The organism is Pseudomonas sp. 3MA1, assembly GCF_029237275.1.
GTDB lineage: Bacteria > Pseudomonadota > Gammaproteobacteria > Pseudomonadales > Pseudomonadaceae > Aquipseudomonas > Aquipseudomonas fluorescens_AP.
Genome location: NZ_JAACFX010000013.1, coordinates 1 through 54,740 on the forward strand (window position 1 = coordinate 1; position 54,740 = coordinate 54,740).

General features: G+C 63.2%; 55 protein-coding genes and 1 pseudogene (1 of these 56 running past the window's edge). 23 read left to right on the forward strand and 33 right to left on the reverse strand.

The window, feature by feature from the left end:
* Positions 1-207: 207 nt before the first annotated feature.
* From GWQ44_RS26390 to GWQ44_RS26420, 7 genes are all read right to left on the reverse strand, one after another.
* Positions 208-1,611, reverse strand: a complete 1,404-nt coding sequence (locus GWQ44_RS26390; protein WP_275928626.1) for an amino acid permease — start codon at positions 1,609-1,611, stop codon at positions 208-210.
* A gap of 208 nt (positions 1,612-1,819) precedes the next feature.
* Positions 1,820-4,075, reverse strand: coding sequence for an ATP-binding protein (locus GWQ44_RS26395; protein WP_275928627.1), 2,256 nt, complete (start codon positions 4,073-4,075; stop codon positions 1,820-1,822).
* The gene (locus GWQ44_RS26400; RefSeq protein WP_275928628.1) at positions 4,072-4,869 is read right to left on the reverse strand and encodes a transporter substrate-binding domain-containing protein; all 798 of its coding nucleotides are present in this window, start codon (positions 4,867-4,869) and stop codon (positions 4,072-4,074) included. The genes GWQ44_RS26395 and GWQ44_RS26400 overlap by 4 nt, the downstream gene beginning before the upstream one ends.
* Before the next feature lies 1 nt (position 4,870).
* Complete coding sequence (locus tag GWQ44_RS26405; protein WP_047304616.1) at positions 4,871-5,587, reverse strand: response regulator; 717 nt, start codon at positions 5,585-5,587, stop codon at positions 4,871-4,873.
* 82 nt (positions 5,588-5,669) lie between these two features.
* Complete coding sequence (gene betI / locus GWQ44_RS26410; RefSeq protein WP_275928629.1) at positions 5,670-6,308, reverse strand: transcriptional regulator BetI; 639 nt, start codon at positions 6,306-6,308, stop codon at positions 5,670-5,672.
* A 467-nt stretch (positions 6,309-6,775) separates the two neighbouring features.
* A complete protein-coding gene (locus GWQ44_RS26415; RefSeq protein ID WP_275928630.1) occupies positions 6,776-7,570 on the reverse strand; it encodes a class II aldolase/adducin family protein in 795 nt (264 codons plus the stop codon).
* 99 nt (positions 7,571-7,669) lie between these two features.
* Positions 7,670-8,743, reverse strand: coding sequence for an ABC transporter substrate-binding protein (locus tag GWQ44_RS26420; protein WP_275928631.1), 1,074 nt, complete (start codon positions 8,741-8,743; stop codon positions 7,670-7,672).
* 215 nt (positions 8,744-8,958) lie between these two features.
* Between GWQ44_RS26420 and GWQ44_RS26425 the strand changes: the two genes are divergently transcribed.
* Both GWQ44_RS26425 and GWQ44_RS26430 read left to right on the forward strand, forming a co-directional pair.
* Positions 8,959-10,911 carry an FAD-dependent oxidoreductase gene (locus GWQ44_RS26425; RefSeq protein WP_275928632.1) on the forward strand — a complete coding sequence of 651 codons (1,953 nt, stop codon included), beginning with the start codon at positions 8,959-8,961 and terminating at the stop codon, positions 10,909-10,911.
* Positions 10,912-10,984: 73 nt separating this feature from the next.
* Entirely contained in the window at positions 10,985-11,611 is a 627-nt protein-coding gene (locus GWQ44_RS26430) for a cupin domain-containing protein (RefSeq protein WP_275928633.1), read from the forward strand.
* Between the two features lie 245 nt (positions 11,612-11,856).
* Here the strand turns inward: GWQ44_RS26430 and GWQ44_RS26435 are convergent, their stop codons facing one another.
* From GWQ44_RS26435 to GWQ44_RS26445, 3 genes are all read right to left on the reverse strand, one after another.
* Entirely contained in the window at positions 11,857-13,701 is a 1,845-nt protein-coding gene (locus GWQ44_RS26435) for a DUF2357 domain-containing protein (protein WP_275928634.1), read from the reverse strand.
* Between the two features lie 12 nt (positions 13,702-13,713).
* Positions 13,714-16,251 (reverse strand): hypothetical protein, encoded by a 2,538-nt coding sequence (locus GWQ44_RS26440; protein ID WP_275928635.1) that lies wholly within the window; start codon positions 16,249-16,251, stop codon positions 13,714-13,716.
* A 367-nt stretch (positions 16,252-16,618) separates the two neighbouring features.
* Positions 16,619-16,876, reverse strand: a complete 258-nt coding sequence (locus GWQ44_RS26445; RefSeq protein ID WP_275928636.1) for a DUF3077 domain-containing protein — start codon at positions 16,874-16,876, stop codon at positions 16,619-16,621.
* Between the two features lie 290 nt (positions 16,877-17,166).
* Between GWQ44_RS26445 and GWQ44_RS26450 the strand changes: the two genes are divergently transcribed.
* Entirely contained in the window at positions 17,167-17,835 is a 669-nt protein-coding gene (locus tag GWQ44_RS26450) for a phytanoyl-CoA dioxygenase family protein (protein WP_275928711.1), read from the forward strand.
* 46 nt (positions 17,836-17,881) lie between these two features.
* Here GWQ44_RS26450 and GWQ44_RS26455 read toward each other — a convergent pair whose 3' ends face one another.
* Entirely contained in the window at positions 17,882-18,070 is a 189-nt protein-coding gene (locus tag GWQ44_RS26455) for a hypothetical protein (protein WP_275928637.1), read from the reverse strand.
* Positions 18,071-18,072: 2 nt separating this feature from the next.
* On the reverse strand, positions 18,073-18,336 hold the full coding sequence (locus GWQ44_RS26460; RefSeq protein ID WP_275928638.1) for a hypothetical protein: 264 nt from the start codon (positions 18,334-18,336) through the stop codon (positions 18,073-18,075).
* 419 nt (positions 18,337-18,755) lie between these two features.
* Between GWQ44_RS26460 and GWQ44_RS26465 the strand changes: the two genes are divergently transcribed.
* Positions 18,756-19,421, forward strand: a complete 666-nt coding sequence (locus GWQ44_RS26465; protein WP_246882624.1) for a hypothetical protein — start codon at positions 18,756-18,758, stop codon at positions 19,419-19,421.
* Positions 19,422-19,462: 41 nt separating this feature from the next.
* Here GWQ44_RS26465 and tnpB read toward each other — a convergent pair.
* Both tnpB and GWQ44_RS26475 read right to left on the reverse strand, forming a co-directional pair.
* A pseudogene (gene tnpB / locus GWQ44_RS26470) lies at positions 19,463-19,717 on the reverse strand (IS66 family insertion sequence element accessory protein TnpB); the annotation flags it as partial.
* A 49-nt stretch (positions 19,718-19,766) separates the two neighbouring features.
* Positions 19,767-20,681, reverse strand: a complete 915-nt coding sequence (locus GWQ44_RS26475) for an SGNH/GDSL hydrolase family protein (RefSeq protein ID WP_275928639.1) — start codon at positions 20,679-20,681, stop codon at positions 19,767-19,769.
* Positions 20,682-20,914: 233 nt separating this feature from the next.
* On the opposite strand from GWQ44_RS26475, the gene GWQ44_RS26480 reads away from it, so the two are divergent.
* On the forward strand, positions 20,915-21,343 hold the full coding sequence (locus GWQ44_RS26480; protein WP_275928640.1) for a hypothetical protein: 429 nt from the start codon (positions 20,915-20,917) through the stop codon (positions 21,341-21,343).
* Positions 21,344-21,550: 207 nt separating this feature from the next.
* On the opposite strand, the gene katG is transcribed toward GWQ44_RS26480, so the two are convergent.
* On the reverse strand, positions 21,551-23,731 hold the full coding sequence (gene katG / locus GWQ44_RS26485; RefSeq protein WP_275928641.1) for a catalase/peroxidase HPI: 2,181 nt from the start codon (positions 23,729-23,731) through the stop codon (positions 21,551-21,553).
* A gap of 249 nt (positions 23,732-23,980) precedes the next feature.
* Here katG and GWQ44_RS26490 point away from each other — a divergent pair, with 249 nt between their 5' ends.
* Positions 23,981-24,322 (forward strand): low molecular weight protein tyrosine phosphatase family protein, encoded by a 342-nt coding sequence (locus GWQ44_RS26490; protein ID WP_275928642.1) that lies wholly within the window; start codon positions 23,981-23,983, stop codon positions 24,320-24,322.
* A gap of 234 nt (positions 24,323-24,556) precedes the next feature.
* On the opposite strand, the gene GWQ44_RS26495 is transcribed toward GWQ44_RS26490, so the two are convergent.
* Positions 24,557-25,744, reverse strand: a complete 1,188-nt coding sequence (locus GWQ44_RS26495) for a PrpF domain-containing protein (protein WP_275928643.1) — start codon at positions 25,742-25,744, stop codon at positions 24,557-24,559.
* Between the two features lie 246 nt (positions 25,745-25,990).
* On the opposite strand from GWQ44_RS26495, the gene GWQ44_RS26500 reads away from it, so the two are divergent.
* The 5 genes from GWQ44_RS26500 to GWQ44_RS26520 all read left to right on the forward strand — a co-directional run bounded on the left by GWQ44_RS26500 (position 25,991) and on the right by GWQ44_RS26520 (position 28,920).
* Positions 25,991-26,620, forward strand: a complete 630-nt coding sequence (locus GWQ44_RS26500) for an alpha/beta fold hydrolase (RefSeq protein ID WP_275928644.1) — start codon at positions 25,991-25,993, stop codon at positions 26,618-26,620.
* 224 nt (positions 26,621-26,844) lie between these two features.
* On the forward strand, positions 26,845-27,417 hold the full coding sequence (locus GWQ44_RS26505; RefSeq protein WP_016965600.1) for an AidA/PixA family protein: 573 nt from the start codon (positions 26,845-26,847) through the stop codon (positions 27,415-27,417).
* 181 nt (positions 27,418-27,598) lie between these two features.
* Complete coding sequence (locus GWQ44_RS26510; RefSeq protein ID WP_199011790.1) at positions 27,599-28,219, forward strand: LysE family translocator; 621 nt, start codon at positions 27,599-27,601, stop codon at positions 28,217-28,219.
* 108 nt (positions 28,220-28,327) lie between these two features.
* Positions 28,328-28,606 carry a type II toxin-antitoxin system ParD family antitoxin gene (locus GWQ44_RS26515; protein ID WP_275928645.1) on the forward strand — a complete coding sequence of 93 codons (279 nt, stop codon included), beginning with the start codon at positions 28,328-28,330 and terminating at the stop codon, positions 28,604-28,606.
* A complete protein-coding gene (locus GWQ44_RS26520) occupies positions 28,606-28,920 on the forward strand; it encodes a type II toxin-antitoxin system RelE/ParE family toxin (protein WP_275928646.1) in 315 nt (104 codons plus the stop codon). The genes GWQ44_RS26515 and GWQ44_RS26520 overlap by 1 nt, the downstream gene beginning before the upstream one ends.
* An 81-nt stretch (positions 28,921-29,001) precedes the next feature.
* Here GWQ44_RS26520 and GWQ44_RS26525 read toward each other — a convergent pair whose 3' ends face one another.
* A complete protein-coding gene (locus GWQ44_RS26525; RefSeq protein WP_275928712.1) occupies positions 29,002-29,709 on the reverse strand; it encodes an RNA polymerase sigma factor in 708 nt (235 codons plus the stop codon).
* A gap of 121 nt (positions 29,710-29,830) precedes the next feature.
* Between GWQ44_RS26525 and GWQ44_RS26530 the strand changes: the two genes are divergently transcribed.
* Complete coding sequence (locus tag GWQ44_RS26530) at positions 29,831-30,232, forward strand: hypothetical protein (RefSeq protein ID WP_103741986.1); 402 nt, start codon at positions 29,831-29,833, stop codon at positions 30,230-30,232.
* A gap of 85 nt (positions 30,233-30,317) precedes the next feature.
* Positions 30,318-30,872 carry a UPF0149 family protein gene (locus tag GWQ44_RS26535; RefSeq protein WP_179596503.1) on the forward strand — a complete coding sequence of 185 codons (555 nt, stop codon included), beginning with the start codon at positions 30,318-30,320 and terminating at the stop codon, positions 30,870-30,872.
* Between the two features lie 85 nt (positions 30,873-30,957).
* Here GWQ44_RS26535 and GWQ44_RS26540 read toward each other — a convergent pair whose 3' ends face one another.
* The 4 genes from GWQ44_RS26540 to GWQ44_RS26555 all read right to left on the reverse strand — a co-directional run bounded on the left by GWQ44_RS26540 (position 30,958) and on the right by GWQ44_RS26555 (position 32,964).
* Positions 30,958-31,545, reverse strand: a complete 588-nt coding sequence (locus tag GWQ44_RS26540; RefSeq protein ID WP_275928647.1) for a hypothetical protein — start codon at positions 31,543-31,545, stop codon at positions 30,958-30,960.
* Positions 31,546-31,561: 16 nt separating this feature from the next.
* Positions 31,562-32,173 carry a hypothetical protein gene (locus GWQ44_RS26545; protein WP_275928648.1) on the reverse strand — a complete coding sequence of 204 codons (612 nt, stop codon included), beginning with the start codon at positions 32,171-32,173 and terminating at the stop codon, positions 31,562-31,564.
* 86 nt (positions 32,174-32,259) lie between these two features.
* A complete protein-coding gene (locus GWQ44_RS26550; RefSeq protein ID WP_275928649.1) occupies positions 32,260-32,631 on the reverse strand; it encodes a hypothetical protein in 372 nt (123 codons plus the stop codon).
* Between the two features lie 39 nt (positions 32,632-32,670).
* Positions 32,671-32,964, reverse strand: coding sequence for a hypothetical protein (locus tag GWQ44_RS26555; RefSeq protein WP_110653538.1), 294 nt, complete (start codon positions 32,962-32,964; stop codon positions 32,671-32,673).
* Between the two features lie 89 nt (positions 32,965-33,053).
* On the opposite strand from GWQ44_RS26555, the gene GWQ44_RS26560 reads away from it, so the two are divergent.
* Entirely contained in the window at positions 33,054-33,482 is a 429-nt protein-coding gene (locus GWQ44_RS26560) for an N-acetyltransferase (RefSeq protein WP_253129314.1), read from the forward strand.
* Positions 33,483-33,492: 10 nt separating this feature from the next.
* On the opposite strand, the gene GWQ44_RS26565 is transcribed toward GWQ44_RS26560, so the two are convergent.
* The 4 genes from GWQ44_RS26565 to GWQ44_RS26580 all read right to left on the reverse strand — a co-directional run bounded on the left by GWQ44_RS26565 (position 33,493) and on the right by GWQ44_RS26580 (position 36,215).
* Positions 33,493-33,969, reverse strand: coding sequence for a surface-adhesin E family protein (locus tag GWQ44_RS26565; protein ID WP_275928650.1), 477 nt, complete (start codon positions 33,967-33,969; stop codon positions 33,493-33,495).
* Positions 33,966-34,613, reverse strand: coding sequence for a hypothetical protein (locus tag GWQ44_RS26570; RefSeq protein WP_275928651.1), 648 nt, complete (start codon positions 34,611-34,613; stop codon positions 33,966-33,968). Before GWQ44_RS26570 ends, GWQ44_RS26565 begins: the two co-directional genes overlap by 4 nt.
* A 115-nt stretch (positions 34,614-34,728) precedes the next feature.
* Complete coding sequence (locus GWQ44_RS26575; RefSeq protein ID WP_199011804.1) at positions 34,729-35,514, reverse strand: PhzF family phenazine biosynthesis protein; 786 nt, start codon at positions 35,512-35,514, stop codon at positions 34,729-34,731.
* Between the two features lie 5 nt (positions 35,515-35,519).
* Positions 35,520-36,215: a PAS domain-containing protein gene (locus tag GWQ44_RS26580; protein ID WP_047304029.1), complete on the reverse strand. Its 696-nt coding sequence runs from the start codon at positions 36,213-36,215 to the stop codon at positions 35,520-35,522.
* 183 nt (positions 36,216-36,398) lie between these two features.
* Here GWQ44_RS26580 and GWQ44_RS26585 point away from each other — a divergent pair, with 183 nt between their 5' ends.
* The 5 genes from GWQ44_RS26585 to GWQ44_RS26605 all read left to right on the forward strand — a co-directional run bounded on the left by GWQ44_RS26585 (position 36,399) and on the right by GWQ44_RS26605 (position 42,448).
* Entirely contained in the window at positions 36,399-37,091 is a 693-nt protein-coding gene (locus GWQ44_RS26585) for a response regulator transcription factor (RefSeq protein WP_275928652.1), read from the forward strand.
* Positions 37,091-38,428, forward strand: coding sequence for a sensor histidine kinase (locus GWQ44_RS26590; protein ID WP_275928653.1), 1,338 nt, complete (start codon positions 37,091-37,093; stop codon positions 38,426-38,428). Before GWQ44_RS26585 ends, GWQ44_RS26590 begins: the two co-directional genes overlap by 1 nt.
* Before the next feature lie 103 nt (positions 38,429-38,531).
* A complete protein-coding gene (locus GWQ44_RS26595) occupies positions 38,532-40,772 on the forward strand; it encodes a TonB-dependent siderophore receptor (RefSeq protein ID WP_275928654.1) in 2,241 nt (746 codons plus the stop codon).
* 44 nt (positions 40,773-40,816) lie between these two features.
* Positions 40,817-41,719, forward strand: a complete 903-nt coding sequence (locus GWQ44_RS26600) for an alpha/beta hydrolase (protein ID WP_275928655.1) — start codon at positions 40,817-40,819, stop codon at positions 41,717-41,719.
* Between the two features lie 117 nt (positions 41,720-41,836).
* Positions 41,837-42,448: a DNA-3-methyladenine glycosylase gene (locus GWQ44_RS26605; protein ID WP_103741996.1), complete on the forward strand. Its 612-nt coding sequence runs from the start codon at positions 41,837-41,839 to the stop codon at positions 42,446-42,448.
* A gap of 115 nt (positions 42,449-42,563) precedes the next feature.
* Here the strand turns inward: GWQ44_RS26605 and dctM are convergent, their stop codons facing one another.
* The 3 genes from dctM to GWQ44_RS26620 are packed head-to-tail and all read right to left on the reverse strand — an operon-like array spanning position 42,564 to position 45,533.
* Positions 42,564-43,844: a C4-dicarboxylate TRAP transporter large permease protein DctM gene (dctM, locus tag GWQ44_RS26610; protein ID WP_047304019.1), complete on the reverse strand. Its 1,281-nt coding sequence runs from the start codon at positions 43,842-43,844 to the stop codon at positions 42,564-42,566.
* Positions 43,844-44,476 (reverse strand): TRAP transporter small permease, encoded by a 633-nt coding sequence (locus GWQ44_RS26615; protein ID WP_275928656.1) that lies wholly within the window; start codon positions 44,474-44,476, stop codon positions 43,844-43,846. The genes dctM and GWQ44_RS26615 overlap by 1 nt, the downstream gene beginning before the upstream one ends.
* Before the next feature lie 55 nt (positions 44,477-44,531).
* Complete coding sequence (locus GWQ44_RS26620) at positions 44,532-45,533, reverse strand: TRAP transporter substrate-binding protein (RefSeq protein ID WP_275928657.1); 1,002 nt, start codon at positions 45,531-45,533, stop codon at positions 44,532-44,534.
* Between the two features lie 184 nt (positions 45,534-45,717).
* On the opposite strand from GWQ44_RS26620, the gene GWQ44_RS26625 reads away from it, so the two are divergent.
* From GWQ44_RS26625 to GWQ44_RS26640, 4 genes are all read left to right on the forward strand, one after another.
* Positions 45,718-46,749 carry an AraC family transcriptional regulator gene (locus tag GWQ44_RS26625; protein ID WP_047304014.1) on the forward strand — a complete coding sequence of 344 codons (1,032 nt, stop codon included), beginning with the start codon at positions 45,718-45,720 and terminating at the stop codon, positions 46,747-46,749.
* A 106-nt stretch (positions 46,750-46,855) separates the two neighbouring features.
* A complete protein-coding gene (locus GWQ44_RS26630) occupies positions 46,856-47,977 on the forward strand; it encodes a polyamine ABC transporter substrate-binding protein (protein ID WP_016967479.1) in 1,122 nt (373 codons plus the stop codon).
* A 105-nt stretch (positions 47,978-48,082) separates the two neighbouring features.
* Entirely contained in the window at positions 48,083-49,540 is a 1,458-nt protein-coding gene (locus GWQ44_RS26635) for an amidase family protein (protein ID WP_275928658.1), read from the forward strand.
* Positions 49,541-49,593: 53 nt separating this feature from the next.
* On the forward strand, positions 49,594-49,923 hold the full coding sequence (locus GWQ44_RS26640; protein WP_016967481.1) for a hypothetical protein: 330 nt from the start codon (positions 49,594-49,596) through the stop codon (positions 49,921-49,923).
* A gap of 47 nt (positions 49,924-49,970) precedes the next feature.
* On the opposite strand, the gene GWQ44_RS26645 is transcribed toward GWQ44_RS26640, so the two are convergent.
* From GWQ44_RS26645 to GWQ44_RS26665, 5 genes are all read right to left on the reverse strand, one after another.
* On the reverse strand, positions 49,971-50,402 hold the full coding sequence (locus GWQ44_RS26645; RefSeq protein ID WP_047304009.1) for an HD domain-containing protein: 432 nt from the start codon (positions 50,400-50,402) through the stop codon (positions 49,971-49,973).
* Positions 50,403-50,457: 55 nt separating this feature from the next.
* Complete coding sequence (locus GWQ44_RS26650; protein ID WP_275928659.1) at positions 50,458-51,270, reverse strand: CoA ester lyase; 813 nt, start codon at positions 51,268-51,270, stop codon at positions 50,458-50,460.
* Positions 51,271-51,381: 111 nt separating this feature from the next.
* Positions 51,382-52,587 (reverse strand): CaiB/BaiF CoA-transferase family protein, encoded by a 1,206-nt coding sequence (locus tag GWQ44_RS26655; protein ID WP_275928660.1) that lies wholly within the window; start codon positions 52,585-52,587, stop codon positions 51,382-51,384.
* 32 nt (positions 52,588-52,619) lie between these two features.
* Positions 52,620-53,969: an MmgE/PrpD family protein gene (locus GWQ44_RS26660; protein ID WP_275928661.1), complete on the reverse strand. Its 1,350-nt coding sequence runs from the start codon at positions 53,967-53,969 to the stop codon at positions 52,620-52,622.
* A 10-nt stretch (positions 53,970-53,979) separates the two neighbouring features.
* Positions 53,980-54,740 carry the 3' portion of an acyl-CoA dehydrogenase family protein gene (locus GWQ44_RS26665; protein ID WP_199011003.1) on the reverse strand. Its footprint extends 403 nt past the window's final position, so the window shows 761 of its 1,164 coding nt (coding positions 404-1,164); the start codon falls outside the window, past its right edge — the gene reads right to left on this strand; the stop codon is at positions 53,980-53,982.

The window sequence follows — 54,740 nt, forward strand, 5'->3', positions numbered from 1 at the left end:
CGAGCCCCAGCGAGGGGCCGTATGGAGGGGCAAGCCCTTTTGGTTACTTTTACGGCGTTTGGTAAAAGTGACTCGCCGTAAGGGCGAAACCCTAAGTGGCCGTGACCGCAGCAACGGATATGTACCCCGCCCCGCTGGCCGCAAACGCCAGCAAAGGCATCCACCCAGACGCTCGCCTCACGACCCCCTTCGCCGGCAAGCCGGCTCCTACACAGCGGCTACAGGTTGCAGTTGGCGTTTGCGCTGCATCAGGTAGTAAGCGCCATAGCACAGAACGATAAAACCCGAACCCCAGTACAGCGACGGCCGTTGGGTTTCGTCGAGGGCCAGGAACACAAACAACGAGCTGCACAGCACGATGCACAGCAATGGCACCAGGGGAAACCAGGGCGCGCGGTACTTGAGCTGCTCCAGTTGCCCACCCTCGCGCAAGAACTGGCGACGGAAGCGGTACTGGGCCAGGGCGATGACGATCCAGGTCACAGTGCCGGCCATGCCACTCACAGCCATCAGCACCATGAACAGGGTGTCAGCAGCGATAAAGCTGGTCATCAGCGAGATCAGGGCAAAGCACAGGGTGATGGCCAAAGCCCGCAGGGGCACACCTTGCTTGCTCAGGGGCGACAGGGCCTTGGGCGCCATGCCGGATTTGGACATGGCCCAGAGGATGCGCGTGGAAGCATACAAACCGGAGTTGCCCACCGAAAGAATCGCCGTGAGGATCACGAAGTTCATCAGGTCGGCGGCGTAGGGAATGCCCACCATGTCGAACACCTGGACAAAGGGGCTTTCCACCAGCCCGGCTTGCTGCCAGGGAATGATCGCGGCCAGCACCATCACCGCCAGGACGTAGAAGATCAGCACGCGAAACACCACGTTGCGCACGGCCCGCGGAATGCTTTTTTCCGGCTGGTCGGTTTCGCCGGCGGCCACGCCCATGATCTCGCAGCCCTGGAAGGCATAGACCACGGTCATCATCACCGCGAACACCGCCGGCAGGCCGTTGGGGAACAGGGAGTCGCCCTTGAGGTTGTCGAACACCGGTGCCGGGGCGCCGTTGGGCAGGTCGATGACGCCGAAGATCACCAGCGCGCCGACCACGATAAAGCTCAGGATCGCCAGCACCTTGACCCCGGCGAACCAGTATTCGGCCTCGCCAAAGGCGCGGGTGGCCAGGGCGTTGATGCCGAACAGCAAGGCCACGAACAGCGCCGACCAGTACCAGATCGGCACGCCAGGGAACCAGCGCTGCATCAGCATGCCGGCCGCGGTGAATTCCAGGCCCACGGTGGTGGCCCAGCTCATCCAGTAGACCCAGCCGATCATGAAGCCGGTGGCCGGGCCAATGTACTTGGTGGCGTGGGCCTGGAACGAGCCGGACACCGGCATCTGCACCGACAGCTCGCCGAGGCAGACCATCACCAGGTACATCAGGAACCCGGCCACCAGGTAAGAGAGGATCGCCCCCCAGGGGCCGCCCTGGTTGATGGTGACCCCGGAGCCCATGAACAGCCCGGTGCCGATCACCCCGCCCAGGGACAGCATGAAAATGTGCCGGCTCTTCAAGGAGCGGGTCAGGTGGATGCCTTTACGTTCTGTGGTGGTTGTCATGGCGCACCTCAGCAGTCGGTAAGGCGCGGGGCGCGGAGCAAAGGGGTGTGGCGGAAGGCGGAAGCAGCTTGCAGGCAGTTCATTATTATTATCTCCAATAAGCTTCGAAGGCCGCGGCGGGCGCGGCTCAAGCGATTATTGGAAAGCCATGTAAGTTCGGATTGAACGCCAGGATCGAAGATGTAAAAAGTCGTAAGGTTTTTGTACGTCAGGCCGCCAACAGCTGTTGCAGCAAGGCCCGGGACTGCTGCCAGGACGCTTGCAAATTCGCCCCCAAGGCCGCCAGCGCCGGACGATCGGCCTGCTCTGCCGCACCTTCCAACTCCCGCAGCACTCGGGCCAGGGCACAGAAGCCCAGGGAATCGGCGCTGCCCGCCAGGCGATGGGCCAGGTGCAGGACTTCGGTGCAGTCCTCGGCGGCCAGGGCATCGCTCAACAGGGGCTGTTGCTGATCCAGGGCATCGGCCAGCACTTGAAGCAGGCCCTGCAACTTCTGTTCGCCCAACAGGCTGCGATGGGTGTCCAGCACGCTCTGGTCGAGCAAGCCCTCCTCAGTGTCGGCCTGCGGCACCTGCACCTGCCCGGCCAACACTTGCCGCAGGCTGGCCAGCTGCAACGGCTTGCCGAGAATGCCCTGCATCCCGGCTTGCAGATAACCACGCACCACGGACGGCTGGACGCTGGCGGTCAGGGCGACAATGCGTACCTGCCGGTTGGGCCCGGGACGCTGGCGGATCTCGCGGCACAGCTCGACTCCGCTGATGCCCGGCAAGTGCACATCCAGCAGCAACAGGTCGAAGGCTTGCCGCTGACACAGGGCCAAGGCGCTTTCACCGTCTTGCGCCAGCCACACCTGATGGCCGTCACGCTCAAGCAGTCCGCTGGCCACTTCGCGATTCAGGGCCACGTCTTCCACCACCAGGATTTTCAACCCCTGCGTCGGCAACTCAAGCGCGGCCACCGACAAGGGCTCCTGGCCGATGCCCAACGCCAGCTCGAACCAGAAACAACTGCCCTGCCCCAGCTCGCTGTCCACACCGATGCGTCCGTCCAGTTGCTGCAGCAGGTGCTTGCAGATGGCCAAGCCCAGGCCGGTGCCGCCATAGCGCCGGGTCACCTCGTCACTGGCCTGGACGAAACGCTCGAAGATCTTCTCGCGCATCGACGCAGCAATGCCGATGCCGTTGTCGCGCACGCAGCAACGCAGGCGCTGGCCCTCGGCGGTGCTGTCGAGCACCTGCACCTCGACCCGCACCCAGCCGTCTTCGGTAAAACGAATGGCGTTGGCCAGCAGGTTGCTCAGCACCTGGCGCAGGTACTGCTCGGCGCCCTGCTGACGCGGCGCCAGTTGTTCGTCGATGTGCAGTTCCAGGCGGGTGCGGTTGGCCTCGGCCCGGGGCTGCAACAGGGTGGTGACTTCTTCCAGCAACTGACGCAGGGAGAAGTCCCGCAGTTCCGGGCGGCTTTCGCCCTCTTCCAAGCGGGCAAAGGACAGCACTTCGTTGAGGATGCTCAGCAGGCCCTCCCCGGCCTGATGCAAGGCCTGCAAACGCTGGCGGTCCTGCTGCTCCAGCGGCGCCTGGCGCAGCAGTTCGGCCATGCCGAGGATGCCGTTCAACGGGGTGCGCAGTTCATGGCTCATGGTCGCCAGAAAGCGCGACTTGGCCAGGTTGGCGGCTTCGGCCTCGTCCTTGGCGTGCATCAGGCTGGCGGTGCGGCGCTGGACCATTTTCTGCAATTCGTCGCGCTTGTCCTGCAAGGCCAATCGGTCGGCTTCGCGGCGCTGCACATCGTCGAGCACCGCCCGGCGCATGTCGTCCAGGGCCCGGGCTACGGTGTCGATCTCGTCGCCGCCGGGGCGCTGGCGCTTGTCCAGGTGCAGGGGCTCGCGCAGCTCGCCGGCGGCCACGCGCCGGGCGAAGTCGGCCATCACTTGCAGGTGCCGGGTCACCAGGCGGTAGAACAGCCCGGACAGGGCCACCGCCAGCCCGCAGAGAAACACGCTCATCCACAACAGGCTGGCCAGCCCGGTGGCGTACAGGCGCCGATACACCGCCCCCAGATCGGTGCTGACCTGCAACTCGCCCAACTGGCGCAAGGGCCCGGACGGCGGCTGGTAGCTCAAGGGAAAACGCTCCACCCGCAACGGCCCGATCAGCTCGGCGCTGCCCTGCTGCAAGTCGAAGTCATTGCTGATCAAGTGCACCCGGGCCACGTCGGAAAAGTCCACCAGCCCCTGCAACTGCACGGTCAGCTGCTCCTGGTTGAGGTCCCACAGGTTGCGTTCCAGGCTGCCCAGGTAACCGGCGCGGATCAGCTCCATGCGGCTGTCGATCTCGCGCATTTCCCGGCGGTATTCGAAGTACAGCTGCACGCTGCTGGCGAGCACGGTGAAGCACAGGCTGAACAGCAGGATAAACAGCAGCAGGCGGCGCAACAGGCCGCCGGAACGCAGGGGGATCATGGCGCTGCCTCCCGTTGCGCCTTGAGCATGGCGCGGTAGTCGTCCTGGCTTTGCGCCAGCCAGCGCTGCACCGCGCCGCTGTCCACCTGCTGCTGCAACCGCGCATCGATCTCGGCCATGCGCGGCGCCAGGGGCGAGTGGCGCGACACCGCCAGGCGCAGGTAGTCGACGCTCACCGCCTGGGGCAAGGCGACTATGTCCTCGGCTCCCGGCAACTGCTCGATAAACAGCTGCCCGGTGCGGCGTTCATGGGGGATGAAATCGATGCGCTGGCGAATCAGCTTGCCGAAGTTCTGCTGGCTGCTGGAGACCCATTCGATGTTGCCGTGCTGCACCACTTCGCGGTCGAAATCCTGGCCGTAGCTCTCGCCGAACAGCAGGCCGCCGCGATAGGCCCGCAAGTCCTGCAAGTGCGCAAAGCGCGGCAGGCTGCGGCGGTTGACGAACAGCGCGACTTCTTCGCGCAGCACCGGCACCTGGGAAAACAGCAGGTCCTGCTGGCGCTGGCTGGTGCTGTAGGCCAGCACCACATCCACCCGGCCCGCGGCGGCGTCCAGCAGGCAGCGCTTCCAGTTGCCCAGCACCACCACCTGCACCTGATAACCCAGGTCCCCCAGCACCTGACGCACCAGGGTCGGCGCCAGCCCGCGCACCTGCTGGCCGTCGCTCCAGGAAATCGGCGGGTACACCGGGTAGTCGCAATAACGCAGCACGGGCCGGGGTTCAGCGAACGTCGGGCCGGCCAGGAGGATCAAGCACAGGCTCAGGCACAGCACCCGCGCGCGGCGCAGCAATTCAGGCGGCCACGCTGGCGGTGAACAGGTAACCGGCACCGTGGATGGTGATGATCAGCTCCGGCTCAGCCGGGTCGTCGTGCAGCTTGCGCCGCAGGCGGCCCACCAGCACGTCGATGGAGCGGTCGCTGGGCACCCATTCGCGGTTGCGGATCTGGTCCATCAACTGGTCGCGGCTCAGGGTGTGGCCGCTGTTGCGCAGGAACACGCTGAGCAGTTGGTATTCGCCGTGGGTCAGCAGGGTTTCAGCGCCCCCGGCATCGATCAGCCGACGGCGGTCGGTGTCCAGGGCCCAGTCGGCGAACTGCTTGACCGGGCTCGGGCTCGACGCCTGGGGTTGCGGCTGGCGCGCATGACGCACCCGGCGCACCAGGTTCTTGGCCCGGGACACCAGCTCGCGAGGATTGAGGGGTTTGATCACGTAGTCGTCGGCGCCGCATTCCAGGCCGACGATGCGGTCGATGTCGTCGTTGCGCCCGGTGATCAGGATGATCCCCACTTCCGAACGCACCCGCAGTTCCCGGGTCAGGGTCAGGCCGTCCTTGCCCGGCAGGCGGATGTCCAGCATCAGCAGGTCCACCGTGTGCTGGCCGAGAAAGCTCTCCGCCTGCTCCGCGGTGGCGGCGCAATGCACGTCGTAGCCTTCCTGAGAGAGATAAGCCTGGAGCAGTTCGCGAATCAGCGGATCGTCGTCGACGATCAAAACCCGAGGAGTCATCGCCTGTTTCCTGATTATTTTTATTGGAAAAGGAACCCTGTGCGCAGCAGCCTAGCCATTACTGAACAACCGATCAACAGCCCTATGTCGGCCTGATGAAGCCGCGCCCCTGGCTGGCCAGCAGGCCCTCGACCCAGGCTTCGCAGATCTGCACGCCCTGCTGCGGGCTGAAGGTCCCGGGGTTGAGCCCGGACTCCAGCCACAGGCCGTCGAGCAAGGCGCTGAGGCTGATGGCCGCCAGATCAGCGTCGAACTGTGCCCAGCCCTGCTCTGCGGCCAAGCGGGTCAGCAGGCTGGCCAGCTCGTTGCGGTATTCGCCGTAGGAATGCTCATGGGCCAGGTTGATCGCCTCGGCGGTCTTCACCGCGCCCCAGAACGCCAGCCAGGCGTCCAGCAGCTTGGGGTCCAGCAGTTCGGCGCAGAACGAGGCGCGAAAGAACGCCGACAGCCGTTGCCGAGGAGTGGGCGCGGCCTGCTCCATGGCTTCACGCAGCAGGCTCATGACCCGTCCGGTGATCGCGCGATAGGCCTCGGCCACCAGCTCGTCCTTGCCGGAATAGTGATGGCTGATCAGCCCCACCGAGACCCCGGCCTCGGCGGAAATCTTGCGGATCGACGCGCCCTGGAAACCGTGGAGCTTGAGGCAGGTCAGCGTCGCCTCGATCAGCTCGGCCTTGCGCAGGTCGGGTTCCAGGCGGGAAAAGCGCGCTTCCTGGCTCATGGGGCGGGTTCCTTGGACAGTGGCGGGAAGTTGAAACTGAACGACTGTACAACAGGCCTTCCGTGGCTATCCAGCGTTTGTGTGGCCGCCCGAGCCGTACCGCTTCCTGTAGCCGCTGCCGAAGGCTGCGAACGGGCTGGGCGGCATTCCGTCGCAGGGACGCAACGATCTTCAAGGCGACACAGGTTCGGCTGGAGATCGTCAAGCAAGGCCCTGCGGGCCTTTTCGCAGCTTCGCCAGGGCTCAGCAGCGGCTACACATGACAAAGCCGGGAGCACCGTGACAAAAACAACAAACGGCGCGGTCCCTGTAGCCGCTGCCGAAGGCTGCGCACGGCCCGCAGGGACGCAAAGATCTTGAAGACGACACAGGTTCGGCTGGAGATCGTCAAGCAAGGCCCTGCGGGCCTTTTCGCAGCCTCGCCATGGCTCGGCAGCGGCTACAGGTTGATACAAACCCACGTGTGGTCAGGCGCGGTAGTCGGGGGCGATGCGCTCCAGCAGGCGCAGCAACGCCGCCCAGGCCAGTTGCATGGCGTCCGGGTCGTTGAGTTCGCCTTCCTGCAGCGGCCGGCCCGGGTCGTTGAATTGGCGTTCGGTGTGGGCACAGACTGCGTCCGGCGGTAGCACGATCTCCCCTGCTGCCTGGGCCGCCAGTTGGATCTCGCAGGCTTTCTCCAGGTAGTACATGCGCAAAAACGCCTGGCTCACGGTTTCGCCCACGGTGAGCAAGCCATGGTTGCGCAGCATCAGCACGCTCTTGTCGCCCAGGTCGGCCACCAGCCGTTGCTGCTCGCCCAGGTCCAGGGCCACGCCTTCGTAATCGTGGTAGGCCACGCGGCCATAGAACTCCATGGAAATCTGGTTCACCGGCAGCAAGCCGCATTTGAGCGCCGCCACCGCGCAACCGGCCTTGGTGTGGGTGTGCAGCACGCATTGGGCGTCTTCGCGGGCGCCATGAATCGCGCTGTGGATCACGAAACCCGCCGGGTTCACCGGGTACGGTGACGGCTCCACCGCCTCGCCGTTGAGGTCGATCTTCACCAGGTTGGAGGCGGTGATTTCCTCGAACATCAGGCCGTAGGGGTTGATCAGGAAATGATGCTCGGGCCCGGGCAGGCGCACCGAGATATGGGTAAAGATCAGGTCGGTCATGCGAAAGTGCGCGATCAACCGGTAGCAGGCCGCCAGCTCTTCGCGCAGGCGCTGTTCGGTGGCGCTGCGCTCGGCGTTGGCGTAGGGGCTGGGAGCGATATTGTTCATTGTTGGAGTCCTCCAGGCGGGTGGGCGGGCAAACCAGGTCGGTAAACGGGGCCGGCAAACAATAGGACCGGACGCCCGCAGGCGTCCAGCCCGTTGCGCTTACTTGCTGGCCCAGGCGTTGAAGCGCTCTTCCAGCTCTTCGCCATGATCGACCCAGAACTCCACGTTCATCGCCAGGGCGTCCTTGAGGTTCTGTTCCGAGGTCGGCACCCACTGCGCCAGCGCCGGGTCGAGCTTGGCCGCGGCCAGGGTGTTGGTGGGGCCATAGGGAATCTGCTTGACGTAGTCGACCTGGACCTCGGGTCGGTTGGCGAAGGCGATGAAACGCTTGGCCTGATCCACGTGTTTCGAGCCCTTGATGATCGCCCAGTAATCCATGCCATACAGGCTGCCGGGCCAGACCACCGCCTGGGAGGCGCCGCCCTGGGCCGCCACGGCGATACGCCCGCTGTAGCTGGAGGTCATCACCACATCACCGGCGGCCAGCCACTGCCCCGGCTGGGCTCCGGCTTCCCACCACTGGATGTAGGGCTTGAGCTCGGTCAACTTGGCGAAGGCCCGCTCCACCCCTTGCGGCGTGGCCAGGACCTTGTACACGTCCTCGACCTTGACCCCGTCGGCCATCAAGGCGAATTCCAGGTTGTACACCGCGCGCTTGCGCAGGCCGCGCTTACCGGGGAACTGCTTGACGTCCCAGAAATCCGCCCAGGACGCCGGGGCCTTGGCCAGCTTGTTGCGGTCGTAGGCAATGGCCACGCTCCACACCAGCACCGCCGAGCCGCAGGGCTGGGCGGCGTCGGCAATCAGCTGGTCGGCACGGCCCAGAGTCTTCCAGTCCAGGGGCTCGTACATGCCCTCCTCGCAGCCGCGCATCAGGTCCGGGCCTTCGATCTGCACCAGGTCCCAATCGACGTTGCCGGTGTCGACCATGACCTTGATGCGGGCCATTTCGCCGTTGTATTCGCTCTGGATCAGCTTGCTGCCATCGGCCTTGCTGAAGGGTTGGAACAACGCCACGTCCTGGGCTTTTTGTCCGGCTCCGCCGTACGCCACGACCACCATGTCGGGGGCTGCCTGGGCCTTGTTCTGAATCAGCGGCTGGCCCAGGGTCAAACCCAAGGCCAGGCTCAGGGCCAGGAAAGAACAACCGTGCTTGCGGGTGAGCGCTTTCATCTGTGAATCCTCGTCGCGGTGCCACACCGGCAGGCGCCGGCACGGCCCTTTTTTATTGTTGTGAGGTTCGCGCCAAAAGCGGGCGCAGGTCGAAGCTACTGCAAGCCTTAGTAAAAAAACAAGTTGATTTTTTACTGTCGGTAAATTTTGATAGGCCAACAATAACAACGCCAAGGCTGTGCTCCCCTGCCCTTGGCCCGCCTGGAGTCACCGCAATGACCAGCGCCTTCCCGCACCTGTTCGCACCCTTGCAGATCCGTGGCAAACGCCTGAAGAACCGCATCATGTCCAGCGGCCACGACACCTCGATGCCCACCGACAACCTGGTCAACGAACAGCTGATTGCCTACCACCGCGCCCGGGCCGAAGGCGGCGTCGGCCTGATCGTGTTGCAGGTGGCCGGGGTCCACGACAGTGCGCGCTACACCAGCCACGTGCTGATGGCCACCGACGACGCCTGCATCGACGGCTACCGGCGCCTGGCCGAAACCTGCCACGCCCACGGCACCGTGGTGCTGTCGCAGATCTTCCACCCGGGGCGGGAAATCATGGAGTCCGCCGACGGCCTGCTCGCCGTGGCCTACGCCCCTTCGGCGGTGCCCAACGAACGCTTCCGGGTCATGCCACGGGCCCTGGACCAGGACATGATCGACGAGATCATCCAGGGCTACGCCGACGCCGCCCGGCGCCTGCATCAGGCCGGGCTGGACGGCGTGGAACTGGTGGCCAGCCACGGCTACCTGCCGGCACAGTTCATCAACCCGCGGGTCAACCGCCGCACCGACGGCTACAACGGCGAACTGGAGCAGCGCCTGCGCTTTATCCGGGAAATCCTCGACGCCATGCGCGCCAGCACCGATGCCGAGTTCATCATCGGCCTGCGCATTTCCGCCGATGAACGCGACCCCGAAGGCCTCACCGAAGACGAATCCCTGGCCGCCGTGCAATTGCTGCAAGGGCAACTGGACTACGTGCACATCGTCGCCGGCACCTCGGCCTCCCTCGGCGGCGCCGTGCACATAGTCCCGCCCATGGCGGTGGAAGCGGCTTATCTGGCCCGGGAAGCCGGCACCTTCAAGGCCAAGCTGTCGATCCCGCTGTTCCTCACCGGGCGCATCAACCAGCCCCAGGAAGCCGAAGCGATCATCGCCAAGGGCCAGGCCGATGTGTGCGGCATGACCCGCGCGCTGATCTGCGACCCGCAGATGCCCAACAAGAGCGACAGCGGCCGAGCCGAGGACGTGCGCGCCTGCATCGCCTGCAACCAGGCGTGCATCGGCCACTTCCACAAGGGCTTGCCGATCTCCTGCATCCAGCACCCGGAAACCGGCCGCGAACTGCTCTACGGCCAGCCCAAGCCCAGCGCCCGCGGCAAACGCATTATGGTGGTGGGCGGCGGCCCGGCCGGGATGAAAGCCGCTGCGGTGGCCGCCCAACGCGGCCACCGCGTGACCCTCTACGAAGCCAGCGCGCAACTGGGCGGCCAGATCCAACTGGCGCAACTGCTGCCCCGGCGCAGCGAATTCGGCGGCGCCAGCACCAACCTGCAACGGGAAATGCAACTGGCCGGTGTCGAAGTGGTGCGCAACACCCGAGTCGACCGCGCCCTGATCGAGCGGGAAAACCCCGACCACGTGATCATCGCCACCGGCGCCCAGCCCTACTGGCCGAACTTCGAACGCGGCGGCGACCTGCAAGTGGTGGACGCCTGGCAAGTACTGCGGGACGAAGTGCAACTGGGCCGCAGCGTAGTGGTGGCCGACTGGCGCTGCGACTGGATCGGCCCCGGCATCGCCGAGCGCCTGGTCCGCGCCGGGCACCAAGTGCAACTGGCAGTCAACGGCACCCACTGCGGCGAAAGCCTGCCGCTGTACGTGCGCGACCAACTGGCCGGCGAACTGCACAAACTGGCGGTCCCGATCATTCCCTACGCCCGCCTCTACGGCTGCGACGACAGCACCGTCTACCTGCAACACACCGCCAGCGGCGAACCCATGCTGCTGGAAAACGTCGACAGCCTCGTCCTGTGCCAAGGCCACCAATCCGTGGACGACCTCGGCCAACAACTCAAAGGCCTGGTGCCCTTCCAACGCATCGGCGACTGCCTGGCACCGCGCACCGTGGAAGAAGCCATCCACGAAGGCTTGAAAGTCGCCTGGGCGCTTTGAGGCTGCTTTATACTCCAGGGCTTTTGCAGGACGGGCGCCCGGACGCGCCCGTCTTCCAGGCCTGGAGCCCGCCATGAACCAAAGCAGCAAGACGCCGCCCGTGAGCACCCCGCCCGAGCCCGGCAGCGACAACCAGGCCCCTGGCGGCCCACAGTTTCTTGGCACCCGCATCCGCGGCCTGCGCAAACGCCGCGGCCTGACCCTGAGCGAACTGGCCCAGCAGAGCGAACTCACCGCCGGCTACATCAGCCAACTGGAACGCAACCTCGCCTACCCCTCCATCCCCGCCCTGTTCAACATCGCCCGCAGCCTGGGCGTGACCATCCAATGGTTCTTCGCCAGCGAAACCCAGACGGCACCTGAAGACCAAGGCTATGTGGTACGCAAGAAACAGCGGCTGCAGGTGAATTATGAGAACGGGATTATCGATCAACTGCTGACCCCGCAACCGACCCGGCAGCTGGAGTTTCTGCACTCACGGTTTCCGCCGGGGACGTACAGCAAGGAGAGTTACAGCCATGAGGGAGAAGAAGCCGGGTATGTGCTGTCGGGGAGCTTTGAGCTGTGGGTGGGTGAGCGGTATTTTCAGTTGAGTGAGGGGGATAGTTTTAGTTTCTCCAGCCAGGAACCGCATAAGTATGGGAATCCTGGGGAGGAGGATGCGGTGGTGTTGTGGGTGATAACGCCGCCGACGTTTTGAGGGGCTTATCGTATTGGGAGGAATAAAAGTCTTTGGACTAGACTACTAGCAGCGCATAAAAACAGGACCGAACACTTAACTAACAATAAGGCCCAACCCTTATTAGAACGATGAAAGCATTAAAACTAATAGCTTGACAAACAACAACGCCGCCCATATTGGCACGGCGCCAAGCGAAAACTTACCACATCACAAATATCAAACCTAAGAACACCACTACCGTAAAAAAAAACAAAGAAACCAAGTTAATTTGTTGCTAAGAGTACAGGGCCTTCCGCCGAAGGTGCTTCAGCTATCGAAATAGCATCTTCCACGTACGAGATAGACAAAGAAGCAGGCTTGAATAAGGTTGAAATTAGTTTATCTAGTGGTCGCTCCTCGTCAGGAGTAAGTTTTAGAAACCCAAAGAAAGGGGCTGTAGCTAAGCGATCGTAAACGTTGAACGGTCCGCCATGGTAGCCTTGCTCATGATTAAATGTTTTGGGTATAAGTGCATATACCAGTTTTACCGCATGCGAATCGATTTGCAGATCTTTACTTACCCCTTTTAGCTTCAAGTAATACTTATCAATAATCGCTGGCAAATGCCGTTCTTTTGTCTGACTTTCTGTCGAATACTTCGCGTCAAAAATATAGTACGCTGGATAGTTATCACCACCATCCTGTCTTATCACAAAATCCGGAGTAAAGAACGGATTAGAAACGCCTTTTGCATGATATGTATCGACAAGCTCACCAGACTTCGAAAGCTCACTATAAGCCCAAATTGTAGGCTCATAAAAAAGTTCTAGAGTCTTCTCACTAGACTCAAATTTATAATAATTCGTAATTTTATCTTGCGCATGCGGAGCCGGCCGCCCTCGCATGCCAAGTTTTCTATCTGCTTCGTTAGCTCCGACAGCTGTCAGCTGATAGCCCATATCGACAAACTTATCGACAATTTTATACAAACAAAAAAATTCATATAGCTTGTCAAGTGACTTCAATCCAAAAAGGTAATTACTTCCACTCCATGCCGGCTGCCCAAGCTTGTACCAACTATCAATAAGTCGAAATGACCTCTCATAATGAGTATAACGTTTAGCCTGAGGAGTCAGTATAGGAACAACCGTGCCACGAATAGTACATGGCAGGTGTTTTTTAAAGAAGGCAATAAGCTCATTACATTGCTGCAACAGCATCCTAGCCTCCCTAAAACGCCGTTCCATCAGTGGCGCCTCAACTTTTTTAAGAATACTATCAAAAGTATAATAATCCTTATAAGGCGTATGCGTTTGATACTTCCTCTTAAAATCAGGAACAGCGCCCAGAAAACCTTTCAAATTAAGCAAAAAGCTATGAATGACTTGATTTTCAAACAAATTAGTATCAACCCTCAATACACTCCTCTGTATTTGATCGATTGAGTAGTGACGATTATTTATAATAACCTTAGACGCATCAGGCGAAACAGGATAAATCTGATCAAGATGCTGAAACAGCCAGGATATATCTTTATCTGTTATATGCGTAGTATCTTCGTAATTACTAACCCTTAGTGTCTCTACGGACCTTTTGCAGGGCTGAGTTGCAAAGCGATGACGGTTCGCATTCAACAACTCAATTATTCTGCGAGAAAAATCGATTTTGGTGAGTGTATCCGTAGTTTCACCAGCTTTAGAATCCGATCCAATATGTGTCTTCGAAAAACACAGATGCGTTACATCTTTCATTTTCAATGAAAGATATTCCAGTATTTTTTCCGCCTGCTCTTTGTTTATTTTCGTTGCATAAACATCAATTGGCGTAACACGCATCAAATCATGGCCGTTAGAAAAGGATACGGCTATAGACGTCACTCCAAAATGATTGGATAAATACCGACCAAATTCCACAGTATGCTCTGTAAGTTCGCCATTTTGATATGGTCGATTTAGCAAAATACTATGATCTTGTATAAAAACCTTAGGTTCTCCAAGAGCATTCGGACAACTGACTCGAAAAGAAATCGAGTCAGTTTCTCGAATAGCAGGGATCTCCGTAAAGGTCTCTTGAAGGCAATACGCCTGGATCCCTTCATGACTTTGAACTAACAATGATATTTCGATCATGGCAACCACAACTCAATGCGAGAAGTAGCTAAAGGAATTCATATCAATACGTCCGGCTTCATGCATTCGGCGTAGCAGCCCGTGGCTTATTTTGAAGTCGTCTTGATCAAGAAGATCAATTAATTTTTCGATCCTTAACGCGTAACCATCTCCACTACCTTGAATTAAAGGTAGTACATGTTGACTAAGAGCATAGTCCAAAGCGCGCATATTTGAACTTGAGCGCATGAGAGGATGAGCTACTAAACAGTAGCGTTCTATAGCATTTTCTTTCCGCTTTGAGATAACGCACCGTTTACCCCAAGCAATATTGTCGTCCATGAGAATATTTTTCACTTCTTGTAAGAACGCCATCTGATGTGCAATCGCCTCTCGTTCATCCTCTAGTGGAAGCGACTGATCAATATCGAACATCTGATGTAATGTGCTATGACTAATTGGGAGATCAATCCCCTCAACATCAATATCCTGAAGTTCTTCTTCATAACGTTCATTAATTGGCTGAAGGGTGATAATAGGCGCTCGATCAATCAATCGAGGGCTAAGTGGCTCAGTGGTTAGGTCATTATTTATAGTACCAATAAAACGAAGAGAATTTGGAACTTGCATAGGTGCTTCTGAATCATTAACACGTAAAACCTTATCAGACTCAATATCGGCCATACCCATAAACGGTGCCCAATAGTGCTCAATCGCAGATAAATTTGCTTCATCCAAAAGCACCCACAGCGGTGCAGCCATCTCACACTTCTCGTGCTGACAAGACTTTATGTACTGATAGAAACCCGTAGGCGCAGGTATCATGCGACTGGATAGCGGATTAAAATAACCAATAAGATCACGTTGACTAGTCCACCCTCTACCGACAGAAATATTGAGCATTCGAGTAGATAGTTGCTTCGCTTCCGCGAGTATTTTTACAAGCGAAGTCTTACCAACCCCTGGCAACCCCGATAGAATCACTATAAAGCTTTGTTGAATTGAGATCAGAAGATTAGCAATGAAATCCTTCGCATAATAGCGTCCCTTCGATGCAAGTTGCCGCCGAAGCTCATCGATATAACGACTTCTTTCGGCCAACAGAAAATCAGAATTTATTTCACGAGCACTCGCATGAGGAAGAGTCTTAAGCAACTCTTCTACAGGATGTGTCATACCTGAAATTGCTTCCACATATGGTCTAAGAGTAAAAAGTTTCTTGCGAAGTTCTTCATCGCGCTGCTTCAGCTCATCTTCCATGAGATCTTTGCTTTGTTTTGCCATATCACTTTGTTCTTGATAGACCTTCAACCGAGCATTCGCCGATGTAATTTCACTTTTTAGTGCAGCTAGATCCTTATAGGGATCAGCCTCTTCCTTCAGCAACTTAAGTTCATTTTTTGCTTTAGTTATTTCTGCCTCAAGCTCACTGCGCTCTTTATTTCGAGCCTCATCAACAAATATTCGTTGCTGTGCTTTAAATGTCGCATTTTGCTGTTCAAGCTTTTCAGTAGCATTCTGATTTTCAGCTTCGAGACTCTTTTGCAGCTTTGTCAATTTATCCACTTTCAAAGAAAGCGCGGCAAACTCCTCTGTCAGCTTATCCTCTTTTTCCGCTCTAAATTTTCTTAAATAGATTTCCTCTCTAGACTCAACATGCTTACTCAATAACTCCTGGCCAGCCGAGGTCTGCAGATAGTCATGAAGCGCACTTTCAAGAGACTCTAATTTCTCTGATGTTGTAGTAGCTAATGCAAAAAAACGATTCAACTGCTCAATAGCATTACTTGGGATATTTTTGGTTTTACTAAGCGCAGCCCTAAACATAATTTGTTCATTTTTTGTAAACGACTTGAAGGCAACTTTTTTTACCAGTTCGCTCCCAAGCTTTACAATTTCTTCATCGGACGCAAAGTCCACATAGTCGCACGACTGCTGTTCAAACATCTCAGCTCGCAGCAAGAACGAATATCTATCGCCTCTAATATCGTAATGAGCCACTCCTGGCTCAATATCTTCATAACGATACTTACGTATACTCCCAGTTACATTCTTACCTGGAAATGGACCTTCCACAGATAATAACTTTACAACTGTACTCCCATTACTATCACTTTCCGAAGCTGTTTGAAATGGCCCATAAAGCGAGTCACCATTTTTTATAAGAATCAGGGGTGTGAAAGGCGGCGCATCTGTATAAACAATTTTATCATTTGGAGAAGGAAGTGTAGTACTTAGTATTTGCAGCGCAGCTTTTCTTGGAAGCCTAGACTCCACTTTTGTGGCCGTAGTTACATAACGACAGTCGCCTTCCTTCCACTCTTGAGTTGTAGGTATCGCCTCAATCTGAAACAACTCCCCTGCTTCAAACTTTGTATCTATATCATGATAGTTACTAGTTACAAAAACCTGACAAGTTTCACAAAAAAATTCTTTCTCATTTACTAGGTAAAGCTCGCCATTAATCTGTTCAAACACCACATCTAAAAAACCAAGATTTGATGGCGCATCCGCGTTGTAAATGGCTCGATACTTTTTCCCAAAAAGAATTCTTTTGCTAGAGCTATCCATGTTTCTCTCATTTAGTTATCAGTGACGGTCTTGGCACAACACCAGGGAAAACCTACCCTCCTAATGCAAGACTGTCCAGAAAATTGATATCAAAAGGCTATTCGGCTTTGTCCATCTTCCCCTTCAATTTGCTGACTGCGTATCTGATTCAGCTTGAAACGTACCTAATCCAGTGGCACCTAAAAATAGCCGGAGATGGGGGAAATCTCGCTTGACGACAAGCACTTGTTTTGAGCCCCATACGAAGCAGACTTAAGGGGCCGTGCCCAACTGTAACAACCTCAAAAGCCAGAAAAGCCGTCTATTGCCAGCAATAAACGGCTCATTTATCTACGTCGTGCAATGACGCCTTAGCTCAAAATCGCTCCTAACCCAACCCCACATCATCAATCACCGCCTTCCCCATCTCCGCAAAAAAATACGCAGCCCACGCATACCGCTCCCCCTGCTCATCCATAGCCGCATCCAGCGCAAGTTTCTTGGCGTAGTACAACAGCGTCGAAGCCTGCTCCAACGCCTGCTGCAAAGGCACATCCGCATTGACGCGAAACAACGTTAGTTCAGGATCGGCACATTGGCCAAAGGTGACAAAACCTTGGGTTTTGATTGAGTTTGAATGGCTCATCGTGCACCTCCCGCCAAGGTCTGGCAGCAGAGGCTTTTGAGCGGAGGAAGGCGAAAGGAACAGCAGCAAATTTCACACAGATTACCGGCAGACATGATTGAAACTCCCTGATCAAAAATGTGCCTGTATCTGATCGGGTTCTCAGGCCCGGTCGCTGATTTTGCAGCGACCGCAGCAGACTAGGCGGTCTGCTCAGGGTCCGGCAACCGCTAAACCGTAGCCGGTTATGTCGCTCGGATTAGCGAGCCGTTATGCTTTCCCCCACCCCGGATAAGGACATCTGCCCCCTCATGATCGACCGCGAACAGCTCCATCAAAACGGTTACCTGTTACTGCGTCAGGCGGTGCCCGCCGACTGGCTGGATGAGCTGCGGACCACCTTCGAGGCGGGGGTGATTGCGCCCGAGCAATGGCCGGTGCCTAGGGGCCACGATTGGCGTCATGCGCTGGTGGATCTGGATCCACGGGTGCAGGCGGTGTGTCGCTTGCCGGCGCTGTTGGCGGTGGCCGGGGAGTTGATCGGGGAAGGCTTTTTTCTGGCTCAGGTGGAGGGCCGCGAGCCGTTGGCGGGGGGCGGTCATCAGGTGTTGCACCGGGATCTGTCGGATCAGCGCCTCGGTGACCGGGTCACGGCGCTGGTCTATCTCGATGACTATGGGCCGGCCAATGGCGCGACGCGCATCGTGCCCGGCAGTCATCGCCCCGGGGAGCGGTTGGCGCCCTTTGATTTCAGTGATGAATCCCGAGTGGTGCAGTTGGCGGGGAATGCGGGGGACGTGCTGCTGTTCGATGCCGATCTGGTGCATGGGGCCAGCCTCAACCCCAGTGGTGCGTGCCGTCGCAGCTTGCTGATCAGTTATTGCGCCCTGGGGCTGTATGAGTCCCATCTGCAGACGCTGGGCCTGCGTGCTATCCGCATGGACACCAGCGAGCGCTTCGAGCCGGCGGATTTTGTCTGAGTGGGCTCGGGCGCGAGGTGTGCGTCAGCCGCAGCGTGGCGCTCATTCAGTCGGCCAGGCGGCCGGCCAAACGTTGCAGTGCCTGGGCCAGTTCCAGGGCCTGTTCTGCCGTCAGTTCCACGGGGTCGTTGTACGGGCTGATGGCCTTGAGATGAATGGCACTGCCCTGCTCTATCCATAGGCGCACGGCGCCCTCGCTGCTCTCGAAATAATCCGTTGTGCGGTCAATCGGCATGCTCATTCACCTTGTACGTGGGCGGTGGCCAGTTCCAGCAGGCGGGTGAAGTCGGCGATGGCGAAATACAGGTCATCGCGGGTGTCGCCGTCCCAGTCTTCGACGGCTTCCCTGTCTGCGTTGAGTGAGGCGATGCGGGTTTTGATCTCGGCAATTTCCGCCGCGCCGCACTGAGTGGCGATGGCCTCCCAGCGTTCCTGGGGGATGTTTTGCTGGACCGAAAGCCCGGCTTGGGCTTGGGCGATCAGTGCGGTGAGTTGGCTCATGGGGTATTCATCCTGAAAATGCAGCCTTTGAATCGGGGCGCGGTCGCGGGCTGGAATGTGCAGAGGCGCAGCGTGTGCGTCAGGCGCTTTGAGGCGGGTCACTTTATCGGTAAGCGTCTGGGCAACACACCTTTCTGACCCCGACGCCAAAGGCGATGGTGTACACCTCAATTTATGTGGACACCCTCTCTAGCCTTTTAAGCGGGTCTTTCCATGCAGCCACAACGCCGTTCCTATTCCAAATCCTTCAAATGCGCCCAGCCCGGCGCTTCGATTGCCAGCGTCGCGCAGAAGCACAGTATGCGTCTGGCCGTCCCATCCTGATGGCATTGTCAAGGCATGAACAACCTTCAGAGAGCTGTGGGGCACCTCAATTGGCTCTGTAGAATATGGTGCATTGGGTGGAGGGAATTTTTAACATGCTTTTACTTTTAAGTCTTCGTGACGTTATCGAAGCCCTTGCGACCTGTGATAGCAATAACGATGTATGCAGCCGCTATTCATGGGTCTATGTCAAGGACGGAGCACCGCTGATCGAAGCTCGCTTTTACCTCTCTTCGCCCGAGGAAGAATCGAATAGCGTACCCGGCGAGAACGGTGAGCAAATGCCGGCCTTTGCCGTAGCACACGGCCTTTCGTATTGCCTTGAAGCTGCCGACTTTGTAGATGTACTGAGCGTACAGAAGCGTCAGCAGCCGCTCTCACAACTTGAGGACTATGCCGCTGCGCTTGAACACTACGTCGAGCGAGACGCCTTTCTAGATCGGGGTGAGTTCCACAGTGGTCGGTGCGTGGATCAACAGCCGTTGCCAGGCATTTCACGCGACTTTTTTCCCGAATACGATCTTCAGCTGGATACGTGTCCGGCTGATCGCATCCGCGATGCTGCGCGCGTCATCGCTCAATTGCTGCACATAAGTGTGGCTGATGCTCTCGCGCGTTGCAGGAGGCTGCCGGTGATTCTAGGGGAACGCACCGACTCACAGGGGCGCGTGCGGATTGAGACACAATTCATTGCTCTTTCGTTGCCGCTGCAAATAACGACACACTGGCCGCTTGCCTGGCTTCCCGGAGTTGATCCGTAAGAAGTCGATGAACGCGCACCGCCACTGCCCATGCGTTGCCAGGGTAAACCCAACACCAAGGCCTGAAGTTGCTCGGAATTCAACTCGAGTTCAGGGCCTTGGCGAATGCCTGGCCAGTGGAACTTGCCTTGGTTCAATCGGCGAGCAGCCAGCCAGATGCCAAACCCATCATGCACCAGCACTTTCATGCGATTGGCGCGGCGGTTAGCAAACAGATAAGCACAGTGCGGTTGCGCCGCACCGAACACGGCAACCACCCGGGCCAGCGCAGTTTCAGTTCCGGCGCGCATGTCCATGGGCTCGATAGCCGGGCAATGCTGACCGGCTATGAGCGGATAGAGAACCTCAACGGCTCGCTTTCAGCGTTTCAAGCATCGCCTCGGCGGCCAGGCTGTGGACTTTGCGGGTCGGGTGCCATTCATCCCAGTAGTAATGGGCATCCGGATCCGCACACACGGGTTTGACGTCCGGGTAGGTGGCTTGGCACGGGGTATCCAGATCCTTCAGGCGCGCCACCTCGGGGGCCGCGCGAAGCGCGTTGCTGAAGGCCAGGTGGTCGAAGTAGCCAATGCTCACGTGATGGGCGTTAGCCAGTGTTGTCAGCACGGCGGGCAGTTTTTGTTCGAGTATCTGCTGGTATTGCGTTGCGTTCTTGACTTGATTGCCCTGCACCACAGCCGGCACATGGCTCAAATCCGTGGTCCCCACCACCATCAGGTGCTTCGCCCCTGCGGCGATCAGCGTCTCGGTGCTCTTCTGTATGTTCGCCACGCTGTTCTGGCCAAGCACGTCGATCGTTTCTGGGTGCGCGAAGTCGGCCCATTCAAAAAAGTCGTTGGCTGAGATGAAAATGAAATACAGCGCATCCGGATCCGCCTTGTGTGTTTTAGCGGCCTTCAGGTGATCGGCGATTTGCCCGAAAACCCCAGTGTCGCGAGAGGGCTGCATCCAGGCGTAGTAGTTGCCGTTGCCGCTTTTGGCGCCGCCAATGGCGTAGTCGGTCAAGGGGATTTTCAAGGCCTGCGCCAAGTGCTCGACCGCGGTGGGACCATTGCTCCAGCGTCCCTGCCAATACAGCGAACCGGGCAGCTCCTGTGCATCTTTGACCTTCTGCGCGGCCATGGTTCGGGTGAAGGTTTCACCCGCGCCATTGTCAGAGTAGCTGTCACCGAACGCATAGAGATGATCGTAGCCAGGGCCGCCAAAGGCGGTTGCGGCAGTCATGGTCAATAGAGCGGCCAAGCAAGCGCGTCGAATCATTGAAAGTCTCCCGGGTGGTGCTCTTAGACTACCGGTGGCGACGTTTTGCCTTGCCACGCTTGCGACCTGTATTTAGCCGAGGGCGCAAAGAGTGTGCTGTTCGCGACAGGTCGGTGGCGAATGAGTCCTGCGTGTGCGCCGTTTTTTTATCCCGCCTGTTGCCTTGGGTGCTTGGCAGCGCCGCACGGGTCGGCTTCAATAACCGCCCTTTTTCATGTTCAGGAGCTAGAAGGATGCAGCTTTATTACCGTTGGGCGGCCGCATGGGTCATGGCGTGGGTACTGGGAGTCGGGCTGGCCCAGGCCGAGGAACGGCCACAGGTGGCGGACAAGATCCTGGCCTACACCGGGCCGCACGGGGTGAAGGTCTGGACCTTGCGCATCGGTGAGCGCAGCGCCAATCAGGCGCTGGTGCAGGTGGAAGACGCCGACCACGACTGGAACATGCGCATTCAGAAAATGAACGTGGAGCAAACCGACCGCGACACCCGTTACTTCACTCAGGTGGACGGGCAGAAGTTCGTGGTGCTGCTGCTTCAGGAAGGCTATGGCGAGCTGCATCTGCCGGGTGAGGCCAAGCCGCTGAAGGTGGGTTATGACAGCAACCTGTCCAGCTATGGCGATGCCCAGGCGTTTCTCAATGAGTACCTCAAGGCCCAGTAAGGGGTTGGGCGGGCGCTGTGGGTACAGCGCCCGCTGATTCAAGGGCGGTCGCGGCCTGATGGCGGCGACCGCGTTGCTGGGAATGCTTCACTTGGGAGGTGGCGTTTTTGGGGCTGCTTCGCAGCCTAGCGGGAGCAAGCTCCCTCGCCACAACATCCGCTTGAGTCCCTTGTGAGGCGTTGCGATTTTATCCGCTGTGCAAACCTCTCAGTGCAGATCGAACCGGTCCAGGTTCATGACTTTGTCCCAGGCGGCGACAAAGTCCTTCACGAACTTCTCCCCCGCATCCGCCGCTGCATACACCTCGGCCAGGGCCCGCAGTTGCGAGTTGGAACCCAGCAGCAGGTCGACCCGGGTGCCGCTCCATTTGTACTGTCCCGTGGCGCGGTCGCTGCCTTCGTACAGGTCGCGGGCCTCGGACTGGGGTTTCCATTGGGTGCCCATGTCCAGCAGGTTGACGAAGAAGTCGTTGCTCAGGGTGCCCGGGCGCGCGGTGAATACGCCGTGGGGCGATTGCCCGACGTTGGCCCCCAGCACCCGCAGGCCGCCCAGCAGCACGGTCAGTTGCGGGGCGGTCAGGGTCAGCAGTTGCGCTCTGTCCACCAGCAGGGCTTCGGCGGTGACGCCGGAAACCGGCTTGAGGTAGTTACGGAAGCCGTCGGCCACCGGTTCCAGCACGGCGAAGGATTCGACGTCGGTCTGTTCCTGGCTGGCGTCCATGCGCCCCGGGGCGAAAGGCACGCTGATGCTGTAGCCGGCATTTTTCGCCGCCAGTTCCACCGCAGCGCAACCGCCGAGGACGATCAGGTCCGCCAGGGATACACGCTTGCCAGTGCTTTGCGCGCTGTTGAAGGCACTCTGCACGGCTTCCAGGCCTTGCAGCACCTGGGCCAGTTGCTGCGGTTGATTGACCTCCCAGTCTTTTTGCGGGGCCAGGCGAATCCGTGCGCCGTTGGCGCCGCCGCGCTTGTCCGAGCCGCGGAAGGTCGAAGCCGAGGCCCAGGCGGTGGACACCAGTTGCGCCACGGACAGGCCGGAATTGAGGATCTGGCCCTTGAGCTGCTGGATGTCCTGGGCGTCGATCAGCGGGTGGTTCACCGCCGGAATCGGGTCTTGCCAGATCAGCTCCTCAGCCGGCACTTCCGGGCCCAGGTAGCGGGCGCGCGGGCCCATGTCGCGGTGGGTGAGTTTGAACCAGGCGCGGGAGAAGGCTTCGGCCAGTTGCTCGGGGTGCTGGTGGAAGCGCCGGGAAATCGCCTCGTAGGCCGGGTCGAAGCGCAGCGACAGGTCGGTGGTGAGCATCGACGGCGTGCGGCGTTTATTCGGATCGTGGGGGTCGGGCACGCTGTCGGCCCCGGCGCCGGCTTTGGGCCGCCATTGGTGGGCGCCGGCCGGGCTGGTGGTCAACTCCCATTCGAAGCCGAACAGGTGGTCGAAGAAGTCGTTGCTCCAACGGGTCGGGGTGGTGGTCCAGATCACTTCCAGGCCGCTGGTGATGGCGTCGCCACCGACGCCCGTGCCGAAGCTGCTTTTCCAGCCCAGGCCCTGTTCTTCCAAACCGGCGGCTTCCGGTTCCGGGCCGACGTGGCTCGCCGGGCCGGCGCCGTGGGTCTTGCCGAAGGTGTGGCCACCGGCGATCAGGGCCACGGTTTCTTCGTCGTCCATGGCCATGCGGGCGAAGGTTTCGCGGATGTCGCGGGCCGCCGCCAGCGGGTCGGGGTTGCCGTTGGGGCCTTCCGGGTTGACGTAGATCAGGCCCATCTGCACCGCCCCCAGGGGGTTCTCCAGCTCGCGGTCGCCGCTGTAGCGCTGGTCGTCGAGCCAGGTGGTTTCGCTACCCCAGTAGACGTTGTCTTCCGGCTCCCAGACGTCCTGGCGGCCGCCGGCAAAGCCGAAGGTTTTAAAGCCCATGGATTCCAGGGCGACGTTGCCGGTGAGGATGATCAGGTCGGCCCAGGAAATCTTGCGCCCGTATTTCTGCTTGATCGGCCAGATCAGCCGCCGCGCCTTGTCCAGGCTGACGTTGTCCGGCCAGCTGTTGAGCGGGGCGAAGCGCTGCTGCCCGCCCCCGGCGCCGCCACGGCCATCGGCGATGCGGTAGGTGCCGGCGCTGTGCCAGGCCATGCGGATGAACAGCGGGCCGTAGTGGCCGAAATCCGCCGGCCACCAGGGTTGGGAGTCGGTCATCAAGGCCAGCAGGTCGCGCTTCACCGCGGCCAGGTCCAGGGTCTTGAATTCGGCGGCGTAGTCGAAGTCCTTAGGCATCGGGTCGGACAGGTGGGAATGCTGGTGGAGGATCTTCAGGTTCAGTTGGCCGGGCCACCAGTCACGGTTGCTGGTGCCTTGGCCGGCGGTGTGTTTGAACGGGCACTTGGATTCGTTGGACATGGGTCACTCCTTCGGTCATCCCTGCCCGGCCGCTCGACTGGGGCCCTGGGCGAGATGTGCGTTTGAAAAGCGTAGTGAAGGGCAAGCGAAGGTAAAAATAGCTTCGCTTGATGACCCTGGCAGGAAAAATCCATGACCGTTGCAGGTTTTTACCCAGGGAGCGCTAGCCGGACCCTGGGCGGACAATAGGCTCGACATTGCTTGAAAAGCCGCCGAGACTCTGCGGCTTTTGCCAAGGAGTTCGGCGCCATGCTCAATGTCTTGTTTGTCTGCAGCCAGAACAAGCTGCGCAGCCCCACCGCCGAGCAGGTGTTTGCCGACTGGCCGGGGATCGAAACCGCTTCGGCGGGACTCAATCACGATGCCGAAGTGCCCCTGGGCCCGGAGCTGGTGCAATGGGCCGGGCTGATTGTGGTGATGGAAACCCGCCACCGAGAGAAACTGCGCAAGCGCTTCAAGGCGCAGTTGAACAGCCAGCAGATTGTCTGCCTGAACATTGCCGATGATTACGACTTCATGGACCCAGAGTTGATCCAGTTGCTGCGACAGAAGGTGCCGCCGTTTCTTCCCGATGGCGGCGCGGCTCGCTGATATGCCTTTGGCATTCAGGGCCCCGCCTGAGCTGCGGGTGAAGCTGCGCAAGACCCCATCGGTTTGCGAGATCGCCGGCGAGCCTGCGGCTCGTTCGCAGCCTTCGGCAGCGGCTACACGAAGCGAATGCAGGCGCTAGCGGCACGGGCACTTCTGTAGCCGCTGCCGCAGGCTGCGCAAGGCACCGAAGGGGCCTCGGCGGTAGAGGGATCGCCGACGAGCCCGCGCCAGTGGCTACAAGGCGCCAAGGGCGGCGGTCAGTTCGGGGGAGGCGTTGTACAACGGCGTATGCCCCTGCAACAGGATCTGCGCGCTACGCCGGTAGGCGGCGCCGTCGATCAGCAGTTCCCCGGCCACTTGCCGGGCATTGATCAGGGTGTCCAGCACCCCGGCGGGGTTTTCAATCGCCAGCGGGTATTCACCCTTCGTTTCACCTATCACCGGTGCCCGCGCCAGCAGGGCGTGAGCCACGGTGCCTTCGGCCAGGCAGGCCGCCGCCAGGCAGCAGCCACCAGAAACTGCCAGGGACGGGTGGGCGTTCTGCGGGGTGAAGTAGCGGGTGGCGATATCCCCGCCGTGGCGCGCAGGGCTGACGATGCAGATCTTGGGAATGGTTTCGCTGCGCCGCAGGTCGTCGGCGCTCATCAGGCGGCCGTCACGCTTGCGCAGGCCCATGAGCAGGCCGCCTTGCACCATCAGCTCCAGCAGGCGGCTTTTGAAATGCGGGTCGGCGTCCAGTTCGGCCGGGCGTTCCTCGCCGGTCTTGCCCAGGTCCGCCGCGCGCAGGATGACCATGGGCACCGCCACGTCGATGCAGGTGGCGGCAATCCCATCCAGCAGGTCGGTCCGCTGCCAGGTGGGAAACAGCGCGCCGGTCTTGGCGCCCACCGGCTTGTCGAGAAACAGGTCGACCCCGGGAAATACCCCGTTGACCCCGGGAATTCGCGTGTCGCTGAGCAGCCGGCCGTCACGCAGGCTCAGGCGCGCATACATCGTGGTCTGGGTGTTGCTGTTGAAGATCTCGATCTGTCCGCCGCCCTCCCCGGGCTGCAGCCAGCCGCGTTGCAGGGCGTACAACGGCAGGGCCGCGGACATGTTGCCGCAGTTGACGCTCCAGTCGATGGCGCTCTTGCCCGCCGCCAGTTGCGCCAGGGTGCTGATCATCCGCGTCTCGCCGGGGCGGCGTTCGACGATGAACACCTTGTTGCTGGTGGGCCCGCCGCGCCCCAGGCCGGTGATCTGGCTGTTGCCCGGCCACTCGCCCTGCAAAGGCACGCCCATCAGGTGGCGCAGCAGTTCTTCCACCAGGGCCTCGTCCCGGGGCAGCGCTTCGCGGGCCAGGATCAGCCCGGTGGAGGTGCCGCCACGGGCGTGGCACACCGGGAACTCAGGGATAGCAGCAGGCTTTTGCAGATCGGGCATGGCGGGCGCCTCCACGGTGGGCGAAAGGGCTGCTCCTGGTCGGCCGGGCAACGGGCAGCAGCGCAGCATGATAAACCCTGGCGACCGGTCCCGGGGCGGCGGCCTGCTGCCCCGCTGTCGCCTGCTGCGCCCCTTGCTCGCAAGAGCCCAGCACCGTACTTTCTAGCACCGTACTTTCTAGCACCGCCGCGCGGCCCCTGCCCGCAGGTGGGCGCAATTCACCGCCCATTGAACCGGAGCGCTGCCATGCCCCAAGCCCCCCAACAACTGCTGTTTCTGCCCGGCGCCTCGGGCAACCGTCAATTCTGGCAACCCCTGGCTAGGCAGTTGCGCCATCCGGCACGACAGGTGCACCTGGGCTGGCCGGGTTTTGGCGACACCCCGGCCCGGGCTGACGTGCAGGGCATGGACGATCTGGTGGAACTGGTGCTGCAACGCATCGACCAGCCCAGCGCGCTGGTGGCCCAGTCCATGGGCGGGATCATCGCGGTGCGCGCGGCCCTGGCGCGACCGCAGCTGATCACCCACCTGGTGTTGAGCGTCACCTCCGGCGGCGTCGACATGGGCGAGCTGGGCGCCACGGACTGGCGCGGCGACTATGCCGCGGCCTACCCGCAGCTGCCGCGCTGGTTCGTCGACGACCACAGCGACCTCGGCCCGCGCCTGGGGCAACTGCGCATGCCGGTTCTGCTGCTGTGGGGCGACTGCGACCCCATCAGTCCGGTGGCGGTGGGTCAGCGTCTGGCCGCCCTGCTGCCCAACGCCTGCCTGCGCATCGTGCCCGGGGCCGGGCATGACCTGGGCCTGAGCCACGCGGCCCTAGTCGCGCCGTGGCTCGATCGGCACTTGAACGGCGAGTCGATCCCCGGCGCCTAGCCGCGTCCACAACCGCTCGTCTTGCGGCGTATTTTTTTGCCAGGGGCCATTTGACTAAGCGTATCGAGGATCTAGATTCCACTCGCGACTGCAGGCAAATGCACCGCGCCCGACGCCGGTTCGTCCAGGCCCCGAGCGTCAATGCCCAGTAGCCGCGCCATGGAAATCCAACGCAGGCCTGCCTGGGCATTGCGGGCCTCTAACGCGACAGCAGGGAGCTGGACATGAACGACAACATAGTGGACATCCTCATCACCATCGATGTGGACACCATCCTTGAAAGTGCCGAACAGGGACTCTTCAAACTCAGCCAGGACGCTTCCACCCCTTCCCAGCTTTACAACATCTACGACGGCAACAACCGACTCTCGGACCTGGTGGTCTACATGGTGGTGCGGCGCAGCAATGCCGATGGCGCCGACGGCGGATCCGAGCTGGCGGTCAACCTGCGTCAGGGCGACCAGTTGCGCTGGCGCGCCACCAGCCTGTCCAAGGGCCTGTACTACTCGGTGATCCTCTACCAGTACACCCAGACCCACCCGCCACTAAGCGAGGACCCCAACCCCTACCTGACCAACGTGGTGCCGACGGTGCTGCCGAGCACGCCGCTGCCCATCATCAACCGGGACAATCCCGCCGGTCAGCCGATCCCGCAGAACGTCAAGACCTTCTACTGGCAGGCCGACGCCACCCGCGTCTGCACCCGGGTCACCTACACCTGGTCCTTCATGATTGTCGACCGTGACAACAAGGTGCTGGGCTACTGCTCCTGGGACCCGTACTTCTCGATCCGCTAAGTTCAGGCCTCGGCTCCGGCCAAGGCGCCCTCTCCCTGCCCGGGCAGGGAGAGGATGCGCGGCCCCTCTTGCCCTGCCCCCGGCACTGCCACTATTTTGTCCCTCCCGTCCCGCAGCGTTCCGGTCAATCCCGCGACTGCCGATGCAGCGGGCACCACCCCCATGCCCGATCGGAGAGCTTATGGAACTTGCCACCCTGAGCCTGTTCATCCCCGCCTGCTTTGCCCTGAACATGGCCCCCGGCCCGAACAACCTGCTGTCGGTGAGCAACGCCACCCGCTACGGCTATCGCCGCTCCTGCCTGGCGGGTGCCGGCCGGCTGCTGGCGTTCGCCGCCATGATCGCCCTGGCCGCCGCCGGCCTGGCGGTGGTCCTGCAGACCTCGGAGCTGTTGTTCCAGGCGATCAAGATCCTCGGCGCGGGGTATCTGCTGTACCTGGCCTGGCAACTGTGGCGTGCCAACCCCGGCACTGAAGCCAGCGAGGACAGGGCCCGCGCCGGCCTCTGGGCACTGGCCCGCCAGGAGTTCCTGGTGGCGGCGGGCAACCCCAAGGCGATCCTGATCTTCACTGCCTTCCTGCCGCAATTCGTCGATCCGGCGCAGCCGATGGGCCCGCAGTTCCTGATGCTGGGCGCGCTGTTTCTGGGCCTGGAGTGGATCGCCATCTGCGCCTACGCCTACATGGGCCTGCACATGCGCCGCTGGTTCGCCGAACCGCGCGGCAAGCGCCTGTTCAATCGCGGTTGCGCGCTGCTGTTGTCGGGGGCGGCGTCGGTGCTGCTGATGGCGCGTCGCAGCTAAAGGCGTACAACCTTCAGTCGGACAGGTACAGCCCATGCATGAGGGGTTCTAGGCATTTTGCTCGGCGCGAGGGTAGGATTAAATCCTATTCAGCTGGAGAAGCTCCTCATGCGAAGCACCCAACAATTGAGCATCACGCTGCCAAACCTGATGGCCGACGCGGTAAAGGCCAAAGTCGCTAGCGGTGAATACGCCAGCGAAAGCGAAGTCATACGCGATGGCCTGCGGGCGCTGATGGCCCGTGATCGAGCCTTGGAAAGTTGGCTCTCCGGCCAGGTGGCAACAGCCTACGACGCCTTGAAAGCGGACGCTTCACGCACACTCAGTGCCGATCAGGTCCGTGCTCGGCTCACAGCAGAGCATCAGAACGCCTGCAATAAACCGTAATGACGCACACCGTCGAATTTGCACCAGAAGCTTTGGAGCAGCTAACCACGCTCTATCGCTACATAGCCACGGCAGCCTCGCCAGGCATTGCCCAGCGCTATACCGACGCCATCGTGAGCCATTGCCAAGGGTTACAGACCTTTCCTCAACGGGGAAACCAGCGGGACGATATACGCCCTGGCCTGCGCACCACCCACTATCGCAAGCGGGTTGTGATCGCCTTTGCCGTCGATACCCGGAAGGTTGTCATCCTGGGCATTTTTTACGCTGGCCAGGATTTCGAGACCACTCTTCTGGCTGATTGGGACGACTAAAGAGATAACGCCAAGCGCAAAGGCTCTGCGGGGGGCGGCCAACCAAGGCGGCTCCCGCAGACGGATGAGCGCGCCCGCCCCTCAAAACAGCCGGGACGTCGGCGCCTTGATGGCGGTCGAACCCCGCCGCCGATGCCCTACCGCGACAGGATCGAAGGCGCCCGCCTGATGGCGCTCCAGGGCGGCAAATACCTGCAAGCGGGCGCGATGCAACAGCACGCGAACATGACTGCGCGAAATGCCCAACCGCCCGCCGATGGCCTCAAGCGCGTGGCCCTGGCGCTCACGGGACAACAAGACCCGGCGTTGCAACAGCGGCAGGCTGCTCAGCGTCTGCTCCAGGCAGCCACGCAGTTGCTCGGCGCACAGCAAGGCTTCCGGGCTGTCTTCGTGCCACTCCAGCGGCGGTGCCCAGTCACCCTCCTCGGCAAAGCGCTGGTCGCCCGCCTGGGCCGGCCGCACGAAGCGCCCCGCCTCGCGACGGTTCTGCACGTAGCAGCCCTTGGCCGCGTTGGCGGTGATGGTCAGCATCCAGGTCTTGAGGCTGGAGCGGCACTGGAAACCGCCAAGGTTGCGCACTATCGCCAGCCAGGCGTCCTGCACCACGTCATCGACGTGGCGCTGCCCGACAATCGCCAGGGCGACCGAGCGCATGGCGCCCTGATGCTGCCTGACCAGTTCGCGAAAGGCCCGCTGCTCGCCGGCCAGCAGGCGCGGCAATAACTGCAAGTCGTCGCTGACGGCGGTCAGCGGCAGGTGCTGCAAAGATTCCATGTCGAGGATCTCCATGCTCATCAGCTCGCCCCTTTACCGCCGAGGCAACAATCCTACGAACAAGCCTAGGAAACGGATGCGCACTCGTGCACATTTTTCTCTGCGCGCCGCGTCCGGCTCGCTATGATGGTTGCCCATGAACCCCAGCCCCGCCCTTCGCCAACCCTGTCCGCCCGGCGCCTGCATCTGCGAGCGCGAGCAGTTGCTGGACACCCCGGGAGCCGACCTGCGCATCCTCCTGCTCACGCGCCAGGAGGAAAAACGCCTGCTCCAACGCCTGGAAAACCTCAAGGACCTGGCCGACCTGGAACACATGCAGCGCCAGATGCTGGAGAAACTCGGCATTCGGGTGCAGATCACCCCCAGCGACAATGAAGTGCGCAGCATGCGCGGCATCGCCATCACCCTGGGCGAGTTGCCCGGGCTGTGCCGCAAGACCCGGCAATCGATTCCGGCCGCCATTCGCCGGGCCATGGAGAACCGCCCGGAAATCGCCTACCGCCTGCTCGATGCCCAGGACTTGCTGCGCGATACCTGACGGCAAGTTTCAGCTACAAGCAGCAGGCTTGCGGCTTGTGGCTCAAAGCTGGAAACTTGCCGCTGCTTTTTCCAGGACTCCCCTCATGCAAAACACCCCACTGAACGCCGCCGACTTCGAGCTGATCGAAGACACCCTGCTCCAGTACGGCGACGACCACTCGGTGCTCAATCCCTGCGAGCTGGACGGCTACTTCACCGCGCTGGTGTCGGGCCCTGCTCAAGTCGATATCGCCGAATGGTTCCCGGGCATCTGGGGCGGCGAAAACCCGGCCTGGGAAACCCCGGAGCAATGCCGGCAGTTCATCGACCTGTGCGTGCGCCACATCAACACCCTGGCCGCGCAATTGGCCCAGGCCCCGCAAGCGTTCAAGGCGCGCTTCGAACAGACCGAGCACCAGGGCCAGGACCTGCTGCTGGCCGAAGAATGGTGCTTCGGCTACCTGCGCGGGGTGGCCGTGGGCAACTGGCCGGAGATGCCGGCGCCGCAGGTCCGGGCGCTGCAGTTGATCATCGACTGCGCCGAACAGGACAACTTCGAACTGCCGGCCGACCTGGACCTGGAGCAGCATCGCCAGCAAGTGGCGGCCATCGAACCGGCCGCCCGCGCGCTGCATGCCTACTGGGCGGCGCAGCGCTGAAATAAACCGCATCCGAAAAAAAACGCCGCGGGCTCCGATCAGGGCCCGCGGCGTTTTTGTCTGCGTCCTGCCGGCGGCGCGAGGCTTACAGCAGTTTGCGCTGCACCGCTTCATCCAGGGTGCTGCGGGCCAGTTGCTGAACCACGTCGCGGGTGTCCGCCTGGAAAGGAACGGCGACGATCAGCAGCAGTTGCATCCAGGTGCGCACCGATTCGCTCTTGCGAATCCGTCCCAGCTCCTTGCCGTCCTTGTCCTTGAACACCGTCTCCAGGGTGAAGGTGTTCTTCGCCGTGGACGGAATCACAAAGAAGGTGACGCCGGTGATGATGGCCGAGGCCATGCTGAACTGTTCGTTGTTGTACAGGGTGGCTTCGGCGTACAGGTCCGACTCGACCTTGTCGGTGCTGACCCGGGCAAAGCGCCCGGACTGGCGGTAGGTGTCGGCCACCACGGTTTCCCAGGCGGCCGCCGGCGCGCCGGCGGCGGCATTGGCCGGGCCGCCGTTGACCTGGTACATGGCGGTGGTGCGAACAAACGCGCTGGGCTTTTGCTCGGAGGTCTGTGCCGCCGGCGGCCAGGTGCCGACAGCGCTCAGTTCGTGTTGCGAGTAGGACACGCAGCCGCTGAGCAGCACTGCGCCGAGCACCAGGAGGTGCTTGATGGAAGCCAACATGTGTCTCTCCTTGATCTCAGTGTTGCGCCAAGCGGGCGCTGGCGTTGTCCAGCAGCTTGGCAACCAGTTCGTTCAGCTGCTTGGCGCCCTGGGTCGGGGCCCAGTACTCACGACCGTACAGGCCGACGTTGCGCTCGAACTTGAGCTGCTCCTTGGCACTGGCCAGTTCCTGGCCGTTGCGGTCGACGATCGACAGCTCGCCGGCCAGGTCGAAGCTATCGACGTAGATCGGACCGTTGATCCAGATCCACACGGTCAGGGTCAGCAAGGCCCCGGGCAGGTAGCCCGGATGCGGCGCGCGGTGGCCCTTGAGCGAGGTCATGTTGAATTTCAGCACCACGTCGTCCTCGCCCAGGCGGGTGGGGAATTCGCTGAGCTGGCGGAAGTAGCCGGCACTCTTGACGTAGGGGGTCAGTTGGGCGGTGAGCGAACGGCTGATGGCGGTGCGGGTGGTTTCATCGATACCGGGAGCGCTGACCTGTACATCGGCGATTTGCGCGGTGCGCGGGCTGCTGATGGGCGCGGGATGCAACGGCGCGCCCAGCGGGCCGGTAACGTTGTAGGAGACACAGCCGGTCAGCGCCAGGGTGGCGACAAGGGCGGCGGCCCCGAGGAGGGTTTTGAACACGAAATATCCTTATTGAAAGACGAACAGCACCTACGTCTCGACCCCAGCGCCCAGAACTTTAGGAAAACCTCGCATCCAGCCGGGCGCTAGAGATCCGCTCCGTGGCCGCATTGATAATCCTCTTCATAGGCCTGGAGCATGTTGAACAAGTGCTCCTGGGGCATCGTGCAGTCCTCCAGCGCTCCGGGCGCCACCCCGTTCCACTCCTCATCGGGGGCGCTTTCGACAATCAGCAGCGGCACCTGGGCGTTGTTGCAGAAAGCGAGGATGTCCCGCAGTTCCTGCTCGCGCTCTACATGGTCGTTGTGAAACAGCTTGGCGCTGTAGAAAAAGCCCTCGGCGCCACGGCGCAGATAACCCTGGGCAACGCTCAGGGACAGGCCCAGGCGCTGATGGAGAAATTTGACCAGCGCCAGGCTGGTGCTGGGGGTCGCCGTGGCGAGGCTGATACGGGACATGGCAGGTTCCTTGAAAAACGACAGGTAATGATCGCGCGGTTACTCGGGGCGCCACAGTTCGAGCCCCTGCACATGACGCTCGATGTCGTCCATGTCGTCCTCCCCCAGGGTGCGGTCGAAGGGCTCGCTGAGAATCCTGCGCACCTGGGCCAGGCGCTGGGTGACCTGCTGGTTATCGATGAAATCGGTGGTGGCGCGCTGGTAGTCGGCCACGGGTTTATCCCTGTAGTAGGCGCCCATCTTGTGCAGCGAGATCAACACGAACTCCAGCTCCGCCAGGGCTTGCAGGGCCTGCTCCCCCGAAAGGGTGATGGTGCGGTTGCTTTCCAGCATCGAATACTTCCTTGACTCTCAACCATTGGACAGACCGCCGCCACCTGGGTAGCGTGCGGCGCACATTTCAAACAGACAGGCCCCCAAACATGCTGATCAGGGACTTTCAAAGCAGCGATCTGCAAGCGTTGCTGGCGCTCTGGCTGGACGCCTCGATCCAGGCCCACCACTTTATCGACCCCGACTTCTGGCGCTCCAAGGTCGAGGACATGCGCAACCTCTACATTCCCCATGCCCAGACCCGGGTGGCCGAACGCGACGGCCAGCTCCTGGGCTTCTACTGCCTGCATGAGGATCAGCTGGCGGCGATTTTCGTCGCTGTCCAGCACCAGGGCCTGGGCTTGGGCAAGCAACTGCTGGCCGATGCTCGCCAGCGCCGCTCACGCCTTGAACTGGCGGTGTATGCCGCCAACCTGCCGAGCATCGGCTTTTACCGCCAGCAGGGATTCCAGGTGATCGGCAACGGCATTGACCCCAATACCGGAGAAGCCGAGCTGATCATGGCCTGGCCAGGCTGAAGGACCTGGCTCACGGCGCCTTGGCCGGGGCCAGCTTGAGCCGCGTCGGGTCGATGGCACAGGCCATGTTGCGTAACTCGCCGAGCAATGACTGGCGGGGAAACGCGGCCCATTGCGCCTGATCGTCCTTGCGCGTGACTTCCACGCCCTGGGCGAACGGCTCGGAGAAGTACACCCGGCCGAACTGCGCCGACTCATCCTTCTCGCAGTTGATCACCCGGGTCGCCCGCGAGCTGCGGATCGGCGGCTTGCCACCGCCCAGCTCGGTGGGCTTGGCGTAGTTGTTGACCAGATAGAACTGCCGCAGGTGCGGGTTGTTCTGATAGAGGGCCAGCGAGTTGGCGGCAAAGTAGGTGGCCAGCTCCGGGCTTTCCAGCACCTTGAACAGGCCCTCCGGACGCTGCGGCGCCGGGGCCTCACTCTGGCTGCCCGAATGCGCGCAACCGGCGAGCACGACTGCCGCGCCCAGGCTCAACAGCTTGTTCATCGGCCCGCTCCCTGGGCCAGGTCCGGCCGCTCCTGGTCGAACAATGCCTGATCGACAGTGCCCTGCAGCGAGCAGAGCAGACGGGTTTTGCCGTCTTCTTCGCTGAGCATGAGGATCTTTTCCGCGGAACCCGGCGCCGGGGCGATGCCCGACACAGCGGCCGGATTGTCCTGCCAGGGCGCCGCGGCGTTGAGTTTGATCTGCGGCCGGGAAATGAAGTATTCACCGGCCTCCTGCCAGCCGGCCTGGGGCAGCGCGGCCATCACTGCGGCGCGGCTGGCGTCGACTTCGAAGCCCCAGAAATGGAAGCTGCCCTGCTCGCCCAGGTCGAACTGGCGGTCGTAATAGCCGGTCAGGCGCAGGCCGCCATCGTTCAGCGGGCGGGAAAATGCCTGGGATGCGGAGTAGTTGTTCAGGCGGTCGGCCACCGGCACCCAGGCGATGCCCTGGCGCTGATTCTCGGCCAGCTTCACCACCTGCCCGAGTTCGCCGCGCTGCTGATACAGGGCCTTGAAGAAACCCGGCTGGCAGTCCAGCAGGCTCTCGCTGAGGCTGGCCGCCTGGGCAGTGCCGGCCCACAGGCCAAAGAACACGGCCAGCAGCGGTGAGGTGGAAAGGCGGGGCAAGGTGCGCGTCCGGTGCATGGTCTGGAACATCCTGAGCAGGCGAAAAAACCGCGACTCTACCTGCGCCGGCACTGCCGAGACAAATCCGCCTGAAGGCGCCAGGCCTGCATGGCAGTGCGGCGCCGCAGCCGCTTCAGAGAAAAATGCAGCCCTTGAGGTACAGGGCGCCGTGGCCGCTGATGATCACCCGCCCGTTGTCCAGCACCTGACACTGCAACTGGCCCTTGCGCGCCCCGCCCTGTTGCGCCCGCAGCTGGCGCTTGCCCAGGCGCGCGGCCCAGTAAGGCGCCAGCGAGGTATGGGCGGAACCGGTGACCGGGTCTTCATTGACCCCGACCCGCGGGCCAAACCAGCGCGAGACGAAATCGAACTCCCGGGACGGCGCCGTCACCGCGATGCCGCGCACATCAAAGGCGGCCAGGGCGGCGAAATCGGGCTTGAGCGCTTCCACCAGGGATTCGTCGTCCACCACCAGCAAGTAATCGTCGGTGCGGTACAGGGCCTCGGCCGCCGGCAAGCCCAGGGCTTGCAGCAGGGCCGGAGCAATCGCCACGGCCTCGGGTTGCTTGGCGGGAAAATCCATGGACAGCAGGCCGCCCTCGCGGCTGACCCGCAACTCGCCGCTGCGGGTGGCAAAGCGCAGCACGTCGCGGCGCTCGCCCAACTGCTCGAACAGCACCCAGGCCGCCGCCAGGGTGGCGTGCCCGCACAGGTCGACTTCCACCGTGGGGGTGAACCAGCGCAGTTCGAAGACCTCGCCCCGGGGCACGAAGTAGGCGGTTTCCGACAGGTTGTTCTCCAGGGCGATGCGTTGCAGGAGCTCATCGGGCAACCAGGCCTCCAGCGGGCACACCGCCGCCGGGTTGCCACCGAAGACGTGAGAGGTAAAGGCATCCACTTGATAGATATCGAGCTGCATCGCGGTCATTCCTCGGCGCCTTGGGCGCGGATCTGTTCCAGGTAGTTGTAGATGGTGTAGCGGGTCACCCCCAGGGCCGCGGCGGCCTTTTCGATCCCGCCCTTGACGATGAACACCCCGCGTTCCTGCATCTGGCGCACGGCATCGAGCTTGTGCTGCTTGCTCATGCGCGTCGCGCTGGCCGGGCAGGCGCCCTGGATGATCTGCGCCAGCAACTGTTCCATGTCGCGGCTTTCATCGCGGCGTGGCGCGGGCGCGCTGCCCAGGCCCAGCAATTGCCCGAGGCAAGCGTGGGCGGCGGCGATGCCGCTCAGGTCGCTGTTGCTGCACAGGCTGGCGAAAGGCTGCCCGCTGCGGTCGCGAAAGATCACCGTGGAACTGCGCAGCTCGCGGCCGTCGGGGGCCTGGGTCGGGTAGTTCTCCAGCACCAGCGGGGTACTGGCGGAGCGGTCCTGCAGGGCCCGCAGCACGGCGGCGAATCCCAGGTCCTGGCGCGGCCCGCCGAGCACCGGGTCGCCCACCTGGCGCCCGGTGACATGGCCGTTGGCGATGGCGACGATCGATGACTCCGGGCGGTCCAGGTCATGCAGGACGATTTCCACATGCTGGCCGACCACACCGGCAAGCATCTGCAAGGTGCTGGAGAGTACCTGCAGCACCAGTTGGCGCTCGGCAAGCAAGGCATCGCAAGGCGGGTTCATGGGCAGTCACCAAGAAAATTGGCCAGGAAAAATATCAACACAGTGTTGAATATTCAACTTTTAGTTGATTGGCGCCGCAATCGCGCCCACCGGTCGTGGCAATTGCATCACCAGGGCCATTGCTGCAATATCCGCAAACGCAAAGCATTCTCATTAAACACCTTCACTCAAGTGCTCTCCCCCATGACCCCCAACCTGCTCCTCGTGGAAGACGACGCCCGACTGCGCGACGACCTGGACCTGCATTTCCGCCAGCGCGGCTTTACCGTCACCAGCTGCACCGACGGCCGCCAGGGACTGGCCGCGGTGCGTGCCGGGCACTTCGACCTGGTGCTGCTGGACATCATGCTGCCGGGCCTGGACGGCCTGGCCCTGCTGGAAACCCTGCGCCAGGAACAGGGCACGCCGGTGATGCTGATGTCGGCCCTCGGCGCCGAGCAGGACCGGATCACCGGCTTTACCCGGGGCGCCGACGACTACCTGCCCAAGCCCTTCAGCCTGGCCGAGCTGGACGCCCGCGCCGACGCCCTGCTGCGACGCATGGCCCGGGTGCAACCACCGCCGGCCATGCGCCAGGACCGACTGCTGAGCTTCGACGAGCAGGCCCAGGACGTGCTGCTCCAGGGCCGTGCCGCCGGCCTCACCGGTTCCGAATACCGGCTGCTGGCGACCCTGCGCGAACACCCCGGAGAAACCCTGAGCAAACCCTTTCTCTATCAGCACGTACTGCACCGCATCTATACGCGCCTGGATCGTGGCCTGGATGTGCACGTGTGCAACCTGCGGCGCAAGCTCGCCGACCTTGGGGTGCAGCATCTGCAGATCCAGGCGGTGCGCGGCGCCGGCTACATCCTGGTGGAGGCGCAACGTCACTGATGCGCCGTCATCCCCTGCTGTGGAAACTGGCCGGGCTGCAGATCGGCTTCTGCCTGCTGCTGACCTGGATCATCTGGACCTGGGGCCTGTCGGCCGAGCGCAGCACCTATTTTCTCGACCCCGCCGACCGCCAGTACCTGGCCCGCTATGCCCAGCAGGCCGAGGCTGCCTGGCAACAGGGCGGCGCGGCGGCGGTGGATGCCTTTGAAAAACGCCTGGCGGCCGAGGAGCACACGTGGGTCGCGGTGCTTGGCGAGCGCCTGCAACGCCTGGGCAGCACCCCGCTGAGCGCCGACGACGCCAGCCATCTGACCTTCATGCGCAAGCTCGACTGGCCCATGAGCCGGCGCCTGCAGGACGAATTGCCCTACGTCAGCATCGAATTCCCCGAGCACCCGGAACACGGCCGGCTGGTGCTGCAACTGCCCGAGCGCCTGCTGCCCGGTGGCCTGACGCCCTGGACCCACCTCTTCAGCCATGGCGTGGTGCCGACCCTGCTGGCCGCCCTGCTCGGCCTGCTGCTCTATCGCCACCTGGTGCTGCCGTTGAACCGCCTGCGCGACCGCGCCGATGCCTTGCGCGCCGACGACCTGGACAGCCAAGGCCTGGGCACGCCCCTGGTGAACCGCCACGACGAGCTAGGGGAGCTGGCCCTGGCCTTCGAGCACATGGCCGAGCGCCTGCGCCAGAGCCTGGCCCAGCAGCGCCTGTTGCTGCGCACCTTGTCCCATGAGCTGCGCACGCCCCTGGCGCGGTTGCGCATCGCCCACGACAGCCCTTTGCCGCCAGAACAGTTGCGCCAGCGCCTGGACCGGGAAATCGCCGACATGCAGCGCCTGCTGGAGGACACCCTGGACCTGGCCTGGCTCGACACCGAGCGCCCGCAACTGCCCACCGAAGCGGTGCAGGTGCTGTCGATCTGGGAAGCCCTGCGCGAGGACGCCTGCTTCGAAAGCGGCTGGCCGGCCGAACGCCTGCCCTGCCTGCTGGATGCCGATTGCCGGGTCCAGGTGCATCTGGACAGCATCGCCCAGGCCCTGGAGAACCTGCTGCGCAATGCCATCCGCCATTCCCCGGAGAACGGCCGGGTGAGCCTGCGCGGCTGGCGCGAAGGCGCCTGTTGGCACCTGTGCCTGGAAGACCAGGGCCCGGGCGTGGCCGAGCAGGACCTGCAACGGATCTTCCAGCCCTACCAGCGCCTGGACTCGGCCCAGGGCGAAGGTTTCGGCCTGGGCCTGGCCATTGCCCGACGCGCCGTGGAACTGCACCAGGGGCGGATCTGGGCCAGCAATGGCAAACCCGGGCTGTGCCTGCACCTGCTGCTGCCCGCCGCCTAGGCCCTCGGCCTGGAAGTGTTTAGAAAGTTAATGCGCTTTACTCGCAAATAGCAGTCATTATCATTCGTGATCTTCTGTTTCTGCCTCTGTCCGGAGATCACCGATGTCCATGCGCTCGCTGCGTCCTTTCGCCCCCTTCCTGCTGTCCGGCTGCTGCCTGCTCAGCCACGCGGTGCAGGCCGCCAATGCAGGCTCGACCCCGCCGGTCCTGGAGCTGGAACCGCAGAACGTCATCGCCACCGCCAAGGAAGAAACCAAGCAGGCCCCCGGGGTTTCGGTGATCACCGCCGAGGACATCCAGAAGCGCCCGCCGGCCAACGACCTGTCGCAGATCATCCGCACCATGCCCGGGGTCAACCTCACCGGTAACTCCACCAGTGGCCAGCGCGGCAACAACCGGCAGATCGACATCCGCGGCATGGGCCCGGAAAACACCCTGATCCTGGTGGACGGCAAGCCGGTGGGCAGCCGCAACTCGGTGCGCTACGGCTGGCGCGGCGAGCGTGACAGCCGCGGCGACACTAACTGGGTGCCGGCCGATCAGGTCGAACGCATCGAAGTGATCCGCGGCCCGGCGGCGGCCCGCTACGGCAACGGCGCCGCGGGTGGGGTGATCAACATCATCACCAAGCAGGCCGGCAGCCAGACCCACGGCAATGCCACGCTCTACAGCTCGTTCCCGAGCCACAAGGACGAAGGCGCCACCCAGCGCGCCAGCTTCGGCCTCAGCGGCCCGCTGACCGACAGCTTGAGCTACCGGGTCTACGGCAATGTGGCCAAGACCGATGCCGACGACGCCGACATCAACGCCGGCCATGAATCCCTGCGCACCGGCAACCAGGTCGGCACCCTGCCCGCCGGCCGCGAAGGGGTACGCAACAAGGACCTCAATGGCCTGTTGAGCTGGAACCTGACCCCGGACCAGAGCCTGGACTTCGAAGCCGGCTTCAGCCGCCAGGGCAACCTCTACACCGGCGATACCCAGAACACCAACAGCAACAGCACGGTGAAAAACCTGCTGGGCCACGAGACCAACCGCAGCTACCGCCAGACCTATGCGGTGACCCATCGTGGCGAATGGGACTTCGGCAGTTCCATGGCCTACCTGCAATACGAAAAGACCCGCAATACGCGGATCAACGAAGGCCTGGCCGGCGGCACCGAAGGCATCTTCAGCAACAGCGAGTTCTACACCGCGGTGCTGCGCGACCTGACCGCCCATGGCGAAGTCAACCTGCCGCTGCATGCCGGTTTCGAGCAGACCCTGACCCTGGGCAGCGAATGGTCGCAGCAAAAACTCGACGACCCCAGCGCCAACACCCAGAGCACCAGCGAAGGCGGCGCCGTCAGCGGCCTGAGCTCAAGCAACCGCAGCACAAAGTCCAGCGCGCAGATCTTCTCGCTGTTCGCCGAGGACAACATCGAACTGCAGCCGGGCACCATGCTCACCCCGGGCCTGCGGTTCGACCACCACAGCATCGTCGGCGACAACTGGAGCCCATCGCTCAACCTGTCCCACGCCCTGAGCGACACCCTGACCCTCAAGGCCGGCATCGCCCGGGCCTACAAGGCGCCGAACCTGTACCAGCTCAACGCCGACTACCTGCTCTACAGTCGCGGCCAGGGCTGCTACGGCCAGAGCACCAGCTGCTACCTGCAAGGCAACGACAAGCTCAAGGCAGAAACCAGCGTCAACAAGGAACTGGGCCTGGAATACAAGGCCGACGGCTGGGTGGCCGGCCTGACCTACTTCCGCAACGACTACAAGAACAAGGTCGAATCCGGCCTGGCGCCGGTGAGCCGGGCCAGCGGCGGCAGCGGCGCTTACCGCAACGCGGCGATCTACCAGTGGGAAAACGTGCCCAAGGCCCTGGTGGAAGGCCTGGAAGGCACCCTGACCATCCCCTTGGCCAGCCAGCTGACCTGGAACAACAACTTCACCTACATGCTGCAATCGAAGAACAAGCAAACCGGCGACTACCTCTCGGTGACCCCGCGCTACACCCTCAACTCGATGCTCGACTGGCAGGCCACCCAGGACCTGTCGCTGCAAGCGAGCGTGGCCTGGTACGGCCAACAGACGCCGAAGAAGTACGACTACCACGGCGACCGCGTCACCGGCAGCGCCACCCAGCAACTGGCGCCTTACGCGATTGCCGGGATCAGCGGCACCTACGCCCTGACCCGCCACCTGAGCCTGACCGCCGGGGTCGACAACCTGTTCGACAAACGCCTGTTCCGTGAAGGCAATGCCCAGGGCGTGAACAACATTGCCGGGGCCGGCGCCGCCACCTACAACGAACCCGGGCGCACCCTGTACACCAGCCTGACCGCTTCGTTTTGAGCCATCACCCAGAGCCATCACCAAGACCCTGCCGAGAACGCCTGATGAGACGCTTTTTTCTGCCCCTGGCCCTGGCCTGGGGCCTTGCGGGAACGGCCCTGGCCGCCCCCGCCCCGGACCAGCCCATGGACCGCAGCCTGCTGCAACGCCAGGACCTGCCCTACCGCTTCACCAGCCTGCAACTGGATTCCGCCGACGGCCAGCGCCACTACCAACTGTGGATCGGCAAGCCGTTGCAGGCGCCGCCGCCACAGGGCTACCCGGTGCTGTGGATGCTCGATGGCAACGCCGCCCTCGGCGCGCTGGACCCCGAGCAGCTCAAGCGCCTGGACCAGGGCCAGGCGCCGCTGCTGGTGGCGGTGGGTTACCAGACCCCGCTGCGTATCGAGCGCAATGCCCGCACCTATGACTACACCCCGCAGCAACCGGGCCAGGCGCAGCAGCAAGACCCGCTGACCGGGCAACCCAGCGGCGGCGCGCAAGCCTTCCTGCAACTGCTGCGCGAGCGCATGCGCCCGGCCGTGGCGGCCCAGGCACCGATCGATAGCGCGCAACAGACCCTGTGGGGCCACTCCTATGGCGGCCTGCTGGTGCTGCAGGCGCTGTTCAGTCAGCCCCAGGCCTTTCGTCACTACGCCGCCGCGAGCCCTTCGCTGTGGTGGAGCGACGGCCTGATCCTGCCCCAGGCCCAGGGCCTGACCGAGCGCCTGCGGGGCCATCGTGCGCAATTGCTGCTGATGCGCGGCGGCGCCGAGCCGGGCAACCCGCGCCAGCCAGCAGGGCCCGAGGCCGACCAGCGCGCCCGCCAGTTGCAGGCGCAACTGGCCCAGGTGCCGGGGCTGGCCCTGGACTACCACAGCTTCGAAAAGCTCAGCCATGGCCAGACCCTGGCGGCCTCCTTGCACTATGTGCTGCAGCGGCTCTACCTGCCGGCGGCCAAGGACTGAAAGCCCCGCGCCCGGGTGCAAGGCCCGGGCGCCGAGTTCCAGCGCAAGACACGGAGTGCAAGCCTTGGGGCGGCGGGCTAATCTGCCGCTCGCCCCGCCACGTGTTCCGGATCGCCAATGCCCACCTGCCCCGCCACTCGCTTTCTTGCCGCACTGGATGCCGACTGGGCCGCGCTGATCGCCACCGTCGGCCCCTGCCTGCACCAGCCCCGCCCGGAGCGCGAGCCTTATCAGGCGCTGGTGCGCGCGGTGGCCTACCAGCAACTGCATGCCCGCGCCGGCGACGCGATACTCGGCCGCCTGCGCGCGTTGTTTCCCGGGCAGGCCTTCCCCACGCCCCGGCAACTGGCCGCTGCCAGCCTGGAGAGCCTGCGCGGCTGCGGCTTTTCCGCACGCAAGGTGGCGACCCTGCAGGGTATCGCCCAGGCCACCCTGGACGGCCGCGTCCCCGATGCCGCCAGCGCCCGCGGCCTGGACGACGAACAGCTGATAGAGCGCCTGACCCAACTGCCCGGCATTGGCCGCTGGACCGTGGAGATGCTGTTGATCTACAGCCTTGAGCGCGAGGACATCTTGCCGGTGGACGACTTTGGCGTGCGCGAAGGCTACCGCCGCCTCAAGGGCCTGGAACAACCGCCCAGCCCCCGCCAGCTGCGCCAGATCGGCCAGGCCTGGAGCCCCTGGCGCACCACCGCCGCCTGGTACCTGTGGCGAGTACCGACGGCCTGAACACCGCGCACTTGACCCGGTGCGGGCGGGCCGCTGCGCGGTTCGCCGGCAAGCCGGCTCCTACAGGTGCACGCGGCCTCGTCCGTAGGAGCTGGCTTGCCAGCGAAGGGGGACCTTACATGCCCAGCCAGTTGGGCAAGGCCAGGGAGATCAGCGGCACGTAAGTCACCAGGATCAGGAACAGCAGCAGGATCATCAGCCACGGCATCGCCGCGCGGATGGTCTGGCCCAGGGTCAGGCCGGTCACCGCCGAGGTCACGAACAGGTTCAGGCCCACCGGCGGATGCACCAGGCCGATCTCCATGTTGACCACCATGACGATGCCCAGGTGAATCGGGTCGATCCCCAGCTTCATGGCAATCGGGAAGAAGATCGGCGCCAGGATCAGCACGATCGCCGAGGGCTCCATGAAGCTGCCCGCCACCAGCAGCACCACGTTGACCATCAGCAGGAAACCGATCGGCGTCAGGCCTTCGGAAATCACCCAGGCGGTGATTTCCTGGGGGATCTGTTCGGTGGTCAGCACATGGGCGAAGAGCATGGCGTTGGCGATGATGAACATCAGCATGATCGACAGCCGCCCCGACTCCAGCAGCACCTTGGGGCAGTCGCGCAGCTTCATGTCGCGGTACACGAACAGGGCGACGAAGGCCGAGTACACCGCCGCTACCGCCGCCGCTTCAGTGGGGGTGAACAGGCCGCTGTAGATGCCGCCAAGGATGATCACCAGCAACAGCAGGCCCCAGAACGCCCGGCGCGCAGCACTCAGCCACTGGCCAAAGGTCGCCCGGGGTTGCGCGGGCAGCTTCTTCACCCGGGCCACGATGTAGATCGCCACCATCAGCAGCAGGCCCAGCAGCAGCCCGGGAATCACCCCGGCCATGAACAGCTTGCCCACCGAAGTCTCGGTGGCGGCCGAGTACACCACCATGACGATCGACGGCGGAATCAGGATGCCCAGGGTCCCGGCGTTGCAGATGATCCCGGCGCCGAATTCCTTGGGATAGCCGGAGCGCACCATGCCCGCCACGGCAATCGAGCCCACCGCCGCCACCGTCGCCGGCGAGGAACCGGACAGCGCCGCGAACAGCATGCAGGCCAGCACCGCGGCAATCGCCAGGCCGCCACGGATGTGGCCGACGCAGGCGTTGGCGAAGTCGATCAGGCGCTGGGCCACGCCGCCGGTGGTCATGAAGGCCCCGGACAAGAGGAAGAACGGAATCGCCAGGAAGGTGTAGGCGTCGGAGGTCTCGAACAGCTTGATCGCCAGGGAACTGAGGGAGTCCTGGCTGAACATCAGGATCGACAGCGCCCCCGACAGTCCCAGGGCAATGGCAATGGGTACGCCGAGGAACATGAAGACCAACAACAAGGCAAACAGACAGAGCACGGCCATCAGTCACGCTCCTCATGGTTGCCCGCCAGTTTGCTGGCCTCGCCCGCCTCGTCGGCCAGGCCCAGGCCGACCTGCCGGCGGGTGAACAGGCGGTAGAAGATCTCCAGGTAACGCAGCAGCACCAGGGCGAAGCCGATGGGCACGATCACCACGATGTGGCTGACCCGGATGCCGAAACGGTCGAGGTCTTCGGCGCCGATATGGGCGGCCATGATCGCGCTCAGCCACTTGAAGCTGGCCACCATGAACAGCCCGGCATACAGCAGGCAGCACGGACAGGCCAGCAGCGCCAGGTAGCGCTGCACCGGGCGCGGGGTCAGGCGCACCAGGGCGTCCACCCCCAGGTGCCCGGCGGTGCGCACGCCATAGGACATGCCGAAGAAGATCAGCCAGCCGAACAGCGCCTTGGTCAGGGCCACGCTCCAGGTCATGTCCTGGGCCAGGCCCATGCAGGCATCGCCCAGCGCATTGAAGAAAGCACTGCTGGCGGCCCAGCGGTCGGCCAGGGCAAAGAACAGCGTGTAGATGTTGTTGAGCATCACGTAGACAAAGGTCACCAGGGTCATGGTCGCCAGCAGCAGGGCAATCAGGCCCTCCTCCAGGTGCTCCCAGATACGTCTCAGGGACTGCATAGAGATACCTCGCAAAACGGGCGGGGCCGTCCGCAGCGGGACGGCCAGAGGGCCATCAGTGACGCTGGTTGGCGGCGTCGGCAGCCTTGATCAGGTCGGCGCCGACCTGCGCCTCGAACTGGCTCCACACCGGGCGCATGCTGTCGCGCCAGGCCTGGCGCTGCTCGGGGGTCAGTTGGATGATTTCGCTGGTCTTGGCCTCGACGATCTTCTGCCTGGCGCTCTGGTTCAGGGCCTCGGCCTGCTTGTTCACCTCCAGCGAGACCTCGCCCATGATGGTTTCCAGCTCGCCGCGCACGTCCGCCGGCAGGCCGTTCCAGAAGCTTGCGTTGGTGATCACCATGTAGTCGATCAGGCCGTGGTTGGACTCGGTGAAGTACTTCTGCACCTCGTTGACCTTCTGGCTTTCATAGTTCGACCAGGTGTTCTCGGTGCCGTTGACGGTGCCGGTCTGCAGGCCCTGGTAGACCTCGGCGAAACTCATCTTGCGCGGGTTGGCGCGTAGCGCCTTGAACTGCTCTTCGAGCACGCTGGAGGCCTGCACGCGGAACTTCAGGCCACGGGCATCCTTGGGTTCGTGCAGGGGCTTGTTGGCCGACAACTGCTTCAGGCCGTTGTGCCAGTAGGCCAGGCCGAGGATGCCCTTGCCCTGCATCGCGGTCAGCAGCTGTTTGCCCTCGGCGGCCTGGAAGCGGTCCACCGCGGCCAGGTCGTCGAACAGGAACGGCAGGTCATAGATCTGGATCTGCTTGGTGTACTGCTCGAACTTGGCCAGGGACGGCGCCAGCATCTGCACGTCCCCCAGCAGCAGCGCCTCCATTTCCTTGCCATCGCCGAACAGCGACGAGTTGGGGTAGACCTCGACCTTGACCCGCCCCGGCAGGCGCTCCTCGGCGAGTTTCTTGAACAGCAGCGCGCCCTGGCCCTTGGGGGTGTTCTCGGCCACCACATGGGCGAACTTAATGACAATCGGGTTATTCGTGGCGTCGGCGGCCTGGGCCAGCCCGGCAGTGAACAATGCAGCAGCGCAGAACAGCGCTCGAGAGAGCTTGAACATGGACGTCACCCTTTTATTGTTGTGATGGCAGGAAGAGTGCCCAAGGCGCGGCGTATAGAGAATTTCGAATTTTTGATACCCGCGTTCGCCTCTGGCGAACGCCATGTGCCCTTGCAGGGGGCAATTGAACCGCGGGCGCGTAACCCCTAAAGTCACGCCTCCCGATATCACCTTGAGATCGCCGATGGCCGCTCTTCGCCTGACTACCCTGCATACCACTCAAGCGGTGCTGGATGCCTTTCGTGACAGCGATGTACCCGCCGAAGTGCTGCTGGAGGGCAGCGGCATCCAGCTGGCGGACCTGGAGCTGCCCAACAGCCTGATCAACATCAGCCAGGAAATGCGCGTGTTCAGCAATGCCGTGCAGTTTCGCCAGGACCTGGGGCTGGTGCTCGGGCGCAACCTGCACATCAGCGCCTACGGCATGTTCGGCCTGACCCTGCTGACCAGCGCCACCCTGCGCGAAGGCTGGTCCCTGGCGCTGCGCTACCCGTTGCTGCTGGGCACCTTCTTCCACCTCGACCTGGAACTGCGCGACGGCCTGGCCTGGCTCACCGCCGACCAGTACAGCGAAAGCGAGCTTGAGGTGTTCAACACCGACTTCTGCATGTCGTCCTACCGGGTCACTTGCCAGGACCTGCTGGGCTGCACGCTGCCGCTGCGCGCGGTGCACCTCAAGCACCCGCCGCAACCCTACCTGGACAGCTACGAGCAGGCCTTCAACTGCCCGGTACACTTCAATGCCGGGCGCAATGCCATCGGCTTCGATCCGGAATGGCTGGACCGGCGCCTGCCCCTGGCCGACCTGGTGACCCAGAACGACATGCTGCAACGCTGCATCCGCCTCAACGAGGAACTCAGCGCGCGGCCGACCTGGATCGATCAGGTACGGCGCATCCTCAATGAACAACTGCACGCGGTGCCCGACTTCGACAGCCTGGCGCGCCAGGTGCACTGCTCGCCGAGCACCCTGCGCCGACGCCTGCGGGCCCAGGACACCAGCTACCAGCAACTGCTGGACGAGCTGCGCTATGCCCGGGCGCGACAGTTGCTGGGCCAGCACAGCCTGCCCATCTACCGCATCGCCGAAGCCCTGGGCTTCAAGGAGACGGCCAGTTTCCGCCACGCCTTCCAGCGCTGGAGCGGCGTTGCGCCCGGGCGTTTCCGGCAGTTGTCCGGCCAGCTCGGCCCGCTCGCGGACTGCGCGGAAGATTGACGCTAAATATCCCCTATTGACCGTTGCCAACATTCTCTCAGGGACCTATCCGGCCAAGAATGACTGCCCCGGAAGGCCCCGCTCATTTCAGACAAGGAGTTGTCGCATGAAATCGCTGCATACCGCCCTCACCCGCCTGGCCCTGGGCTGCTCCCTGAGCGCCCTGGCCCTGAGCGCCAGCTTCAGCGCCCACGCCGCCCCCGAACGCACGGTGAACATCTTCAACTGGTCGGAGTACATCGCTCCCAACACCATCAAGGATTTCCAGGCCCAGAGCGGGATCAAGGTCAAGTACGACATCTTCGAAAGCAACGAAGTGCTGGAAGCCAAGCTGCTGACCGGCAACAGCGGCTATGACGTGGTGGTGCCATCCAGCGGTTTCGTCAGCAAGCAGATCGCCGCCGGGGCCTTCCAGCCCCTGGACCGCGCGCAACTGCCGAACTGGAAGAACCTCGACCCGGCGGTGATGAAGCTGCTGGCCCAGAGCGATCCGGGCAACCGCTACGTGATCCCCTACATGTGGGGCACCAACCTGATCGGCTACAACCGCGACAAGGTTGAGGAACTGCTGGGCAGCGACGCGCCGGTCAATAGCTGGGACCTGGTGTTCAAGGAAGAGAACCTGAAGAAGCTCAGCCAGTGCGGCGTGACCTTCCTCGACTCGCCGGCCGAAATGCTGCCCCTGGCCCTGCACTACCTGGGCCTGGACCCCAACAGCCAGAACCCCGAGGACTACCGCAAGGCCGAGGCCCTGCTGCTCAAGCTGCGTCCTTACGTGCGCTACTTCCACAGCGCCAAGTGGATGGGCGACATCGCCAACGGCAACATCTGCGTGGCGGTGGGCTACTCCGGCGGCTTCCTGCAGGCGGCCAACCGCGCCAACGAAGCCAAGAACGGCGTGCACATCGAAATGCGCATTCCCAAGGAAGGCACCCTGGTGTGGATCGACACCGTGGCCGTTCCCGCCGGCGCCAAGCACGTGGACACCGCCCACGCCTTCCTCAACTACCTGATGGAACCGAAAGTCATCGCCTCCATCAGCAACTATGTCGGCTACCCCAATGGCGTGACCGACTCCAAGCCGTTCATCCAGCAGACGCTGCTGGACAACCCGGACCTGTTCCCCAGCGCCGAGACCATGACCCGCCTGTACCCCCTGGCACCGCTGCCGGCCAAGGCCGAGCGCACCCGCACCCGGACCTGGGTCAAGGTCACCAGTGGCCGCTGAGTCACTCACCGCGAAGGCTTGCCGGGACGCCGCCCACGGCGTTCCCGCAGCCCGCCCATGCCGTGGCACAGCCCGCGCCCGGCGTGCCTGAAACAAGAGTCGAATATGTCGTTGCCCACGTCCCCTCATGCGGCCCTGCATCAGCTGTCGATCGAGGCGCTGCTGCAAGGTTTTGCCCGCTTGCAGTTCACCCCGGTGGACCTGCTGCAGGCCGTTTTGGCCCAAATCGAGCGCCACGAGCCACAGCTCAACGCCCTGTGTGAACGCCAGGACCAGGCCGCGCTGCTGGCCGCCCAGGCGTCCACCGCGCGCTGGGCCGCCGGGCAACCGCTGGGCCGGCTCGACGGCATTGCGATTCTGGTCAAGGACAACCACGACATTCGCGGCTGGCGCACCCGCAACGGCTCCCGGGCCCTGGCCGAGCGTGGGGCGCTGCAGCAGGACTCATCCCTGGTGGCGCGCCTGCGCGAGGCCGGGGCGATCTTCATCGCCAAGACCACCCTGCCCGAGCTGGGCAGCACGCCGCTGACCGACAGCCCCCTGACCGGGGTCACCCGCAACCCGTGGAACCTGGCCCTGCATGCCGGAGGCAGCAGTGGCGGCAGCACCGCGGGGGTGGCCGCCGGTTATGCCCCGGCGGCCACCGGCAACGACGCCGCCGGATCGATCCGTACCCCGTCGAGCTTCTGCGGGGTCATAGGTTTCAAGCCCAGCCACGGGCTGGTATCGGCCTGCCCGAGCATCGATCCCGGCGGCATGGCGGCCGAAGGGCCGATCGCCCGCCACGTGCGCGACATCGCCTTGCTGATGGAGCTGATGAGCGCGCATGAACCCGGCGAACCCTTTGCCTGGCCCCATGGCCCGACGGATTTTCTCGGCGCCATCGAGGACGGTGTCCGCGGCCTGCGCATCGCCTTCAGCGCCGACCTGGGCTACGCCGCCCATGTCGACCCGCAGATCGCCGCGGCCTGCCTGAACGCCGCCCAGCTGTTGCAACAGGCCGGCGCGACCCTGGTCCAGGCCTCGCCGGACATCGGCAACCCGGCGCCGAACTACCTGCGGGCCTGGCCGGTGGAAGTGGCCAGCGCCGTGGCCATGGAGGTCCCTGCCGAGCGCCAGCACTTGCTGGGCGACTTTCTCCAGCAGTGCCAGGTGCGGGCGCGCCAGCTCAACGCCCTGGACTACGCCTGCGCGGTGCAGGAACGGCATCAGGTGGCCCGGCAACTGCACGATTTTCTCGGGGAATACGACCTGCTGCTGACCCCCACCGCGGTGGTCGAGCCGTTCGCCGTGGAACGCCAGATGCCGCCGGACTGGCCGGAACACCTCAGCGCCATGTGGCAGCCGACCACCTTCCCCTTCAATTTCAGCCGCCAGCCGGCGCTGAGCATGCCCTGCGGCCTGAGCGCCGCCGGCCTGCCCATAGGCCTGCAGATCGTCGCCCGCTTCGGCCGTGATGCGCTGGTCCTGCGGGCCGCCAGGGCCCTGGAAAAACAGCTGCCGGCCGGGGTGTTCGCGCACCCCGCCGGGCTGCTGGACGCCCCCGGGCGCGAATTGCACTGAACAACCCGCTGACGCAGCACAACCGCGTCGCTTTACGGACAAGGAGGTGGACCATGGAGTCTTCAAGCAGTTGGTACCAAGACACCCAATTCGACCATGACATTTACGTGATGATCATCCGCGAGCCCAGCTCACCGAGCCTGTATGCCCACCAGTCCGGTCCCAGCTTCAGCTACGTCGGGCGCCTCACCGGTCATGGCCAGCACCCCTGCTTTTCCGTGCACTTTGCCTGCCCGCCCTACGGCAACGACTACACCAGCACCGAAGCCGCGCTGCAGGCCGGCCTGGCCCATGGCCGCGCGCTGATCGAACACTGGCGCACCCGGGGCAGCAAGCCGCCGGCGCGCAACGCCGCAGTGGCCCTTTCCAGCTACAACAGCTGAGCGCCCGGGCGCCGCTGGCCCGGTGCTAGCGGCCCAATGCTAGCGACTCAGGGCCGGTCCAGGCTGTCGAGGTACTCGATGGCCTGGCGGTACTTCTCCAGGCGCCGCCGGTCTTCCTCGCTCGGTGCGGGGATGCGTGACAGGTCACTGTTTTCCGCCAGATCCGCGCGCTTCACCCGACGCGCCAAAGGATTCTGTGCAACGCGGCGGATAAACCCCGGATAGTCCTCGCCTTCGACCTTGGTCAGCGCCGCCAGGGCCTGCAGCACCTCTTCAGTGAAACCTTCGCCGCGCAGTTGCTCCAGGGTCACCGGGCTGTCTTCGATGACGTCGTGGAGCACCGCCACCAGCCGTTCCCGGGGCTCGGACACGCGCAGCATGACCCGCAGCGGATGCAGGATGTAGGGCGCACCGCCCTTGTCGACCTGCCCGGCATGGGCCCGGGCAGCAATGGCAATGGCGCGTTCCAGGGTACTCATGGGTGTGGCTCCGGGTCTTGGCAACAATGCCGGGGGCCATACTAACCCGGCCGGTTCAGGCCAGGGCCAGCATCCGCTGGGCCCGTTGCAGCACCGGGGCATCGACCATCTGCCCGTCAACCTGGTACGCCCCGGCGCCAGCGCGCCCGCCCTCCACCACCCGCCGGGCCCAGGCCAGTTCCTCGGGGCTGGGCGCCAGCGCCTGATGAATCACCGGCACCTGGGCCGGGTGGATGCACAGGGCGCCGGTAAAGCCCATGGCGTAGGCGTGGCGGATCGAGGCCGCCAGGCCCGGGCTGTCGGCAATCGCCGGGAACACGCCATCCAGCGGTGCCTGTAGCCCCGCCGCCCGGGAATGCACGATCAGCGCCAGCCGCGCCTGATCCAGGGCGAACTGCGCCGCCGCCGAGCCGCTGCTGAGGTTGAGGTCCAGGGCCAGGTCCAGGCCGCCGAAGGACAGGCGCTGGACCCCGGGCGCCGTGGCAATTTCGGCCAGGGCCAGCAGGCCTCGGGCGCTCTCGATGATTGGCCACACCGGCCGGCCGCAAGCCGCCACCCGCGCCACCTGGGCCGCATTTTCGACTTTTGGCAGGAGCACTCCGGCGACCCCGGCCCGGGCCTGACAGAACGCCAGGTCGGCCGCGTGTTGCGGGTGCTCCGGCGCATTGACCCGGACCCAGACCCGGGCAGCGGGCTGCGCCAGCAGAAAGCGCCCCAGGTGTTCGCGGGCCTGGACCTTGAGGGGCTCTTCGACGGCGTCCTCGAAATCGACGATCACCGCATCGGCGCCGCTGACCAGGGCCTTGGCGAAACGTTCGGGACGGCTGCCGGGGACGAACAGCGCGGTGCGGACAATGGAATCGGACATGCTGTGTTCCTTGTTGGAGATGGCGGTTGCAGGCTGTGGATTTCCCGGTGTCAGCTCGATCGCGGGGGCCGCTGCGCGCCCCGGCGCAGCCTGCGGCAGCGGCTACCGGGTTCAGATGACGCCGCGGGTCTGCAGTTGCTGGATGGCGTGCGGGCTCAGGCCCAGTTCCGCAAGGATCGCCGCGCTGTGCTGGCCCAGCGCCGGAACTGCGTCCATGCGCGGGGCAAAGGCGTTGTTGCGCGCCGGCGGCCGCAGTGCCGGCAAGCTGCCCGCCGGGCTGTCCACTTGGCGCCAGGCATCGCGGGCCGCCAGTTGCGGGTGCTGCCACACGCCGTGCATGTCGTTGACCCGGGCGTTGGCGATCTGCGCCTGCTCCAGCCGCTCGCTGACCTGGGCCACGCTGAGCCGGGCAAAGTGCTCGACGATGATCTGGCGCAGCGCCTCGCGGTTGGCCGAGCGCTTGAAGTTGGCGCCAAAGCGCTGGTCCGTGGCCAACTCGGGCCGCTCCAGCACCTGGTCGCAGAACGCCGCCCATTCCCGCTCGTTCTGCAGGCCGAGCATCACCGTGCCGCCATCGCCCACCGGAAACGGCCCGTAGGGGTAGATGGTGGAGTGCGCCGCCCCGGCTCGCGGCGGCGGCTCGGCACCGGCGAAGGCGTAGTACATCGGGTAGCCCATCCACTCCACCAGGCTTTCCAGCATGCTGATGTCCAGGTGGCTGCCCAGCCCGGTGCGCCCGCGCAGCAACAGCGCCGAAAGAATGCCGCTGTAGGCGTACATGCCGGCGGCGATGTCGGCGATCGAACAACCGGCTTTGGCCATCTGCTCGGGTTCGGCGCCACCGGTCACCGAGAGAAAGCCGCCTTCGCTCTGGATCAGCAGGTCGTAGGCCTTTTTCCGCTCATAGGGGCCTCCCTCGCCGTAGCCGGAAATATCGCAGACGATCAGCCGTGGAAAGCGCTCATGCAGCGCCTCGAAGGACAGCCCCATGCGCGCCGCCGCGCCCGGGGCGAGGTTCTGCACCAACACATCGGCACCGGCCAGCAGGCTCTCCAGCAGGCCTTCGGCTTCCGGCTGCTTGAGGTCCAGGGTCAGGCTTTCCTTGGAGCGGTTGGTCCACACGAAGTGCGAGGCCAGGCCCTTGACCCGCTGGTCGTAGCCGCGGGCGAAATCGCCGCTGCCGGGGCGCTCGACCTTGATCACCCGGGCCCCCAGGTCCGCCAGCTGGCGGGTGCAGAACGGCGCGGCAATCGCGTGTTCCAGGCTGACCACCGTGATGCCGTCCAGGGGCCGTGGCTGTGCTGTGTTGTCAGTCATGTTCGGTCCTCGCCCTGTTCGATGTCGGGCATTCAGAGCAGTGAATGGAGGTCGTCGGCTTCACGCAGGGCCCAGACCCGGCGGATCAAGGCATCACCCTGCTGCGGGGTGCGGGCACCGGAGAACAGCAGCAGGCGCTGGAACTTGTCTTCCAGCTCGGCCCGAGACAGGCCATTGCCCGGGTCGCCCTTGGGCTGGTCGATGGCGCCGTGCAGGGTGCGGCCATCCACGCACTGCACCTCGACCCGGCCCAGCCAGCGCGTTGGATAGGCCGCATCGACTTGCGGGTCCAGCTGCATGTAGACCTTGTCGCGAAACGCCGCGACCCGCGGGTCGCTCAGCCCATGGCGCTGGAACTCCGGCAAGCCGGCCTTGCCGTGCACGGCGATCAGGCCGAGCACGGTGCCCATGGAGAATTTGGCCTGGTGCACGGTCTGCGGCACCTGGACCCGGCCCAGCACGTCGATGGCGCCCTGGTGCACCCGGGTCACGACCCGGGCGATCTGCTGGTGTTCCAGGCCTTCGCGCTGCATCACTTCAAGCAAGGCATCGGCGGCGGGATGGGTGTGGCGGCACGAGGCGTGGAACTTGAACGAGGTTTCCAGCAGCGCCCAGCGGCGGCCCAGGCCCTGGCTCAGGCGCTCGGGTTCGGCATCCCGGGACATGCCGGCGGCCATGCCCTGCTCGCCTTCGAGGATATTGCGCGCGCCGCTCAGGCCGTCCCGGGTCAGGTAGGCGGCCAGCAGGCCATCGGCGGCGGCCTTGGCGGTGTGCAGTTGCTTGGAATCGGCGGCGTCGCGCAAGAATTCCCAGAGCCCGGCGGCCTGGGTCCCGGCGCTGCCCAGCAGGTTGATGAACTGTTCGCTGTCGAACTCCATCAGCTTGCCCACCGCCACCGCGGCGGCCAGGGTGCCGACGGTGGCCGTGGTGTGGAAGATCCGGTAGTGGGAACGGCCCATGAATTCGCCGATGCGGATCCCCGCCTCATAACCGGCCACCGCCGCCAGCAGCAGCTCGCGGCCGGACTTGCCCAGGTCCTGGGCCGCCGCCAGCGCCGCCGGGAACACCACGGTGGCCGGGTGCAGCACGGAACTGTTGTGCAAATCGTCCTGCTCCACCAGGTGCGACGAGGCGGCGTTGACCAGGGCGGCGAAATACGCCGAGCTGCCGGCCCCGTTGACCAGGATGCGCGCCGGGCCGCTGGCCGGGCCCATGTGCCGGGCATAGGCCTCGAACAACGGGATCGGGTGCGCGCCCTGGGCCGCCAGGGCCGAGCCCAGCCAGTCGAGGAACAGCTCTTGGGTGCGCAGCAGGACGCTTTCCGGCAGGTCGGCGTAGCGCAAGCCGGCGAGGAACCCGGCCAGATCGTGGGTATGGCTCATTCGCGGCTCCTTAGAAACTGCGGGGCAGCTCCAGCAAATGCTCGGCGACGTAGGACAGGATCAGGTTGGTGGAGATCGGCGCCACCTGGTACAGCCGGGTCTCGCGGAATTTGCGCTCGACGTCGTACTCGCAGGCAAAGCCGAAGCCGCCGTGGGTCTGCAGGCAGGCGTTGGCCGCTTCCCAGGAAGCCTTGGCCGCCAGGTACTTGGCCATGTTGGCGCTGGCCCCGGCGTTGCGCCCGCTGTCGTATTCCTCACAGGCGCGCCAGCGCATCAGGTCGGCGGCCTCGATCTCGATATGGGCCTCGGCAATCGGGAACTGCACGCCCTGGTTCTGGCCGATGGGCCGGCCGAACACCACCCGGTCGCGGGCATAGGCGCTGGCCTTCTCTATGAACCAGCGGCCATCGCCGATGCATTCGGCGGCGATCAGCGTGCGCTCGGCATTGAGGCCGTCGAGGATGTACTTGAAGCCCTTGCCCTCCTCGCCGATCAGGCTGTCGGCGGGCAGCTCCAGGTTGTCGAAGAACAGCTCGTTGGTCTCGTGGTTGACCATGTTGGCAATGGGCTGCACGGTCAGGCCGTTGCCGATGGCCTGGCGCAGGTCCACCAGGAAGATCGACATGCCTTCGGACTTCTTGCGCACCTCGGCCAAGGGCGTGGTGCGAGCCAGCAGGATCATCAGGTCGGAATGCTGAATGCGCGAGATCCACACCTTCTGCCCGTTGATCACGTACTGGTCGCCGCGGCGGATCGCGGTGGTCTTGATCT

Coding starts and splice junctions, on each gene's coding strand:
- GWQ44_RS26390 (WP_275928626.1), bottom strand. CDS start 1,611: ATGACAACCACCACAGAACGTAAAGGCATCCACCTGACCCGCTCCTTG.
- GWQ44_RS26395 (WP_275928627.1), bottom strand. CDS start 4,075: ATGATCCCCCTGCGTTCCGGCGGCCTGTTGCGCCGCCTGCTGCTGTTT.
- GWQ44_RS26405 (WP_047304616.1), bottom strand. CDS start 5,587: ATGACTCCTCGGGTTTTGATCGTCGACGACGATCCGCTGATTCGCGAA.
- betI (WP_275928629.1), bottom strand. CDS start 6,308: ATGAGCCAGGAAGCGCGCTTTTCCCGCCTGGAACCCGACCTGCGCAAG.
- GWQ44_RS26415 (WP_275928630.1), bottom strand. CDS start 7,570: ATGAACAATATCGCTCCCAGCCCCTACGCCAACGCCGAGCGCAGCGCC.
- GWQ44_RS26420 (WP_275928631.1), bottom strand. CDS start 8,743: ATGAAAGCGCTCACCCGCAAGCACGGTTGTTCTTTCCTGGCCCTGAGC.
- GWQ44_RS26425 (WP_275928632.1), top strand. CDS start 8,959: ATGACCAGCGCCTTCCCGCACCTGTTCGCACCCTTGCAGATCCGTGGC.
- GWQ44_RS26430 (WP_275928633.1), top strand. CDS start 10,985: ATGAACCAAAGCAGCAAGACGCCGCCCGTGAGCACCCCGCCCGAGCCC.
- GWQ44_RS26435 (WP_275928634.1), bottom strand. CDS start 13,701: ATGATCGAAATATCATTGTTAGTTCAAAGTCATGAAGGGATCCAGGCG.
- GWQ44_RS26440 (WP_275928635.1), bottom strand. CDS start 16,251: ATGGATAGCTCTAGCAAAAGAATTCTTTTTGGGAAAAAGTATCGAGCC.
- GWQ44_RS26445 (WP_275928636.1), bottom strand. CDS start 16,876: ATGAGCCATTCAAACTCAATCAAAACCCAAGGTTTTGTCACCTTTGGC.
- GWQ44_RS26450 (WP_275928711.1), top strand. CDS start 17,167: ATGATCGACCGCGAACAGCTCCATCAAAACGGTTACCTGTTACTGCGT.
- GWQ44_RS26455 (WP_275928637.1), bottom strand. CDS start 18,070: ATGCCGATTGACCGCACAACGGATTATTTCGAGAGCAGCGAGGGCGCC.
- GWQ44_RS26460 (WP_275928638.1), bottom strand. CDS start 18,336: ATGAGCCAACTCACCGCACTGATCGCCCAAGCCCAAGCCGGGCTTTCG.
- GWQ44_RS26465 (WP_246882624.1), top strand. CDS start 18,756: ATGCTTTTACTTTTAAGTCTTCGTGACGTTATCGAAGCCCTTGCGACC.
- GWQ44_RS26475 (WP_275928639.1), bottom strand. CDS start 20,681: ATGATTCGACGCGCTTGCTTGGCCGCTCTATTGACCATGACTGCCGCA.
- GWQ44_RS26480 (WP_275928640.1), top strand. CDS start 20,915: ATGCAGCTTTATTACCGTTGGGCGGCCGCATGGGTCATGGCGTGGGTA.
- katG (WP_275928641.1), bottom strand. CDS start 23,731: ATGTCCAACGAATCCAAGTGCCCGTTCAAACACACCGCCGGCCAAGGC.
- GWQ44_RS26490 (WP_275928642.1), top strand. CDS start 23,981: ATGCTCAATGTCTTGTTTGTCTGCAGCCAGAACAAGCTGCGCAGCCCC.
- GWQ44_RS26495 (WP_275928643.1), bottom strand. CDS start 25,744: ATGCCCGATCTGCAAAAGCCTGCTGCTATCCCTGAGTTCCCGGTGTGC.
- GWQ44_RS26500 (WP_275928644.1), top strand. CDS start 25,991: ATGCCCCAAGCCCCCCAACAACTGCTGTTTCTGCCCGGCGCCTCGGGC.
- GWQ44_RS26505 (WP_016965600.1), top strand. CDS start 26,845: ATGAACGACAACATAGTGGACATCCTCATCACCATCGATGTGGACACC.
- GWQ44_RS26510 (WP_199011790.1), top strand. CDS start 27,599: ATGGAACTTGCCACCCTGAGCCTGTTCATCCCCGCCTGCTTTGCCCTG.
- GWQ44_RS26515 (WP_275928645.1), top strand. CDS start 28,328: ATGCGAAGCACCCAACAATTGAGCATCACGCTGCCAAACCTGATGGCC.
- GWQ44_RS26520 (WP_275928646.1), top strand. CDS start 28,606: ATGACGCACACCGTCGAATTTGCACCAGAAGCTTTGGAGCAGCTAACC.
- GWQ44_RS26525 (WP_275928712.1), bottom strand. CDS start 29,709: ATGGAGATCCTCGACATGGAATCTTTGCAGCACCTGCCGCTGACCGCC.
- GWQ44_RS26530 (WP_103741986.1), top strand. CDS start 29,831: ATGAACCCCAGCCCCGCCCTTCGCCAACCCTGTCCGCCCGGCGCCTGC.
- GWQ44_RS26535 (WP_179596503.1), top strand. CDS start 30,318: ATGCAAAACACCCCACTGAACGCCGCCGACTTCGAGCTGATCGAAGAC.
- GWQ44_RS26540 (WP_275928647.1), bottom strand. CDS start 31,545: ATGTTGGCTTCCATCAAGCACCTCCTGGTGCTCGGCGCAGTGCTGCTC.
- GWQ44_RS26550 (WP_275928649.1), bottom strand. CDS start 32,631: ATGTCCCGTATCAGCCTCGCCACGGCGACCCCCAGCACCAGCCTGGCG.
- GWQ44_RS26555 (WP_110653538.1), bottom strand. CDS start 32,964: ATGCTGGAAAGCAACCGCACCATCACCCTTTCGGGGGAGCAGGCCCTG.
- GWQ44_RS26560 (WP_253129314.1), top strand. CDS start 33,054: ATGCTGATCAGGGACTTTCAAAGCAGCGATCTGCAAGCGTTGCTGGCG.
- GWQ44_RS26565 (WP_275928650.1), bottom strand. CDS start 33,969: ATGAACAAGCTGTTGAGCCTGGGCGCGGCAGTCGTGCTCGCCGGTTGC.
- GWQ44_RS26570 (WP_275928651.1), bottom strand. CDS start 34,613: ATGCACCGGACGCGCACCTTGCCCCGCCTTTCCACCTCACCGCTGCTG.
- GWQ44_RS26575 (WP_199011804.1), bottom strand. CDS start 35,514: ATGCAGCTCGATATCTATCAAGTGGATGCCTTTACCTCTCACGTCTTC.
- GWQ44_RS26580 (WP_047304029.1), bottom strand. CDS start 36,215: ATGAACCCGCCTTGCGATGCCTTGCTTGCCGAGCGCCAACTGGTGCTG.
- GWQ44_RS26585 (WP_275928652.1), top strand. CDS start 36,399: ATGACCCCCAACCTGCTCCTCGTGGAAGACGACGCCCGACTGCGCGAC.
- GWQ44_RS26590 (WP_275928653.1), top strand. CDS start 37,091: ATGCGCCGTCATCCCCTGCTGTGGAAACTGGCCGGGCTGCAGATCGGC.
- GWQ44_RS26595 (WP_275928654.1), top strand. CDS start 38,532: ATGTCCATGCGCTCGCTGCGTCCTTTCGCCCCCTTCCTGCTGTCCGGC.
- GWQ44_RS26600 (WP_275928655.1), top strand. CDS start 40,817: ATGAGACGCTTTTTTCTGCCCCTGGCCCTGGCCTGGGGCCTTGCGGGA.
- GWQ44_RS26605 (WP_103741996.1), top strand. CDS start 41,837: ATGCCCACCTGCCCCGCCACTCGCTTTCTTGCCGCACTGGATGCCGAC.
- dctM (WP_047304019.1), bottom strand. CDS start 43,844: ATGGCCGTGCTCTGTCTGTTTGCCTTGTTGTTGGTCTTCATGTTCCTC.
- GWQ44_RS26615 (WP_275928656.1), bottom strand. CDS start 44,476: ATGCAGTCCCTGAGACGTATCTGGGAGCACCTGGAGGAGGGCCTGATT.
- GWQ44_RS26620 (WP_275928657.1), bottom strand. CDS start 45,533: ATGTTCAAGCTCTCTCGAGCGCTGTTCTGCGCTGCTGCATTGTTCACT.
- GWQ44_RS26625 (WP_047304014.1), top strand. CDS start 45,718: ATGGCCGCTCTTCGCCTGACTACCCTGCATACCACTCAAGCGGTGCTG.
- GWQ44_RS26630 (WP_016967479.1), top strand. CDS start 46,856: ATGAAATCGCTGCATACCGCCCTCACCCGCCTGGCCCTGGGCTGCTCC.
- GWQ44_RS26635 (WP_275928658.1), top strand. CDS start 48,083: ATGTCGTTGCCCACGTCCCCTCATGCGGCCCTGCATCAGCTGTCGATC.
- GWQ44_RS26640 (WP_016967481.1), top strand. CDS start 49,594: ATGGAGTCTTCAAGCAGTTGGTACCAAGACACCCAATTCGACCATGAC.
- GWQ44_RS26645 (WP_047304009.1), bottom strand. CDS start 50,402: ATGAGTACCCTGGAACGCGCCATTGCCATTGCTGCCCGGGCCCATGCC.
- GWQ44_RS26650 (WP_275928659.1), bottom strand. CDS start 51,270: ATGTCCGATTCCATTGTCCGCACCGCGCTGTTCGTCCCCGGCAGCCGT.
- GWQ44_RS26655 (WP_275928660.1), bottom strand. CDS start 52,587: ATGACTGACAACACAGCACAGCCACGGCCCCTGGACGGCATCACGGTG.
- GWQ44_RS26660 (WP_275928661.1), bottom strand. CDS start 53,969: ATGAGCCATACCCACGATCTGGCCGGGTTCCTCGCCGGCTTGCGCTAC.